This window comes from Ruegeria sp. HKCCSP346 (genome assembly GCF_017872595.1).
Classification (GTDB): Bacteria; Pseudomonadota; Alphaproteobacteria; order Rhodobacterales; family Rhodobacteraceae; genus Ruegeria.
This window is the reverse complement of the sequence record NZ_JAEDOT010000006.1, coordinates 57047-114717: the sequence shown is the minus strand read 5'-3', so window position 1 is coordinate 114717 and position 57671 is coordinate 57047. Positions and strand designations below refer to the sequence as shown.

General features: G+C 58.9%; 56 protein-coding genes (1 of these 56 cut by a window edge). 35 read left to right on the top strand and 21 right to left on the bottom strand.

All coding sequences use genetic code 11. The features are described 5' to 3' along the window. A protein-coding gene (locus I9185_RS15970) for a hypothetical protein (RefSeq protein ID WP_209834911.1) crosses the window boundary here: on the top strand, positions 1-189 show its 3' portion. 168 nt of this gene lie to the left of the window's left edge; 189 of the gene's 357 nt are visible here — the last part of the coding sequence; the start codon falls outside the window, past its left edge; it ends in the stop codon at positions 187-189. 15 nt (positions 190-204) lie between these two features. Here the strand turns inward: I9185_RS15970 and I9185_RS15965 are convergent, their stop codons facing one another. Further along, entirely contained in the window at positions 205-1140 is a 936-nt protein-coding gene (locus I9185_RS15965) for a glyoxylate/hydroxypyruvate reductase A (protein WP_171636791.1), read from the bottom strand. Positions 1141-1270: 130 nt separating this feature from the next. Here I9185_RS15965 and I9185_RS15960 point away from each other — a divergent pair, with 130 nt between their 5' ends. From I9185_RS15960 to I9185_RS15945, 4 genes are all read left to right on the top strand, one after another. Next, positions 1271-1498: a hypothetical protein gene (locus I9185_RS15960; RefSeq protein ID WP_171636793.1), complete on the top strand. Its 228-nt coding sequence runs from the start codon at positions 1271-1273 to the stop codon at positions 1496-1498. A 7-nt stretch (positions 1499-1505) separates the two neighbouring features. Continuing rightward, positions 1506-2312 carry a thioesterase family protein gene (locus tag I9185_RS15955; RefSeq protein WP_171205614.1) on the top strand — a complete coding sequence of 269 codons (807 nt, stop codon included), beginning with the start codon at positions 1506-1508 and terminating at the stop codon, positions 2310-2312. Positions 2313-2384: 72 nt separating this feature from the next. Beyond that, on the top strand, positions 2385-3032 hold the full coding sequence (locus I9185_RS15950; RefSeq protein ID WP_210093543.1) for a DUF1007 family protein: 648 nt from the start codon (positions 2385-2387) through the stop codon (positions 3030-3032). Then, a complete protein-coding gene (locus I9185_RS15945; RefSeq protein WP_210093542.1) occupies positions 3017-3952 on the top strand; it encodes a hypothetical protein in 936 nt (311 codons plus the stop codon). The genes I9185_RS15950 and I9185_RS15945 overlap by 16 nt, the downstream gene beginning before the upstream one ends. Before the next feature lies 1 nt (position 3953). Here the strand turns inward: I9185_RS15945 and truA are convergent, their stop codons facing one another. Further along, a complete protein-coding gene (truA, locus tag I9185_RS15940; protein ID WP_171724452.1) occupies positions 3954-4721 on the bottom strand; it encodes a tRNA pseudouridine(38-40) synthase TruA in 768 nt (255 codons plus the stop codon). Positions 4722-4828: 107 nt separating this feature from the next. On the opposite strand from truA, the gene I9185_RS15935 reads away from it, so the two are divergent. The 6 genes from I9185_RS15935 (at position 4829) to ileS (ending at position 14413) form a co-directional block, all read left to right on the top strand. Then, a complete protein-coding gene (locus I9185_RS15935) occupies positions 4829-6244 on the top strand; it encodes a YcjX family protein (protein WP_210093541.1) in 1416 nt (471 codons plus the stop codon). Further along, entirely contained in the window at positions 6241-6696 is a 456-nt protein-coding gene (locus tag I9185_RS15930) for a GNAT family N-acetyltransferase (protein ID WP_171636804.1), read from the top strand. The genes I9185_RS15935 and I9185_RS15930 overlap by 4 nt, the downstream gene beginning before the upstream one ends. Beyond that, entirely contained in the window at positions 6689-7678 is a 990-nt protein-coding gene (locus tag I9185_RS15925; protein WP_210093540.1) for a TIGR01620 family protein, read from the top strand. Before I9185_RS15930 ends, I9185_RS15925 begins: the two co-directional genes overlap by 8 nt. A gap of 60 nt (positions 7679-7738) precedes the next feature. Further along, the gene (locus I9185_RS15920; protein WP_210093539.1) at positions 7739-8449 is read left to right on the top strand and encodes a VIT1/CCC1 transporter family protein; all 711 of its coding nucleotides are present in this window, start codon (positions 7739-7741) and stop codon (positions 8447-8449) included. A gap of 178 nt (positions 8450-8627) precedes the next feature. Then, positions 8628-11336 carry a DUF2339 domain-containing protein gene (locus tag I9185_RS15915; protein ID WP_210093538.1) on the top strand — a complete coding sequence of 903 codons (2709 nt, stop codon included), beginning with the start codon at positions 8628-8630 and terminating at the stop codon, positions 11334-11336. A gap of 164 nt (positions 11337-11500) precedes the next feature. Then, positions 11501-14413, top strand: a complete 2913-nt coding sequence (gene ileS, locus I9185_RS15910) for an isoleucine--tRNA ligase (protein ID WP_171636808.1) — start codon at positions 11501-11503, stop codon at positions 14411-14413. 40 nt (positions 14414-14453) lie between these two features. Here ileS and I9185_RS15905 read toward each other — a convergent pair whose 3' ends face one another. Continuing rightward, positions 14454-16412: a hypothetical protein gene (locus I9185_RS15905; protein WP_210093537.1), complete on the bottom strand. Its 1959-nt coding sequence runs from the start codon at positions 16410-16412 to the stop codon at positions 14454-14456. 134 nt (positions 16413-16546) lie between these two features. Here I9185_RS15905 and I9185_RS15900 point away from each other — a divergent pair, with 134 nt between their 5' ends. Together I9185_RS15900 and I9185_RS15895 are read left to right on the top strand one after the other, a co-directional pair. Beyond that, positions 16547-17002, top strand: coding sequence for a methylated-DNA--[protein]-cysteine S-methyltransferase (locus I9185_RS15900; protein ID WP_171724445.1), 456 nt, complete (start codon positions 16547-16549; stop codon positions 17000-17002). 76 nt (positions 17003-17078) lie between these two features. After that, positions 17079-17546, top strand: coding sequence for a hypothetical protein (locus I9185_RS15895; RefSeq protein WP_152457211.1), 468 nt, complete (start codon positions 17079-17081; stop codon positions 17544-17546). A gap of 21 nt (positions 17547-17567) precedes the next feature. Here I9185_RS15895 and I9185_RS15890 read toward each other — a convergent pair whose 3' ends face one another. The 4 genes from I9185_RS15890 to fsa all read right to left on the bottom strand — a co-directional run bounded on the left by I9185_RS15890 (position 17568) and on the right by fsa (position 20807). Further along, the gene (locus I9185_RS15890) at positions 17568-18263 is read right to left on the bottom strand and encodes a CDP-alcohol phosphatidyltransferase family protein (RefSeq protein WP_210093536.1); all 696 of its coding nucleotides are present in this window, start codon (positions 18261-18263) and stop codon (positions 17568-17570) included. A 68-nt stretch (positions 18264-18331) separates the two neighbouring features. Continuing rightward, positions 18332-19252, bottom strand: coding sequence for a tyrosine recombinase XerC (locus tag I9185_RS15885; RefSeq protein ID WP_210093535.1), 921 nt, complete (start codon positions 19250-19252; stop codon positions 18332-18334). Beyond that, positions 19249-19956 (bottom strand): DUF484 family protein, encoded by a 708-nt coding sequence (locus I9185_RS15880; RefSeq protein WP_210093534.1) that lies wholly within the window; start codon positions 19954-19956, stop codon positions 19249-19251. Before I9185_RS15880 ends, I9185_RS15885 begins: the two co-directional genes overlap by 4 nt. Before the next feature lie 197 nt (positions 19957-20153). Beyond that, a complete protein-coding gene (gene fsa / locus I9185_RS15875; RefSeq protein ID WP_152457215.1) occupies positions 20154-20807 on the bottom strand; it encodes a fructose-6-phosphate aldolase in 654 nt (217 codons plus the stop codon). A gap of 88 nt (positions 20808-20895) precedes the next feature. Between fsa and I9185_RS15870 the strand changes: the two genes are divergently transcribed. From I9185_RS15870 to I9185_RS15855, 4 genes are all read left to right on the top strand, one after another. Then, complete coding sequence (locus I9185_RS15870; RefSeq protein ID WP_210093533.1) at positions 20896-23091, top strand: primosomal protein N'; 2196 nt, start codon at positions 20896-20898, stop codon at positions 23089-23091. Positions 23092-23170: 79 nt separating this feature from the next. Then, a complete protein-coding gene (locus I9185_RS15865; protein WP_171724443.1) occupies positions 23171-24403 on the top strand; it encodes an MFS transporter in 1233 nt (410 codons plus the stop codon). Between the two features lie 66 nt (positions 24404-24469). Further along, the gene (locus tag I9185_RS15860) at positions 24470-25348 is read left to right on the top strand and encodes a 50S ribosomal protein L11 methyltransferase (protein ID WP_170344964.1); all 879 of its coding nucleotides are present in this window, start codon (positions 24470-24472) and stop codon (positions 25346-25348) included. An 89-nt stretch (positions 25349-25437) separates the two neighbouring features. After that, a complete protein-coding gene (locus I9185_RS15855; RefSeq protein ID WP_245218135.1) occupies positions 25438-25794 on the top strand; it encodes a hypothetical protein in 357 nt (118 codons plus the stop codon). A 110-nt stretch (positions 25795-25904) separates the two neighbouring features. Here I9185_RS15855 and I9185_RS15850 read toward each other — a convergent pair whose 3' ends face one another. Beyond that, positions 25905-26120 carry a DUF1127 domain-containing protein gene (locus tag I9185_RS15850; protein WP_210093532.1) on the bottom strand — a complete coding sequence of 72 codons (216 nt, stop codon included), beginning with the start codon at positions 26118-26120 and terminating at the stop codon, positions 25905-25907. Positions 26121-26453: 333 nt separating this feature from the next. Here I9185_RS15850 and ruvC point away from each other — a divergent pair, with 333 nt between their 5' ends. The 18 genes from ruvC (at position 26454) to I9185_RS15760 (ending at position 42865) form a co-directional block, all read left to right on the top strand. After that, on the top strand, positions 26454-26951 hold the full coding sequence (gene ruvC / locus I9185_RS15845) for a crossover junction endodeoxyribonuclease RuvC (protein WP_152457220.1): 498 nt from the start codon (positions 26454-26456) through the stop codon (positions 26949-26951). After that, positions 26948-27625, top strand: coding sequence for a Holliday junction branch migration protein RuvA (gene ruvA, locus I9185_RS15840; protein WP_171229582.1), 678 nt, complete (start codon positions 26948-26950; stop codon positions 27623-27625). The genes ruvC and ruvA overlap by 4 nt, the downstream gene beginning before the upstream one ends. A 4-nt stretch (positions 27626-27629) precedes the next feature. Next, a complete protein-coding gene (ruvB, locus tag I9185_RS15835) occupies positions 27630-28649 on the top strand; it encodes a Holliday junction branch migration DNA helicase RuvB (RefSeq protein WP_171229583.1) in 1020 nt (339 codons plus the stop codon). A gap of 63 nt (positions 28650-28712) precedes the next feature. Next, positions 28713-29336, top strand: a complete 624-nt coding sequence (locus tag I9185_RS15830) for a hypothetical protein (RefSeq protein ID WP_210093586.1) — start codon at positions 28713-28715, stop codon at positions 29334-29336. After that, positions 29333-29716: a tol-pal system-associated acyl-CoA thioesterase gene (gene ybgC / locus I9185_RS15825; RefSeq protein ID WP_171636827.1), complete on the top strand. Its 384-nt coding sequence runs from the start codon at positions 29333-29335 to the stop codon at positions 29714-29716. The genes I9185_RS15830 and ybgC overlap by 4 nt, the downstream gene beginning before the upstream one ends. Positions 29717-29826: 110 nt before the next feature. Continuing rightward, positions 29827-30522 (top strand): protein TolQ, encoded by a 696-nt coding sequence (tolQ, locus tag I9185_RS15820; protein ID WP_152457225.1) that lies wholly within the window; start codon positions 29827-29829, stop codon positions 30520-30522. A gap of 2 nt (positions 30523-30524) precedes the next feature. After that, the gene (tolR, locus tag I9185_RS15815) at positions 30525-31001 is read left to right on the top strand and encodes a protein TolR (protein WP_152457226.1); all 477 of its coding nucleotides are present in this window, start codon (positions 30525-30527) and stop codon (positions 30999-31001) included. Between the two features lie 9 nt (positions 31002-31010). After that, entirely contained in the window at positions 31011-32114 is a 1104-nt protein-coding gene (locus I9185_RS15810) for an energy transducer TonB (RefSeq protein WP_210093531.1), read from the top strand. Next, a complete protein-coding gene (tolB, locus tag I9185_RS15805) occupies positions 32111-33430 on the top strand; it encodes a Tol-Pal system beta propeller repeat protein TolB (RefSeq protein WP_210093530.1) in 1320 nt (439 codons plus the stop codon). Before I9185_RS15810 ends, tolB begins: the two co-directional genes overlap by 4 nt. A 72-nt stretch (positions 33431-33502) precedes the next feature. Then, complete coding sequence (gene pal, locus I9185_RS15800) at positions 33503-34009, top strand: peptidoglycan-associated lipoprotein Pal (protein ID WP_152457229.1); 507 nt, start codon at positions 33503-33505, stop codon at positions 34007-34009. A 4-nt stretch (positions 34010-34013) separates the two neighbouring features. Next, a complete protein-coding gene (ybgF, locus tag I9185_RS15795; RefSeq protein WP_171636830.1) occupies positions 34014-34838 on the top strand; it encodes a tol-pal system protein YbgF in 825 nt (274 codons plus the stop codon). Then, positions 34835-36088 (top strand): tRNA lysidine(34) synthetase TilS, encoded by a 1254-nt coding sequence (gene tilS, locus I9185_RS15790; protein WP_210093529.1) that lies wholly within the window; start codon positions 34835-34837, stop codon positions 36086-36088. Before ybgF ends, tilS begins: the two co-directional genes overlap by 4 nt. 75 nt (positions 36089-36163) lie before the next feature. Beyond that, entirely contained in the window at positions 36164-38077 is a 1914-nt protein-coding gene (ftsH, locus tag I9185_RS15785) for an ATP-dependent zinc metalloprotease FtsH (RefSeq protein ID WP_171636833.1), read from the top strand. A gap of 98 nt (positions 38078-38175) precedes the next feature. Beyond that, on the top strand, positions 38176-38772 hold the full coding sequence (locus tag I9185_RS15780; RefSeq protein ID WP_210093528.1) for an MOSC domain-containing protein: 597 nt from the start codon (positions 38176-38178) through the stop codon (positions 38770-38772). 143 nt (positions 38773-38915) lie between these two features. Further along, positions 38916-40592 carry a formate--tetrahydrofolate ligase gene (locus tag I9185_RS15775; RefSeq protein ID WP_171170859.1) on the top strand — a complete coding sequence of 559 codons (1677 nt, stop codon included), beginning with the start codon at positions 38916-38918 and terminating at the stop codon, positions 40590-40592. Positions 40593-40652: 60 nt separating this feature from the next. Next, positions 40653-40958: a chorismate mutase gene (locus tag I9185_RS15770; RefSeq protein ID WP_171636837.1), complete on the top strand. Its 306-nt coding sequence runs from the start codon at positions 40653-40655 to the stop codon at positions 40956-40958. 53 nt (positions 40959-41011) lie between these two features. Continuing rightward, on the top strand, positions 41012-41902 hold the full coding sequence (folD, locus tag I9185_RS15765) for a bifunctional methylenetetrahydrofolate dehydrogenase/methenyltetrahydrofolate cyclohydrolase FolD (protein ID WP_171636839.1): 891 nt from the start codon (positions 41012-41014) through the stop codon (positions 41900-41902). A 369-nt stretch (positions 41903-42271) separates the two neighbouring features. Further along, complete coding sequence (locus tag I9185_RS15760; protein ID WP_245218136.1) at positions 42272-42865, top strand: LytTR family DNA-binding domain-containing protein; 594 nt, start codon at positions 42272-42274, stop codon at positions 42863-42865. 2 nt (positions 42866-42867) lie between these two features. Here I9185_RS15760 and pdeM read toward each other — a convergent pair whose 3' ends face one another. The 13 genes from pdeM to cpaB form a co-directional block, all read right to left on the bottom strand. Next, entirely contained in the window at positions 42868-43530 is a 663-nt protein-coding gene (gene pdeM, locus I9185_RS15755; RefSeq protein ID WP_210093527.1) for a ligase-associated DNA damage response endonuclease PdeM, read from the bottom strand. A gap of 40 nt (positions 43531-43570) precedes the next feature. After that, complete coding sequence (locus I9185_RS15750; protein ID WP_210093526.1) at positions 43571-45982, bottom strand: ligase-associated DNA damage response DEXH box helicase; 2412 nt, start codon at positions 45980-45982, stop codon at positions 43571-43573. Between the two features lie 40 nt (positions 45983-46022). Continuing rightward, positions 46023-47330, bottom strand: a complete 1308-nt coding sequence (locus I9185_RS15745; protein ID WP_171636847.1) for an ATPase — start codon at positions 47328-47330, stop codon at positions 46023-46025. Between the two features lie 115 nt (positions 47331-47445). Then, the gene (locus I9185_RS15740; RefSeq protein WP_210093525.1) at positions 47446-47991 is read right to left on the bottom strand and encodes a prepilin peptidase; all 546 of its coding nucleotides are present in this window, start codon (positions 47989-47991) and stop codon (positions 47446-47448) included. A 3-nt stretch (positions 47992-47994) separates the two neighbouring features. Continuing rightward, positions 47995-48846 carry a tetratricopeptide repeat protein gene (locus I9185_RS15735; protein ID WP_171636850.1) on the bottom strand — a complete coding sequence of 284 codons (852 nt, stop codon included), beginning with the start codon at positions 48844-48846 and terminating at the stop codon, positions 47995-47997. A gap of 30 nt (positions 48847-48876) precedes the next feature. Beyond that, positions 48877-49404, bottom strand: a complete 528-nt coding sequence (locus tag I9185_RS15730) for a tetratricopeptide repeat protein (RefSeq protein ID WP_171636958.1) — start codon at positions 49402-49404, stop codon at positions 48877-48879. 72 nt (positions 49405-49476) lie between these two features. Beyond that, positions 49477-50451, bottom strand: a complete 975-nt coding sequence (locus I9185_RS15725) for a type II secretion system F family protein (RefSeq protein WP_171636852.1) — start codon at positions 50449-50451, stop codon at positions 49477-49479. 10 nt (positions 50452-50461) lie between these two features. Continuing rightward, positions 50462-51430 carry a type II secretion system F family protein gene (locus tag I9185_RS15720; protein ID WP_117869719.1) on the bottom strand — a complete coding sequence of 323 codons (969 nt, stop codon included), beginning with the start codon at positions 51428-51430 and terminating at the stop codon, positions 50462-50464. A gap of 11 nt (positions 51431-51441) precedes the next feature. Continuing rightward, entirely contained in the window at positions 51442-52884 is a 1443-nt protein-coding gene (locus I9185_RS15715; protein ID WP_171636855.1) for a CpaF family protein, read from the bottom strand. 25 nt (positions 52885-52909) lie between these two features. Continuing rightward, positions 52910-54145, bottom strand: coding sequence for an AAA family ATPase (locus tag I9185_RS15710; protein WP_152457246.1), 1236 nt, complete (start codon positions 54143-54145; stop codon positions 52910-52912). 221 nt (positions 54146-54366) lie between these two features. Further along, entirely contained in the window at positions 54367-54990 is a 624-nt protein-coding gene (locus I9185_RS15705) for an OmpA family protein (protein WP_171636857.1), read from the bottom strand. A 17-nt stretch (positions 54991-55007) separates the two neighbouring features. Further along, a complete protein-coding gene (locus I9185_RS15700) occupies positions 55008-56381 on the bottom strand; it encodes a type II and III secretion system protein family protein (RefSeq protein ID WP_171636859.1) in 1374 nt (457 codons plus the stop codon). A 193-nt stretch (positions 56382-56574) separates the two neighbouring features. After that, on the bottom strand, positions 56575-57453 hold the full coding sequence (gene cpaB / locus I9185_RS15695) for a Flp pilus assembly protein CpaB (protein WP_210093524.1): 879 nt from the start codon (positions 57451-57453) through the stop codon (positions 56575-56577). Positions 57454-57671 lie beyond the last annotated feature (218 nt).

Below are 57671 nucleotides of genomic sequence, written 5' to 3'. Positions count from 1 at the left end.
TCCGTGGGCCAGGAACGGTCATGGAAGAATGACGACACGGGTTCCAAAGGGACAATCCGGGTGCGATCGGTACAGGGAAACTGCGTTGGTCTTCAGCATGTGATTCAGCCGGACGGCGGTGATCAGAGCAGGGAAATCCGAACCCGCCGGTGCAACGACGGCAACGGCAATTGGATCCTTACGCCCTGATCATCAGCTCAGATTTCAGTAACCCTGATCACGATTGACTTCATGCAGCAAGGCCGCGCCGGAGCTGAGGCGCCGGAAGTTTTCAGCCACATCCGACAAGGCGTCGCCCAGATGCCAGCCTGAAACATGTGGTGTGATCGTCACACCGGGGTGGCGCCATAGCGGGCTGTCTTGTGGCAAAGGTTCCTGCGAGGTGACGTCCAAAACGGCATGCCCCGGAACCCCTGCGTCCAGTGCCGCGATAAGGGCGCCCTCATCAATCAGATTTCCGCGCCCGGCGTTCAGCAGCTGACTGCCGGGTTTCATCGCCGCCAGCATCCGGGCATCAAACAGGCCAGCGGTCTGAGGGGTCGAGGGCAGGATGGCGCAAACGTGGTCACATTGGCCAAGAAGCGCGGGCAACGCGTCCTGCCCATGCATGCAAGTTACGCCTTCAATGGCTTTGGGCGTACGGCTCCAGCCCATGACTTGAAAGCCCACGGCGTGCAGCATCCGCGCAGTGCGGGCGCCGATGTGACCAAGACCCAGAACACCGACCACGGTGTCCGGGGTAAAAACCGGTGCTCGCGGGGACCACTCGGCGCGGGTTTGAGCCGCTTCGTGAAACGCCATGTGTCGCTGAGCGCGCAGGATATAGGCCAGAAACCACTCGGCAATGCCCTGTGCCGGTGCGTCAGGCTTCAGGCGGGTGATGCGAACGTGACCGGGCAGACCGGGATGGCTGACAATGGTCTCGACCCCTGCGCCCAGCTTTTGTACCAGTTTCAGGTTCGGCAATCGCGTCGGGTGGTCACGTTGCATGTCAACCACGGCCAGCATGGTTATGTCATCAGGATTGCCCAACGTTTCGGCGGTGCGGATATCCGCATCCGGTAACACGGCCTGTAAACTGCGGGCAATTTCGTCATCACTTATCCAGTTGGACAGCCCGGTTTCGATCAACAACGCCATGTGCGGCTCCTGCATGTGTTTGATGTGGTGACGTCCCGTCACTGCGGTGGACAGGGCCCGGGCAGTTAAGCCATCCTTGAGGCAAAAGTATAGCCCGGACCCGGTGCTTCAGAGGGACATTTCCGAAAACATGACAATCAGCCTGGCCGTGCAAATTCATGATCATCTGCAAGACGTTGCTGATATGACCGGGGTCGAGGTCACTCGGATGGATGACGCATGTGTCCCTGGCGGTAATGGCGAAACTGATCGCAAGGCCGGCGTGTCCTACATTTTCGCCGCCAAAGTCGGAATGGGGAAAGTGTTTGAACGCCTGGGTTCAGACAAACGGAAACGATTTGCGCAAGAACAAACCTGAGGATCACATGGCGGAAGCGCTCGACTTTACCAACACGACTTATTTTCATCAGCGCGAGGACGGGGCGTTTGTTGGTAACGATGCCGCGCGCGGGCCTTGGTCTGCCGCACATTGCCACGCGGGGCCGGTCAGCGGCTTGATCGTACGGGCCGCAGAAACCGAAATCGGCCCCGAGAAGATGCTGACCCGACTGACTGTCGATTTGCTGAGGCCGCTCCCGCTGGCCGGGCTTCGCGTTGCGGCAGAGACCACGCGCCACACAAAGACGCTTGGGACCACGCGGGTCACGGTGCACGATCTCGACGATACGTTGTGCGCCACGGCAACAACCATGCACCTGTTGCGGCGCGATCTGGGGCAGGTGCCGAATGTCGAAATGGATGCGCCGAGAATAGAGGACGTTGTCGATGGCCCTTTTCCGATAGGCGAAATTCGCCACGACCTGCCAGGCTTTGCCCATTACAGCGATATTCGCTATCCCGCAGGGGGAAAACAGGGTGCCGGGCCCAAAACGATTTGGATGCGTACTCCGCAGCTTTTGCAGGGCGAGGATCAATCGCCCATACAGGCCCTGTGCCCGTTGGCCGATTGTGGAAACGGTATCTCATGGAATGCGCCGACCACTGAAATGGGGTTCATGAATACTGACCTGACCGTGCATATCCACCGTGAACCGGTTTCGGATTGGCTGGCCTCAAAATCGATTTCGCATTGGCAGCCTTCCGGCATCGGCATGTCTCAGTCCGTGCTCTTTGATACGCAAGGTCCAGTGGGTACTGCGCTGCAAACACTGGTTCTGTTTCCGCCGACCTGATGTTGGGCCGGATTTCGCATCGGGAGTGAAAATGTCGTTGCCGCCACGCGGAGGGAGACCTATCTTGCACCTATGCGTTATCTTATAACCACTATGATCCTTTGTTTGCCGATGGAGGCCAACGCCCACCCCCATGTCTTCATTGATACCGGGCTGGAGTTCATCGTGGATGACGCTGGTCAACTGACCCATGTTCGCGTGACCTGGGCGTATGACGAATTCTACTCGTTGTTGGTTCTGGAAGACATGAAGCTGGATCAGGATGCTGACGGCGTTCTGACGGAAAGCGAAGAACGGTTCCTGACCGGGTTCGATACGCAGTGGGTGGAAGGATATAACGGCGATCTTGTCGTTACCACAGACGGAACCCCCGTCGCGCTGTCGGGCCCGATGGAGGCGCAGGCGACAGTTGAAGACGGGCGCGTTGTCACCACGCATCTCAGGGCGGTGGAGGCCGGTTCCGTCGCGGCCACGGCGCTGTCTGCGAAAGCGTTTGATGAGACGTTTTATACCGCCTACGAGGTGACGCGACCCGTGACCGTGACGGGCCCCGCCGCGTGCCAGATTGACCGGTTTGACCCGGATATCGACGGCGAACTGGCCCAGATGCAGGCCTTTCTGCTGACCCTGGACGCCGACTATGACCTCGAGGAAAATGACATCCCTCTGGTCGGTGAACGTTTTGCCACCGAGATCCGCGTATCATGTCCCGATACCTGATCCTGCCTGTCGGCCTGGCGATTGTACTGCTGCTCTGGTTTTGGGGCAGCGGAGGCTTTGACAGCCTTGCGGCTTGGGCTGCGGGGGAGCAACGAGAATTCCAGAACCAGATCGCCCGGTCCTTGCGTGCCGCGCGTGCCGAGCAACCCGAGGCGGTGGCAACGCTGTTGACGGTCTGTTTCGCCTACGGGTTCTTTCACGCCATCGGCCCCGGCCACGGAAAGGTCCTGATCGGGGGTTACGGTTTGGGTCGGCGTGTCGCCTTCTGGCGGTTGTCGGCGATCAGTGTATTGTCCAGCCTCGGGCAGGCGGTGACGGCCGTCGTCTTGGTCTATGCCGGGGTGCTGGTGTTCCAGATGTCCCGTGAAAGCCTTGTTGGAACGACGGAACAGGTCATGGCTCCGATAAGCTACGGAGCGATCGCCCTTATCGGTCTTTGGCTGGTGGTCCGGTCCTTGCGCAGTTTTGCAAAGAAACGGAATACCACATCGCCCCATGAGCACCATCATCAGGAAAATGATCACTCGCATCACCACCAACACGATGGAGAAGTCTGTTCAGATTGCGGCCACCGCCATGGCCCGACCGCGCAGGAAGTTGCGAATGTGGGTTCACTGCGCGAGGCCCTGATCCTGATTGCGGGCATCGCGGCACGACCATGCACAGGGGCTTTGTTCGTGCTGATTCTGACGTGGCAGATGGGCATCGCGATGGTCGGTATCGCCGGGGCTTTTGCCATGGCATTGGGCACGGCGCTGGTGACGACATTGGTGGGATGGACGTCCTTTGGCCTTCGCGGAGGTCTGCTGGCCTCAGCCTCAGCCACACGGTTCGCATCGGTGTTGGCCCCAACCATCGAACTGGTCGCCGGGCTGATCATTGCCGTGATCGCAAGTGGATTGCTGCTGCGTGCGATTTAGGTCAGTCGAATACCGGTTCCGGGTACCCAACCCGCGCCAGATACAGCCCTTGCGGCGGGCACACTGGCCCGCAGGCCGCACGGTCGGCGGCTTCCAACGCCTCGTGAACATCTTCCGGGGTCCACGCGCCGGCGCCCACACGTTCCAGGGTTCCGACGAAACTGCGCACCTGATTGTGCAGGAATGACCGTGCCCTAACGTGGAAATGGACCTCGGGGCCGGAAAATCCCTGAACCTGTTCAACCCGCAACTCATCCAGAGTTTTGACCGGGCTGGCCGCCTGGCAAATCGACGACCTGAAGGTCGTGAAATCATGGCGACCCAGCAGCATGTTCGCCGCTTCCTGCATGGCCTCGACATCCAGCGGATGATTGATCTGCCAAACCTGCCCTTTGTCATGGGTTGCAGGCGCGCGTCGCATCAGGATGCGGAACAGGTATTGCCGTTCGACCGCCGAAAACCGCGCGTGCCAATCGTCGGTCACGCGTGCGGCGTCCACGATCGCCACCGGCTGCGGTTTGAGGTGATAGTTTAGCGCCTCGGACAGGCGGAACGGGTCCCACTCCTTGGCCATGTCGCAATGGGCGACCTGACCCAACGCATGAACCCCGGCGTCGGTACGCCCTGCGGCAGCAATCGTATGCGCACCCGGCTGGATACGGGACAGGGCCTGTTCGATTGCGCCCTGCACGGACGGCTGATCCTTCTGCCGCTGCCATCCGGCAAACGGTTCCCCCTGGTATTCGACTTTCAACGCGTATCTGGGCATGTGCCGCTGGTACAGCGCGGCGCGGGAACGGGCAAGGGGGCGAAAGCGCTGGTATGTGCGGTACCCTCTACCTATCTTGGGTGAAACGATAATTGCGGGGCGACAGATTGGTCATCTCATCTCTGGCAGACAGTCTTGTGCGCGGCGTCGAAACCATCGGCGACAGCGTATCCGAGACGTTTTTTGAGCCTGTCATCCGCCTGGGTGTCACCGGGTTGGCGCGATCGGGCAAGACGGTTTTCATCACCTCGTTGGTGGCGAACCTGCTGGATCGGGGGCGCATGACCGGGTTGGTTGCGCAGCAGGAAGGTCGGATCAATGCCGCCTATCTGCAACCCCAACCGGATGACACCGTGCCCCGGTTCGATTATGAAACGCACCTGTCCGCCCTGACGGGTCCGTCACCGCACTGGCCGGACAGCACACGCGCGGTGTCAGAGCTGCGCCTGTCCTTCAAAGCCCGCCCAGCCGGCTTGCTTGCTGGCTTGCAGGGGCCGCGCACCGTCCATCTGGATATCGTCGATTACCCCGGCGAATGGCTTCTGGATCTGGCCCTGCTGGACAAGTCTTATGCAGACTGGTCTCGGGAAACACTGGAACGTATCGAGGCCCGCTCGGAGGCGGTCGAGTATCTGGGGCAGGTCGATGCCGCAGACCCGTCCGGCGCACATGACGAGCCGACCGCGCAGGCGCTGGCATCGTCGTTCACAACCTATCTCAATCAGGCGCGTGAAGCGGGGTATTACGACTGTACCCCCGGGCGGTTCCTGCTGCCGGGGGATCTGGCAGGCTCTCCGGTTCTGACCTTTGCGCCGTTGGTGGTGTCTGGCCCGTCGCGGCGCAGAACGCTTCAACGCGAGATGGAACGGCGATACGAAGCCTATAAAGCCCAGGTCGTGAAACCGTTTTTTCGCGATCATTTCTCGCGCATCGACCGGCAGGTGGTTCTCGTCGATGCGCTGGGCGCTATTCACAAAGGTCCACAGGCGGTCGAGGATATGCGCCGCGCCATGGCCGATATCCTGTCGGCCTTTCGCCCCGGCCGAAATGCATGGCTCAGCCAATTGCTGTTGGGCAAGCGGGTCGAACGCATTTTGTTTGCGGCGACAAAAGCCGACCATTTGCACCACACCCAGCATCCCCGCCTGACCGCGATCATCGACGCATTGACGCGCGAGGCGCGCGATCGGGCGAGTTTCGCAGGGGCCCGGACCGAGGCCATGTCCCTGGCTTCGCTGCGTGCTACGACCGAAGAACTGCGCCACCACGACGGGACAGACTTGCCATGCGTTCGGGGTACCCTGTTGGAGAACGGCAAACAGGCCGCCTTCTACCCGGGAGAATTGCCCGAGGATCCAGCGCATCTGTTGGGTCCGGCCCGAAACGGGGCTGATGCGTGGTTGGGCGAAGATTACGGCTTCATGGCCTTTGCCCCGGCAAAGCTGTCGCTAAAACCTGGTGATGGCCCGCCGCATATCCGGCTGGACAGGGCGGCACAGTTCTTGATCGGAGATCGGTTGTGACGACAATTCTGCGCCGCGCGCGCCCGACGGATGCGGGCACCATCGGGTCGATCCTGCACGGTTTCGCCTTGGAAAACGACTGGATGCCTGAATTGCACAGCTGCGTCGAGACAATTGCTTTCTGTGGTCGAATGATTGATCTGGAATGGGTGACCGTGGCCGAAACCGAGGCCGGCGTTGTTGGTTTTTTGGCGCTCGACGGTCGTGAAATCCATTCGCTTTATCTGGATGCTTCGGTTCGGGGCCGCGGGATTGGTCGGCAATTGCTGGATCACGCCAAATCGGCCCGCTCAGAGCTGAGCTTGTACGCGTTTCAGAACAATGCCCGAGCCTGCCGGTTTTATGAACGTAACGGCTTTGCCGAGGTGGCCCGCAGCGATGGGGCGGACAACGACGAAAACCTGCCGGACATACGGTTTGTCTGGCGCAGCGAGGATGTGATCAATGGCTAAAGGCCCGGTTTTGATCGATCTTGAAGCGGATGAGCCCCCTGCCGATGTCGCCAAGGCCCCGCCGGTGCCGGACATCGCGCAACCACAAGGGCAGGCGATGCAAGGCGCGGCACGGCTGGCGGCGCGCAAGCCATCGGCTCTGGCGCGCTGGTTCTGGGGGCTGGCCCTGGCAGTGGTCGGGGCGGCCGTATCGGTGGCCGCGTGGGATTTTGCAACTTCGCTGGTGGCGCGAACGCCTGTTTTGGGGTGGATCGTAACCGGGTTGATCGCCGCGCTGGTTCTTGTGGCGCTTATGATCGCAATCCGTGAACTGGCCGCATTGGGGCGATTGTCCCGTGTGGATGGCCTGCGTCGGGCCGCAGATACCGCGTTGGCAGAGGAAGATCTGGCTCAGGCCCGCGCAGTTACCAATCGTATCATCGCATTCTACAAGGGCCGGGAAGACACACGCTGGGGCCGCGAACGATTGGCCGAGCGGATGGCAGATCAGTTCGATGCGTCAGCTCTGCTGGAACTTGCCGAAGTTGAGCTGTTGGCGCCTCTGGACGAAGCCGCCAGCCGCGAGGTCGAGGCCGCGGCCCGGCAAGTTGCAACCGTGACCGCATTGGTGCCGCTGGCGCTTGCGGATGTGATAACCGCGCTGGCCGCGTCATTGCGGATGATCCGCCGGGTTGCCGAAATCTATGGCGGGCGCGCGGGTACGCTGGGCGGCTGGCGTCTGACCCGCAGTGTATTTGTGCATCTGGTGGCGACAGGGGCGGTTGCAGTCGGCGATGATCTGCTGGAGCCTGTCCTGGGCGGTTCCGTTCTGAGCAAACTGTCACGCCGGTTCGGCGAGGGTCTGGTCAACGGGGCACTCAGCGCTCGTGTGGGTGTGGCCGCGATGGAGGTGTGCCGCCCGTTGCCCTTCTCGGACAGGCACAAACCTTCGACGCGGGGCATCATCAAACGCGCCTTGCAGGGCCTGTTTTCCAAGGGTTGATCCAAAGCAAGGCGCCCCGGCCTGCGCTTCGGCACACTGAATGTGTCAAAGGAGCCAGCCATGACGGATCACGGTCACAGCCCGCAGGAAATCGCCGAACGGATCAACGCACCGCCCGGACGCGGCGTGTTGCGCGATGTCGTCTATGGCGGCATCGACGGGTCCGTCACCACATTTGCCATTGTGGCAGGCGTTGCAGGGGCAGGTCTTTCCCCTTTCGTTATCGTGGCGCTTGGCCTGGCGAATGTTCTGGCTGACGGGTTTTCGATGGCTGCAGGCAATTATTCAGGCACCAAGGCCGAGCTGGACAACATTCGCCGCATCCGCGCGGTCGAGGAACGCCACATTGCGTTGTACCCGGATGGTGAGCGCGAAGAAGTGCGAGAGATCCTTGCGCAAAAAGGGCTGTCTGGCGACATTCTGATCGAGGCCACGGCAGAGATCACCTCGAGCACCGAAAACTGGATCAACCTGATGATCGAAGGTGAATATGGTCTGGGCAGTGTCGACCCGCATCCGATGAAAGCCGCATTGGCCACCTTCTTTGCGTTTCTGGTGGCGGGGATGATCCCATTGCTGCCGTTCCTGGCGTCCGTGCCGAACGCGTTTGCGATCTCGGCCTGGATGACCATGGCTGTCTTCTTTGCGATTGGCGCGCTCAAAAGCCGGTGGTCACTGGCCCCCTGGTGGCGGTCGGGGATCGAGACGCTTTTGATCGGCGGGCTGGCCGCGCTGATCGCGTATCTCGTCGGGTCCCTGTTCCACCCATGAAATTTGCGGCGCTGGGATGACGGTTGTTGCAGTGGGCCTTACCGCAAACCCCGGACCTTTTCAGGCCGACGATCGCGCGCCCGGCGATTTCGGTGCTTTAGATCGGTTCACAGCTTTCCTGACTGTCACTTTCGGACGGCTCAAGATAGCCTGACCTCCAAAAGGATCGGAGACTCGGTTGGAATCGCTGCTTGTTCTTGTTGGCCTGATTGTTCTGGCCATCCCTGTGACATTGATCGCTCTTTTGGTCGGGCATTCCCGTTTGCGTCGCCGGGTAGAGCAGCTGGAAGCGCAAATCGACGCCTTGGCCTCAGGCGATGCGACGGTCCTGCCGCAACCGGAACAGGAAACGCCTGCACCGCATCCTGCTGCTGAAGAAAAGCCGCGCAGGCCGGCACCCTGGTCGGCTCCAAAGCGGCAGGAAGACAACAGTGCCGACGCTCAGGATGCAGAGGTTTCTTCTCCGGCTGTCGTGTTTCGCCATGACAGGTTTGCGGCATTGGGAGCGTGGCTGCGCGAGAACTGGTTTTATGTGGTTTCGGCCCTGTCTCTGGCGCTGGCCGGTATTTTCCTTGTGCAATACGGCGTCGAAAACGGTTTGCTGCCGCCGGCGGCCCGTGTCGTCGCAGCCCTGGGTTTCGGCACGGTTCTGATCATCGGAGGAGAAGTCCTGCGCCGCAAGTTCGGTGATAACGAAGCGGTGGCAACCGCCTATCTGCCCTCGGTCTTTTCCGGTGCCGGGCTTGTCACTTTGTTCGGGGCCATCCTGTCCGCGCGCCAGCTGTACAACCTGATCGGTGCCGAAACGGCACTGGCAGGGATGGTCGTTGTCGCGCTGGTGGGGCTCGTTCTGGGGTGGTTCCATGGTCCGCTGCTGGCTGCGGTCGGTTTGATCGGTGCCTTCGCGGCGCCTTTCCTGGTCGGGGGCACGTCCGATGATCCGTCGTGGCTTTACGCGTATTTCCTGCTGGTCGCCGTCTTTGGTCTGGGTATCGACACGGTACGGCGCTGGGCGTGGATCTCGGTCCTGACACTGTTCGGGGCCTATGCGGCGAACCTGCTTCTGGTGATGGGCGCGCCGAGTACGGAATCGGGATACCTGATCGCGGCAACGGTGCTGGCGCTTTTGGCAACGGCCATTCCGGTGCGGCGCATTTGGCCAAATCACGCGGGCCCTATGCTAACTGAGATGATCCGCCGCCCAAAGGCCCGCCCCTGGCCAGAATTCCCAACTCGTCTGGCCGCCGGGGTCGTCGCGGCAAGTACGGTGATCCTGTCCTGGCATTGGGCGGACACGGAACCCGAATTCTGGTTGGGCGTTAGCCTGTTGACTGCCCTTGTTCTGGCGCTGCTCCTCTGGGCCAAGGATGCACCGGCCCTTCGGGACCTGACTGTCCTGCCTGCGGCCGGTTTGGTGGTCTTTGTCGCCTCTCACGGGCTTGAGAATGGCGCGGTTCTGGGCAGGTTCGCGGCCACTTACGCGGAAACGCCCGAGGCCGACTATCCGATGGTGGTGACTGTTCTCGTCGCTTTGGGAGGTTTGATGTCGGCCCTGATGGCGTGGCGGTCATTCAAGGCAAGCCAGTATCGCGCCGTTTGGGCCGGAGGAGCCGCGCTTTTTGCACCCGTTCTGGCCATCGCGCTGGAAATAGGCTGGCATCCGGCTTCGGTGATCGGGGCTTATCCTTGGGCGCTCCACGCGATTGCGCTGGCTGTGTTGATGGTGGTTCTGGCTGAACGCTTTGCCCGCGTTGACGGCGATGACCGGATGCGGGCGGCACTGGCCACCCTGTCCATGCTGTCGTGTCTGGTCTTTGCCTGCGTCATCGTGCTCAGCTCGGCGGCGCTGACGGTTGCATTGGTCGCCAGCGTTGTGGTTGCGGCCGCGTTGGACCGCAGGTTCATCCTGCCGCCGATGAGCTGGTTCATCTGGGCCGGTGTCTTTTCCGTCACGGTGCGTTTGGTGCTTGATCCCGGGCTGGACTGGGCCAATTCCGCTCCGGTGCTTGAGATGTCGATGGTCTATGGCGCGGCCACATTGGGATTTGTCGTGGGCTGGAGGCTTTTGCGTCCGTTGAAGCGCCCACTGGCGGCGCTGCTGCTGGAAAGCGCGGCCTGGGCGACAGCGGGTATCCTGCTTTCGTTGCTGCTGCTGCGTTGGCTTGAAGGCTTCGGCGAGGGCGGCGCTGACAACAGCCATTGGGGCCTGGGTCTGCTGGCCGTCATCTGGCTTTTGCTTGCGTTCGCGCAGGTGCAGAGGTTCGGGCTGGGTGGCAAACTGAACTATCTGCGATACCTGCTTGCACTGTTCTTTGCGGGGCATGGCCTTTTCTATCTGTTGCAGGCATTGGCGGACCAGAACCCCTTGTTTGATCCGAATGCGGATCCGGTGCTTGGGCCGCCGGTTTTGAATACGCTGGCCGTTGCTTATCTGTTGCCCGCATTGGCCATCGGCGGATCGGTCTGGAGGATCCGGGAAATGCCGAAACCGATCATGCAAGCAAGCTTTGCCGTTGCAGGGACGTTGGCGGCAGTTTGGTTGGGTTTGACCATCCGTCACGTCTGGCAGGGCGCGGCGGGTATGTATGAAGGCAACGGCGTCACCCAGCCGGAACTGTATACCTACACTTTGGTGCTGCTGCTGATCGGGGCCGCTTTGTTCTATCAATCTCTTGCCCGCCGATCCGACCTGATGCGCAAGGCCGGGCTGGCGGTGATCGGGCTGGCGGTGGCCAAGGTCTTCCTGATCGACATCGCCGGTCTGGGCGGCCTGATCCGGGTGTTTTCGCTGTTGGCGCTGGGCCTTGCGCTGGCCGGTCTTGCGTGGCTGAACCGGTGGGCGAAACTGCGCCATTCGCCGCAGCGGGCAGAACCTCTGGACCATTAGGTGCCGGCGTCATATAAGCGCGCCATGTATGACCGGATGGCCATCATTATTCGAATTATATCCCCGGCGCTCTGACCTCCTGAGACGCCGGGCAAAGGTGTTTGAGACTTCGCACCGACCACTTCGATCCAATAGACGACCAGATCATCCAAAGGACGCCCCAAATGTGCGCCGACACGATCCAGACACCTGATTACAAAGACACGCTGAACCTGCCCAAAACCGATTTCCCCATGCGCGCCGGCCTGCCCAAGCGGGAACCCGCATGGCTGGAACGGTGGGAGACCATCGGTGTCTATGACCGCCTGCGCGAGAAAAAGGGCCGCACGCCCTTTACCCTGCACGATGGCCCCCCTTACGCGAATGGTCACCTGCATATCGGCCACGCCCTGAACAAGACCATCAAGGACATGATCGTGCGATCCCATCAGATGATGGGCTTTGATGCGCGATACGTCCCCGGCTGGGACTGCCACGGCCTGCCGATCGAATGGAAGATCGAGGAACAGTACCGCAAGAAGGGCAAGAACAAGGACGAGGTGAACATCGTCGATTTCCGTCAGGAATGCCGCAAGTTCGCCGAAGGCTGGATCGACGTGCAGCGCGAAGAGTTCAAGCGTCTGGGCATCACTGGCAACTGGCCCGATCCCTACATCACCATGGATTATCACGCCGAGGCGGTGATTGCGGACGAATTCATGAAGTTCCTGATGAACGGCACGCTCTATCAGGGTTCAAAGCCAGTCATGTGGTCGCCCATCGAAAAGACGGCCCTGGCCGAGGCCGAGGTCGAGTATCACGACAAGGAAAGCTTCACCATCTGGGTGAAGTTCAAGATCGTCAACGCGGGTGATCTGGATGACGCCTGTGTGGTGATCTGGACGACCACGCCGTGGACCATGCCGTCGAACAAGGCCGTCGTATACGGTAAAGACATCTCCTATGGACTCTACGAAGTCACCGGCGCGCCGGAAGAATGCTGGGCCAAGGTAGGCGACAAGTTCCTGTTGGCCGACAACCTGGCCGCCGATGTATTGGGCCGTGCCCGTCTGAACGACGATCAGTGGACCCGTGTGCGTGACGTGACTGCCGACGAATTGGAGAGCGTTCAGCTGCTTCACCCGCTGGCCGGCGCCGATGGCGGCAATGGCGAATGGGACGACATCCGCGATTTCCGCGCCGCTGACTTCGTGACCGATACCGAAGGTACTGGATTCGTCCACTGCGCGCCGTCCCACGGGATGGAGGAATTCGAGCTGTACCGTGATCTGGGCATGCTGGAGCAGGTCATCACCTATAACGTGATGGACGATGGCTCGTTCCGTGCTGATCTGCCGTTCTTTGGCGGCAAATACATCCTGTCCCGCAAGGGCGGCGAGGGTGACGCAAACAAGGCCGTCATCGACAAGCTGGCCGAAGTCGGCGGGCTGCTGGCGCGCGGCAAGATCAAGCACAGCTATCCGCATTCGTGGCGCTCGAAAGCTCCAATCATCTACCGCAACACGCCGCAGTGGTTCGCATCCGTCGACCGTAAGCTGGACGATGGCATGGGCGAGATGGGCGACACCATCCGCGAACGTGCTCTGCGCTCCATCGACGAGCTGGTGAAATGGACCCCGCAGACGGGTCGTAACCGCCTGTATTCGATGATCGAGGCGCGCCCGGACTGGGTTCTGTCGCGCCAGCGTGCATGGGGTGTGCCGCTGACCTGCTTCACCAAGAAGGGCGCTCTGCCCACCGACGCGGATTACCTGTTACGCAACGCCGAACTCAACGCCCGCATCAAGGCAGCGTTTGAAAAGGACGGCGCGGACGTCTGGTACACCGACGGCTTCAAGGAAAAGATCCTCGACGGAATCGCCAACCCGGACGATTACGAACAGGTCTTTGATGTGCTGGATGTGTGGTTCGACTCGGGTTCCACCCACGCCTTCGTTCTGCGCGACCGCGAGGACGGGACCGAGGATGGCATTGCCGATGTCTACATGGAAGGCACCGACCAGCACCGCGGCTGGTTCCATTCGTCCATGCTGCAAGCCTGCGGCACAAAGGGCCGCGCGCCCTATCGCAACGTAGTGACCCACGGTTTCACGCTGGACGCCAAGGGCAACAAGATGTCCAAGTCGCTGGGCAACACCATCGTGCCGGAAGAGGTCGTCAAGCAATACGGCGCCGATATTCTGCGCCTATGGGTGGCTCAGACCGACTATACCGCCGACCAGCGGATCGGGCCGGAGATTCTGAAGGGCACTGCCGACAGCTATCGCCGTCTGCGCAACACCATGCGGTTCATGCTGGGCTCATTGGCCGACTTCACCGAGGCCGACCGCGTCGCGCCCGAGGATATGCCGCGTCTGGAACGCTGGGTTCTCAGCCGTCTGGCGGAATTGGATGAGCAGGTGCGCAAGGGTTATGCCGCGTTTGATTTCCAGGGTGTTTTCAGCGCCGTGTTCAACTTTGCGACGGTTGATCTGTCGTCCTTCTATTTCGACGTTCGCAAGGATGTTCTGTACTGCGACGGGGACAGCACACGCCGCCGCGCCGCGCGCACTGTTCTGGATATTCTGTTCCACCGCCTGACCACCTGGCTGGCCCCGGTTCTGGTCTTCACCATGGAAGAGGTCTGGCTGGAGCGGTTCCCGGGCGACGACAGTTCGGTCCATCTGGTGGACTTCCCGGACACACCCGCCGATTGGCGCGATGCCGAGCTTGAGGCCAATATGGCCAAGGTGCGTCGTGTGCGCCGGGCCGTGACTGCCGCGCTCGAGGTTCAGCGTCAGGACAAGGTGATCGGCTCCAGCCTCGAGGCGGCACCGATCGTGCATGTCGAGGATGGTGATACCCGCGATCTGCTGGCCACGTTCGACGTGGACGACATGTGCATCACCTCGGGCCTGACCGTGACCGGCGATCCCGCCCCGGCCGAGGCGTTCCGTGTGCCGGAAATCGAAGGCGTTGCCGTCGTGTTCGAAAAAGCAGAAGGCGAGAAATGTCAGCGTTGCTGGAAAATCCTGCCTGATGTGGGCCGCCACACCCACGCGGGCGTCTGCGGGCGCTGCAATGAGGCGCTGGGATAAATCATCGCGCCCCCCGAATTCAGTCGGGGGGCATTTTGGGCTATGTCTGCACAGATTGCCGTGTTGGATTGAACAGATCAAAGCCAATGGCAGGACCTGACAGGGCTTTCCAAACCTGATAGTCCGTAAAGTAACCGGTGTGCCCGCCGGGATCGACCGGGATGTTTCGATTTGCAAAAATGAGCCCACCCTCGATCTCGGTTCCGACAAAATCGTCCTGCCGGAAGATGTTAAACCACGCGGCGTTCAACTGACTGGCGGTGATGGTGAACATCTCGGGAAAATAGCGCTGATAGATATGGGTGACCGGAGAGCCCATCGTGATGAGTGTCAGAGCCCGCCCGCCGATGCGTCTTTGGACACGTGGGTCAGCAAGCATCTGTGTGGCGATCACGGTGCCCTGCGAATGGGATATCACCGTGATATGATCCGCTGGAAAGATATCGAGAACATAGTACAACGTGCGATAGAAACGCTCGTCTATCGCCTTACGATCCGGATAGTTGCGTTGCCGCGTTTCCAGATCTTTTTCCAGATAGCATTTGTCGCGAATGGCGTAGGTAACGATATCCCGTGCAACGCCCAGCCCGGCGGAAACAAAATCAGAAAACCGGTACATCAACGCAGTTGCGCCAAGAACGATCAGGCCGATCTCGCCCTGCGAACAGGCCAACCTGTCCAAAGCCCAAGAGATCGGGTTGGTTTCACCTATGCCCACGTTGCATGCGGCCTCAAAACTCTGGTTGGCTGCGATCTCTCGGATCGTGACCAGAACCAGCACGATTGTACCAAACAGAAAGACCCACTGCGCCAGCCGGTTTACAATCGCCCGGCTAATCAGACCGCTGCGGGTGTGAAGGTTGGCCTTGTACGTTTTGCGACCTGCAAAAAGCCCGACGCCAACGAACCCCAACAGAACGATGGCCACAAAGGCCACGCTGAGAGTTTCGATGGACTCGTTCAAATTGCTTTCAAAAAGACGTTGCAGCTGACCGCCGGACAGGCCCGAAACAGTTTCCAGTAATTGCTCTATGGTCAACCAGAGGCCGGAAATGAAGAACATCCAGAAAACCAGCATGCCTGCACAGATGCTGGGGTACAGCCGCCTGTGCTCTGAAAGTGTGTCATTGATCCGCAACGTCCAGGCGGACAACGCGTAAAGAATGATTGTCAGGAAGATAAGAGTGGCCCAGAAGATGGAGAGCAGAAAAACCTGAAACGCCACGAATTGCTCCAGGGCCGGCGGGCAATTTCCGGTTTCGGAAGGGGCGCATGCCCACAATTTCAGGCCCAGCGGCCCAATGACCAGGCACAGGGTCAGTGCTGTTCCCATTGCGAGCATTCCTCGCCAGAAGACCCGCCTGAGATAGGTCGGTGCGGATCGGCTTTGCCCCAGCCCGACAATGGCTCCGCCGGCGTATAGCACGAACAGAAGCCAGAACAACAGGGTAGGGTTCTGGAAAACCGAGACAGGTATCCGGTCGGTCAAGACCGCTGCGGCACCGATCAACAAAAATACGTTCAGCGTCGCAACCGCACCGAAGAAGACCCATGTGAAAAGATGTACCAGCTGTGCCGCCAGTGTATTCCTGCCATTGGGTTGGTCCGAAGCAACGCCTTTTCGGATGTGGGTTTGCTCGACATTGTCCATCGCCAGATATCCCAACGCCAGAACGACCCAAATCAGGTCCAGCACGGTTTTGATCGCTCCTTTCGGGGCCGGAGAGCGATCAGCCCAATAAACTTCGGCAAACAGGGCCTTGTCCTGAGGAACAGCCGGGTCAGTCACCGTGCGCAGATTGACTTCGAACAGCTCTGCATTTCGTGGATTTCCGTCGAAGGTGGATTCGGCCAGTTCGATCATGCCGCGTTCGACTTCGATCGGTGGTCTGGGGTTTCCATCCAGCCAAGTTGTTGCTGCGCCAACGACCTGATCGACGGTTTCGCCGGGTTTTTGTTCACCGATTCCATGTACCGTGAGGATCAAATGTCGACCCATTGCGTTCTCCAAAATCTCTTTAAGTAACGGCAGGAGCGTATCACGAATGGCGCCAATGCCCAAAAATGACGTTTTGCGTGGTCTTGCACATTCCCGCGCTTGTGCTTGGCGCTTTGATCTGAAACCGTCGGTCCATGGCGATGATTTCCGTTGAAACTCAGTTCGGACGACTTGGTGTTGAAGAAACAGACGGGGCCCTTACACGGCTTGTCTGGAACGGCAGGGACGAGGGTGAGCCGACTGCGCTGCTGCGCGAAGCCGCCGCCCAGTTGAGGGCCTATGATCAAGGGCGGCTTGACCGTTTCGATCTGCCGTATCACATTGACGGTTCAGAGTTTCAAAAGCGGGTCTGTGACCTGATGTATGCCATCCCGCTTGGAGAAACGCGCACCTATGGCGATATCGCCAAAGAACTGGGGCAACCCGCCCAGCCGGTTGGCCAGGCCTGCGGAGCAAACCCCATTCCCGTGATCATTCCCTGTCACCGGGTACTGGCTGCTAATGGCCTGGGCGGTTTTTCGGGCGACGGTGGTGTTGAGACGAAAGTTGCCCTGTTGCGGCATGAGCGGGCGGCAGGTCTTTTGATCTGAGCGTCGAAATTCGGTTGCAATCCGCTTTTTGCAGACACAACTTGTAACCATTGCTGAATTTGAAGGACCGCATTGCATGACCACTGAACAAGACCGTGCAGCCCGCAAGAAGGCCATTATCGACCGGTTGATGTCGCTTGAAGCGCAAGAGCTTGCAACGGCGCAGGCGCATTACGATGCGTTTTTGAAAGATGCCCAGTTGGATGACAGGGAAGGTCACGACAAGGATGACATTGCCGCATCACGGGAAAACGCCGATCTGGCGGCTGCCTTCGATGCCCCGGTTCATGCGCATCATGCCAAGATTGATGTCATCGAAAATACCGATTTCAGCCTTGCCGACACGGTCAGGCCAGGAGCTGTGATCAAGTTCAACAACCGCAGATTTGTCGTGTGTGTCTCGACAACGCGGTTTGAAGTGGATGGCAAGACCTATATGGGCATTTCAACCCAAAGCCCGATATATCTGGCGATGGCAGGTCTGCAAAAGGGCGACGTCTTTACCCATAACGGCACCGAATTCGAGGTGCAGGACGTTCTGTAAAACGGGACGGGCAGCGCTACGTCAGGCGCGGCGCTGCGGAACAACCTGTTGGGCGATGCCTGCGAAGGTCAGGTACAGGCTGGTGATGACCAGCCCCCAATGGGCCCAGCTTTCGGGGTGAAAATCGACCCATGCGGCCCAACCCGCGAAGAACGTCCATGCCAGCGCCATCGGCAAAGTCAGGCTGCGCCAGCGCTCGGTGCGCACGGGATGAACGAATTTCAGCGGCAGAAACATGGCCAGCGACAGCAGGGTGACCAGCAGCAGGATGATCCAGAAATTCGGTTCCAGTGCGAAGATCACGATCACGAACATGTTCCAGCACCCGGGAAAACCGGAAAAGGAATTGTCCTTGGTCTTCATGCGTGTATCCGCGAAATACATCGCGCTGGCAAATGTGATGACGATGATCGCGAACCATCCGGTCCAGCCGTCCATCAGCCCCGATTTGAACAGGGCAAAAGCCGGAATGAACACATAGGTCAAGTAATCTATGATCAGATCCAGCAGAACGCCGTCGAACTCGGGCGCGTTGTGCTTGACGTGATAATGTCGCGCCAGCGGGCCATCGATACCGTCTACAATGAAAGACACGACAAGCCAAAGATACATAAGGCTCCATTTATCTTCGACCGCGGCCAGCATGGCCAACATGGCAAAAACAGCGCCTGTTGCAGTAAAGAGATGAACGGAAAGAGCTTTGAATCTGAGTGTCATGCGAGCGTCATGACTGATGCGCGTCCGAGATGCAAACCAAAAGCCCGGGTTTTCGAGTCATGTGCACTTCAGGCTTTGGGATGCGCGCTGTTGTAGACCTCCATCAACCGCGCAGTGTCCACTGCCGTATAGGCCTGCGTCGTCGACAAAGAGGCGTGGCCTAGAAGCTCTTGAATGGCACGCAGGTCGCCTCCGGCTGACAGCAGGTGGGTGGCAAAGCTGTGCCGCATCGCGTGGGGTGTTGCGGTTGAGGGCAGCCCCAATTGCATACGTGCCTTGGCCATGACCCCTTGGATTGCACGCGGGTTCAATGGCCCGCCACGGACGCCTCGAAACAGGGCTTTGTCCTGTGCTTGTGGATGGGGACACAGCTTCAGGTATCCGTCGACCGCTTCGCGGGCGGCAGGAAGAACCGGTACGACCCTCTCTTTGTCGCCTTTCCCGACGATGCGCAGCGTGGTGGGCAAAGGCACGTCCGCTCCGGTCAGGGACAGCGCCTCGGATATGCGCAGGCCGCATCCGTACAGCAGCGTGACAACCGCGACGTCGCGCGCCGCGACCCAGTCGGATGTGGATTGCAGTTCCACTGTATCGATCATAGCGCGGGCTGCATCTTCGGCCAGCGGACGGGGCAGTTTCTTGGTAAATTTCGGCGCGCGGGTGGACAGAACGGCGGTGGGCTCGAACCCCTCACGCTCTGCCAGCCAACGGTAGAAGCTTTTGACCGCCGACAGTTTGCGCGCCAAAGACCGCGCGTTGACGTCCGCGCCGCGCTGATCCGCCATCCAGGCGCGCATATCCGACACTGTGATCCGTTCCAGCGCCTTCAGGCCATGCCGTTCGGCGTGATGCAGGGTTATGAACGACAGAAACTCGACGACATCGCCACGATAGGCATTTAGCGTATTCTCGGATCGTCCAGCAAGCGCGCTCAGGCTGTCCAGCCAATGCTGAAGCGCGTCGCGGCAGGCGGGCGAGATCAGGCTCACGACAACCAGTGGCGCATCGAGCGTTCGAACACGCCGGCAAAAAAGGCCAGAAGATCGGTGCCCAGCTGCGGGGTGAAATGCCGCGGGTCGCGGGCGGCCATGACGATCATGCCCGGAAGGCGACCGGCCCCGAGGTCCAGCTTCAGGCAGGCCTCGGAACGAAGCTGATCGGCCTGTGACCCGAAAATACGTCGGTTTGGCTGGTGGATTTCCCGCAAGATCACATCCCTCGCAGGACCGCCGCGATCAATGGTCAGGTACCGGTCGATGAAACCGGGTTCCGCGATCGTCAGGACCCCGCCCAACGTGTCGATTGCGGGATCGTTCTGAACCACGGTTGTTTCCAGAACCAGCGTAACGCTGTCGACGCGCAGGATGTCCGCCACATCGGCGCCCAGCGCGCGCAGGAAATCTTCGAACTCGACAGGTTCCAGCAATCGCAGAATGGCGCGGTGGACCTGATTGGTGCCCGCGAGGTTTTCATAGGCCGCAGCGATGACGGAACGGTGGGTGTCTTCCAGCCGATCCAGCCGCGCCTCGAGCCGTTGCATTGCAATGCCGCGCAGGTCTATCACGTTGTCGCCGCGCGCTTGCTCGTTGGCAGCGACAAGCGCCTGCATCAGGTCTTTGTCGTCCAGTACGACATCCGGCTCGGCCAGAATTGCCGCGCGGAGGTTATCCTCGAGTTTGGAGGTGCTGCTCATGTCCCGTCCGGTCTTTTTTTGTTGTCTCGGCTTATAACATGCCGGACCGGATTTGCCTTGGAAAAAATGCACGCAAGGGTGGATTTCCTTGCATGTTGTGGCAAGGGGCTCCCGCCCGCCATGCCCGATCACAGATCAGGTATTTGGCCGTTGGGCCGGGCGCGGCGCCTGATGGCGCCGCGCGGTTGCAAGCCAGATCAGAGGATTTTCTGACCGGTTTTGGCCCAGTCGGCCAGAAAGGTTTCCAGACCTTTGTCGGTCAGCGGATGGTCGGCCAGCTTCTTGATTACGGCAGGCGGTGCGGTGATCACGTCGGCTCCGATGCGGGCGCTGTCGGTCACGTGGTTGACGGTACGGATCGATGCAGCAAGGATTTCGGTCTCGAACCCGTAGTTGTCATAGACCTGACGGATGTCTGCGATCAGGTCCATGCCGTCGAGGTTGATATCGTCAAGCCGACCGATGAAAGGCGAGATGAATGTCGCGCCCGCTTTCGCAGCCAGAATCGCCTGATTGGTCGAGAAGCAGAGCGTCACATTGACCATCTGGCCTTCGTCGCTGAGCGTCTTGCAGGTTTTCAAGCCGGCCCATGTCAGCGGAACTTTGACCGCGATGTTCGGTGCGATCTTGGCCAGTTTGCGGCCTTCGGCGATCATGTCGTCAGCTTCGGTGGCGACAACCTCGGCCGATACCGGGCCATCGACCAGATCACATATCTCTTTGGTCACTTCCAGAATGTCGCGACCTGACTTCAGGATCAGCGAAGGGTTGGTGGTTACGCCGTCCACCATGCCCAGATCGTTCAGTTCGGCAATGGCGTCGATCTCGGCGGTGTCTACGAAGAATTTCATGAGGGCAGTCCTTTGATGGGTTGGCCTTGGTCGCGGATGGCTTTACCTCAAAGAGACCCCTGCTGGAACCCCCTGCGAAGGATATGCCGTGAGCGCTAACGGATTTTTCGACCAAGGAGAGCTGGTTGCGGTGCTTACAACGCAGCCGCTTGACCGGACGCTGGATTACAAAGCGCCCGAAGGCGGGTGCGTTCTGGGCGCGTTTGTTGAGGTTCCTTTGGGACCACGCAAGGTGCTTGGGGTGGTTTGGGGGCCGGGGCAGGGCGGCTTTGACCTGAGCAAGGCGCGCTCGGTAATCCGGGTTCTTGACGTTGCACCGATGCGTGAAGAGATGCGGGTGTTTCTGGAAAAGGTCGCCGATTACACTCTGACACCAATGCCTGCGATGCTGCGTCTGGCGACGCGGGCACCGGGCTTGGGTGATCCGCCATCGATGCGCAAGGTCTATCGGTTGGGTGAAGGCCAACCAGACCGATTGACCGATGCGCGGACCCGGGTTCTGGGGGTATTGCGCGACTACGGCGGGCTGGCTTTTACCTTGAAAGAGCTCGCCGAGCAGGCGGGTGTAACGTCATCTGTTGTCAAAGGGTTGGTCAAACAAGGCGCCGTGCGCGAAGAGGACAGCCCGCGCGACCTGCCTTATCCTCATCTTGATCCGGACCTTCCCGGGAAAGACCTGACAGCGGATCAGGCAGCGGCGGTCGAACGGCTTCAGGCCGGGCAGCGGACCGGTGATTACGGCACCACGCTGCTGAAAGGCGTTACCGGTTCCGGTAAGACCGAGGTCTATTTGGAGGCCGTGGCCGAGGCGCTGCGCATGGGGCGGCAGGCCTTGGTCCTGCTGCCCGAGATCGCCCTGACCGCAGAATTTCTGACTCGGGTCGAGGCGCGGTTCGGTGCGCGCCCGGCGGAATGGCATTCCGGCGCAACCATGACGGAACGGCGGCGGGTCTGGCGGATGGTCGGGCAAGGCAATGCGCAACTGGTCGTTGGCGCCCGGTCGGCGCTGTTTCTGCCATTCCGCGATCTGGGGCTTGTGGTCGTCGATGAAGAACACGACACGTCCTACAAACAGGAAGACGGCGTGCACTACAGCGCACGCGACATGGCGGTTCTGCGCTCGGCGATCTGTGGCGCGCGGGTGATCCTGGCCAGTGCGACACCTTCGCTTGAAAGTTGGGCCAATGCCGAGGCGGGCAAGTACGAAAGGCTTGACCTGACCTCGCGTTTTGGGGCGGCGGTATTGCCCGAGATGAAGCCCATCGACATGCGGGCCGAGCAGATGCAGCCCGGAACGTGGGTTTCTCCGTCTTTGCGGCAAGCGGTGCAGCAGCGGATCGAAAAAGGTGAACAATCGCTGTTGTTCATCAACCGCCGTGGCTATGCGCCGGTGACCTTGTGCCGGGCCTGTGGCGAGCAGATCGCCTGTGATCAGTGCGACGCACGCATGGTCGAGCATCGGTTTCTCAAGCGATTGATGTGCCACCAATGCGGCGAAACCAAGCCGATGCCCGAAGATTGCCCCTCCTGCGGCGTGGAAGGCAAGCTGGCCCCGGTCGGGCCGGGGATCGAACGGCTGGGGGAAGAAGCCGAGGCGACCTTCCCCGAGGCGAAAATCGCAATGCTGAGTTCTGATCTTTTTGGTTCAGCCCGGGCATTGAAAGCCAAGATAGAAGAGATCGCCGCCGGGGATGCCGACATTATCATCGGTACGCAGTTGGTGGCGAAGGGGCACAACTTTCCCAAGCTCACATTGGTCGGTGTGATTGACGCTGACCTGTCTCTGCACGGCGCGGATCTGCGCGCGGCTGAGCGTACGTTTCAATTGATGCGGCAAGTGGCTGGGCGCGCGGGACGGGCGGACAAGCCAGGGCAGGCGCTTTTGCAGACATTTCAACCGGAACACCCGGTGATCCGGGCCATCCTGTCGGGTGATGAGGAAGGGTTCTGGAAAGCCGAGGCAGCGGGTCGGCAGGCGGCAGGCGTGCCGCCCTATGGTCGCATGGCCGGGATCGTGTTGTCGGGCCCCGAGGTCGGGCCGGTCTTCGATATCGGCAATGCAATGGCCCGCAACGATTCGCCCCTGCGCGCGATCGGTGCTCAGGTCTTTGGCCCGGCGCCGGCACCTATTGCACGTATACGCGGTCGCCACAGAGTGCGCTTGTTGGTGAAAGCCCCGAAAGGGGCGCCGATTCAGGATGCCATTGCCCGCTGGATCGCCCCGTTGCGCCTGAAGGGCGATATCCGCCTGACCGTCGATATCGACCCACAGAATTTTTACTGACCTCTGCATCTGTGCAGGGTGATTGTGCGCAGACCGCTTCCCTCTCGCCAAAGCAGCGAAATGGGCGTAGAGGGGTCTCATGCTGAAACCCATGCCCCTTACAGAGGCGCAGAGCCTGCCGTTCTGGCGCCGCCCCATCACGCTGTTGTTCATGATGGCGCTGACCATGCCCATTGCGTTCAACGCATGGAGCGCGTTGCTGAACAACTTTGTTATTGAGGTGGCGAACTTTGATGGCGCGGATATCGGTCTGCTGCACACGGTGCGCGAGATTCCGGGGTTTCTGGCGGTTGGGGTGATTGCCGTCATCATTTTCATTCGCGAGCAGGTGCTGGCGATGATCTCGCTGATGATGCTTGGTGTCGCAACGGCGGTGACCGCGTGGTTCCCCAGCCTGGGCGGGTTGCTGTTTGTGACCTTGTTCAGTTCGATCGGGTTCCATTACTACGAGACCGTAAACCAGTCGCTTCAATTGCAGTGGCTGCCCAAGGATCGTGCTCCGCAGGTGCTGGGATGGCTGGTTGCGATGGGATCGGCGGCGACCATGGTGGTGTATGGGCTGATCGTACTGACCTGGGATCGCTTTGATCTGTCCTACAACTTTGTATTCATGGCGTCGGGTGGAGTTACGGCTGCGTTGGCACTGTTCTGTCTGTTCGCCTATCCGCAATTCGATGCGCCCACGCCGCAGACCAAGAAGCTGATCCTGCGTCGCCGGTATTGGCTGTATTATGCATTGCAGTTCATGGCAGGCGCGCGGCGGCAGATATTTGTCGTTTTTGCCGGGTTCATGATGGTCGAGAAATTCGGCTTTGAAGTGCATGAGCTCACCAGCCTTTATCTGATCAATCTGATGATCAACATGTTGGCCGCCCCATTGCTGGGAAAGGCGGTGGCAAAGTTCGGTGAGCGGCGCACGCTGATATTTGAATATACCGGCCTGGCCATCGTGTTCGCAGCCTATGGCGGCATCTATTGGTTCGGTTGGGGCGTTCTGCTTGCGGCAATCCTTTATGTGATCGACCACGTGCTGTTTGCGCTGGCTTTGGCATTGAAAACCTATTTCCAGAAAATCGCTGACCCTGCTGACATCGCGCCGACCGCTGCGGTGGCCTTTACGATCAATCATATTGCGGCGGTGTTTTTGCCCGCTTTGCTTGGCCTGCTTTGGGTCGTGTCGCCGGGCGCTGTGTTTGGCCTGGCCGCGGCGATGGCGATCGTTTCGCTGCTGTTGTCCCTGTTGATCCCGCGTCACCCCGAGCCTGGCAACGAGACCATCCTGACCAAATACGCTCCGGCCCCTGCGGAATAGGTCTCGGCGCTTGACCTTGACGGCGCGGCGTCCTAGGCGCGGTGTCAATCGAGACAGGAGGCCCCAATGCCTACATTCACCGCACTGACGACGCTGACAGGTAAGAAGGCCGCCGAAGGTCTGGGCGAGGCGATGGAACGTCTGGAGCCAGAGCCAACCGGCGTTGGTGTGTTCGAAGTCGAAGACGGATCCGGCCTGTGGGAGGTCGGCGGATATTTCACCGAAGCCCCTGACGAGACCGCGCTGGCGGTTCTGGCAGCGGCGTTCGACGCCAAACCGTTTGTTGTTTCAGAGCTGCCGGAAACCGACTGGGTTGCGCATGTGCGACGCGAGCTTGCACCCGTCGAGGCGGGGCGTTTCTTTGTCTATGGAAGCCATGATGCCGACAAGCTGCCCGAAGGTCGCATTCCATTGCTGATCGAGGCCGCAATGGCCTTTGGCACCGGCCACCATGGTACGACGTTGGGTTGCCTCAAGGCCTTTGACAGATTGCTGGACGAAGGGTTCACCGCGACGAAAGTGGCAGATATCGGCTGCGGCACCGCCGTTCTGGCCATGGCCGCAGCCCGGGTTTGGGACGGTGACATCATTGCCAGTGACATTGATGAAGTGGCCGTTGACGTGGCCGAAGCCAATCTCAAGGCGAACGGGATGTCCGGTGCCGTACGGTGCGTGGAAGCCGCGGGTTTCGATCACCCCGATCTCAGGGCGCACGCACCCTACGACCTGATCTTTGCCAATATTCTGAAAGGTCCTCTGGTCGCCCTCTCGCCGGAAATCGCGGCGAATCTGCGTCCCGGAGGCTATGCAATCCTGTCGGGGATCCTTAACGAACAGGCCGATGACGTGGTGTCGGTTTATTCTCAAAATGAATTCAATCTCGCTCATAGAGGCGAGATTGGTGAGTGGACGACCCTAATCTTAATGAAACAGGGCGCAAACTAGGCCATTTGCAGGAGTTTTGTGGAATTTTGCCACGTTTTTGTCGTATTCTCTATTTACCGTTTTCTGACTGAAGTCGAGGGGGGCGGTTTTTGGAGGCTGCCATGACGGGTAAACAACTGGAGTTCACTCAGCGCGTTAATCGCCTGAACAAAAAACATCAAAAGATGAGCCGTGGCTATCGCGCGACGATGCGCAAGGATGGCCTGGTCGTCATGAAGCCGCAGCGGGTAAGCTCGGCAGTACCGGCCAGGGTGCTGTTGCTTACGCTTCTGAGTGTTGTGGCGTTCAAGGCGTTTCTTTTGTCCAGCCTTGGCCCGACCGGATACCAATATCGGATCGACAGTTTGAATGAGGGCACATCGGTCGAAAAAGCAGGTGCCTGGGTGATGCAGATCGACCCGGTGTCGCAGGCGATTGCCGTGCAACTCAACAAGGTTTTATACTGAATCTCAATTTGACTCAGTTTCCAAAAAAAACACCGCGCGCCCGGGGCGCGCGGTGTTTTTGTTTGCCCCTCAAGGGAGGAGGAAGGGGCGAATGCGAGTGGTGGTCGGTATTACCGGAGACCTTGGGCGATGGCGTCAATGTCGCCGCGGCACAGGCCGATATCTTCCAGTTCACGATCGCTCAGACCGGTCAGCGCGTTGCGGGTAACGCGGGCGTCATTCCATTCGACAGCTGCGTTCAAGGCCGATACGAAAAATGCGCCGATACGGCCAACGAGGCCGAACGAGCCAGTGGAGGCGAAGCGGGTGGTGTCCAGTGCAGCCATATCCTGTTTCCTTCTGGTTGGTGTTCACTTTGCAGTCTTGCGATCTGCCCGGCATCTAGTGCCGCCAAATCGCCCGCACAAGTTCAGTTTTTGCATGTGTCCTATGCGTTTCCTGCAATGCTGCAAAAGGCTGTAATCCCCTTAAATAATTGGTGAAAACGCGTTCACAAAAGTGTCGAATTCAGACTTTTTGAAGTCGCAAATGGCACGTTGAGTCGCCCTTGGGACAGGGGTGTCGTTTTCAGGCCTTGGGTCAATTCGCTTGGAAAATGTTCACGCTTCGTGCTAGGCGTTGAAAAAAGATCACAGAACCCGAGCAGGCCGAGGCAAAACATGCGAATTCTGGGCATTGATCCGGGGCTTAGGACCCTGGGGTGGGGCGTCATCGAATCAAATGGCAGCCGCCTGAGCCACGTGGCCAACGGTTTGTGCAAGTCGGATGGGGATGATCTGGGTGAGCGGTTGTTGTCTCTCCACAACCAGATTGTCGAAGTCATCGCCGATCACCAACCGGACCAAGCAGCCATCGAACAGACCTTTGTGAACAAGGACGGTGCCGGTACGCTCAAACTGGGTCAGGCGCGTGGGGTTGCGTTGCTGACACTGGCTCAGGCTGGTTTGCCGGTTGGGGAATACGCCCCGAACCGGGTCAAGAAAACGGTCGTGGGTGTGGGGCACGCGGAAAAAGAGCAGGTGCTGCACATGGTCAAACTGCAATTGCCCGGATGTCAGCCCAAAGGGGCGGATGCAGCCGATGCTCTGGCGATTGCGATTTGCCATGCCTATTACGGCAAGACCCAACAGGTGCGTGTGAAAGAGGTGCGGGCATGATCGGAAAACTCACCGGAAGGCTGGACTATCGCGCCGCAGATCACGTGCTGATCGATGTCCGGGGGGTGGGATACATCGTCTATTGCTCTGACCGGACCATGGCGGCACTGCCGGGCGTGGGCGAGGCGGTTTCGATCTATACGGACATGGTCGTGCGCGAAGACCTGATGCAGCTTTATGGCTTTCTTTCGCTGGTCGAGAAGGAATGGCATCGCCTTTTGTGCTCGGTTCAGGGGGTCGGAGCGAAAGTCTCTCTGGCGATCCTCAGCGCGCTGGGGCCGGACGGTGTCAGCCGCGCAATCGCACTGGGAGATTGGGCGGCGGTCAAGGCGGCGAAAGGTGTGGGGCCGAAAACAGCGCAGCGGATCGTTCTGGACCTCAAGGACAAGGCGCCGGGCGTGATGGCCATGGGTGGCACGGTGATTGATGCGATGGATGGCCCTTCGATCGAAGTTGTAGAGCCTGTCGAGGCAGCGCCTGCTCCGAAGCGGACGCCAAAACCAGCCTCTGGGGCCGCTGCGGCATCAGCGGGTGCGCTGTCTGCCTTGTCCAATCTGGGTTATGGGCCGTCGGATGCAGCAGCCGCGGTTGCCGAGGCCGCCGCCAACAACCCGGATGCAGACGAAGCGGGTTTGATCCGTGCCGCCCTGCAATTGCTGGCTCCGAAAGGCTGAATGAATGGTAGACGCTGATCCCACTGTGCGCCCGGACCCATTGCCCGAGGACAACGACCGCGCATTGCGCCCGCAGGGCTTGGATGAGTTCATCGGTCAGGCCGAGGCGCGCGCCAATCTGCGCATCTTCATCCAATCCGCCCGCCAGCGGGGCGAGGCGATGGATCACACGTTGTTCCATGGCCCTCCGGGGTTGGGCAAGACGACGCTGGCGCAGATCATGGCGCGTGAACTGGGGGTGAATTTTCGCATGACGTCCGGGCCGGTTCTGGCGAAAGCGGGCGATCTGGCTGCGATCCTGACCAATCTCGAAGCGCGTGATGTCCTGTTCATCGACGAAATCCACCGCCTGAACCCGGCGGTGGAAGAGGTGCTTTACCCCGCGATGGAGGATTTCGAGCTTGATCTGGTGATCGGCGAGGGGCCCGCTGCGCGAACGGTTCGGATCGAGTTGCAACCCTTCACGCTTGTCGGGGCCACGACGCGCATGGGTTTGCTGACCACACCTTTGCGCGACCGGTTTGGTATTCCGACCCGGTTGCAGTTCTACACCGTGGATGAACTGCATGAGATCGTCACCCGAAACGCGCGGAAACTCGGCGCTCCGGCAGATGATGAGGGCGCGCGTGAGATTGCGCGCAGGTCGCGCGGTACACCGCGCATCGCCGGACGTCTGCTGCGCCGGGTGGTGGACTTCGCCATTGTCGAAGGAGATGGGCGGATCACCCGCGAACTGGCTGACGGAGCCTTGACGCGGCTGGGTGTGGACCATTTGGGGCTGGATGGTGCGGACCGCCGATATCTGAAACTGATCGCCGAAAATTACGGTGGTGGTCCTGTCGGGATCGAAACGATGTCAGCCGCGCTGTCTGAAAGCCGGGACTCGCTGGAAGAAGTGATCGAGCCCTTTCTGTTGCAACAGGGGTTGATCCAGCGGACACCGCGTGGGCGGATGTTGGCGCAAAAGGCCTGGACGCATCTGGGCATGGCTGCACCCAAGCGGCAGAGCGATCTGTTCGGTTGAAGCTTGCGCTTGGAAAATTTATGCCTTCGGCGAGAGTATTTTCGAAAAGATGAAGGCTTGACCGTGACACCGGAAGAGATTGAGGCGCTGTTCACGCGCGAAAGCGGTGAGTTTCTGTTTGCCCGTTGGGGGCGACCCATCGTGCCGATTGTGTTTGGCGTTGAAGATGAAACGCTGTCCACTGTGAAGGGCGCCTTCGAGGCGGTTGTCACCTTGGCCGGTCACAAAATGGCCGAAACCGACCCCGAACTTGGTGTCAACTGCATGGTCTTCTTCTTCCGGGATTGGAAAGAGCTGCTGGACGTGCCGGATCTTGATCGTCTGATCCCGGATCTGGCACCGTTGGTCGGGCGCTTGGTTAGAGCGGATGCAAACCAATACCGCATCTTCCGGTTCGAAGAAGACGGTGCGATCCGCGCGGCTTTTGTTTTTCTGCGCATGGACAAGCAGTTGTCCAAGATACCGGCGGAAACGCTGGCGCTGAGCCAGGTGGTGCAGACCATCCTGCTTTGGTCCGATACTGCGTTTCGGACGCAATCTCCGCTGGCCGTGGCGGGCGAAACGACGATCCTGCGCCCCGATATTGCTGCGTTGATTCGGGCTGCTTACGATCCGGTTTTGCCCGGTTCGGCGCAGGATGCGTCTCATGCGCTCAGGTTGTTTGCCCGGTTGGAGCCACCGCAATGAAACATTCCTACCCGGTTCGTGTATATTATGAAGACACTGACATGGGCGGCGTCGTCTATCACGCGAACTATCTGCGGTATATCGAACGTGCGCGTTCGGATTGGGTGCGCAATCTGGGCAATGACCAGAACGCGATGCGGGAAGAAGGCATTGTTTGGGTCGTGCGGCGGGTCGAGGCCGATTACCTTTCGCCCGCCAGGTTCGATGACGAACTGATCGTCGAAACCGAAGTCACGGAAATCTCGGGTGTGCGGCTGACCATGGCGCAGCTGGTCCGGCGTGGCGAGACCGAGATTTTTCGCGCCTCGGTCACTGCCGTGTGTATCAACAAGGATGGCAGGCCGATCCGGCTTCCGGCAGAGATTCGCGCATTGATGTAACAATTTGAGGGTCAGGGGTGGTTCTATTGGCATTTCAACCCCAACTGCGTTAGCGTTTGGCAAAACAAGGCCAAACAAACGGCCGTCAGGCAAAAACAAAGAGCAGGTTCATGGAAGCTGAAACGCTGGCGCTGGCGCAGGAGATCGATTTCTCCATGTGGGGGCTGTATGCCCGCGCGACCTTTATCGTCAAATTGGTGATGTTGATGCTGATCGGTGCATCCATCTGGTCCTGGGGCATCATCATCCAGAAGCTGATAAATTACCGCGCGGCCCGTCGCGAGGCGCAGGCATTTGACGAGAGCTTCTGGTCCGGCAACCCTTTGGACGAGCTGTTCGAGCAGATCGGAACCCAGCCGGATGGCAGTTCTGAAAAGATTTTTGCGGCCGGAATGATCGAATGGCGCAGGTCGCACCGAAATGATGGTGGATTGATTGCCGGAGCGACCGCGCGGATAGATCGGTCCATGGATGTGGCCATAGCGAAAGAGGCAGAGACCTTGCAGAAAGGTCTGCCCATTCTGGCCACGGTTGGATCGACCGCGCCGTTCATCGGCCTGTTTGGTACCGTCTGGGGCATCATGAATGCGTTTATCGAGATCGCCGAACAGCAGAATACCAATCTGGCGGTCGTGGCCCCGGGTATTGCCGAGGCACTATTGGCAACGGGGCTCGGCCTTCTGGCCGCGATCCCGGCGGTTATTTTCTACAACAAGCTCAGTGCTGACTGTGACCGCATCGTGGGCGGCTACGAAGCCTTTGCTGACGAGTTCGCGACCATCCTGTCGCGCCAGTTGGATAGCTGACAATGGGCGCGGCGGTTCAGCAATCCTCGGGTGGAAACGGGCGCAGACGCGGTCGGCGTCGCGGTCGTGCGCAGCCCATGGCCGAGATCAACGTGACACCGTTTGTGGATGTCATGCTGGTTTTGCTGATTATCTTCATGGTGGCCGCGCCATTGCTGACCGTCGGTGTTCCGGTAGATCTGCCCAAGACCGCCGCCAGTGCTTTGCCCGGTGACAATGAAGAACCTTTGACCGTAACCCTGACGGCAGATGGACGTGTGCAGATTCAGACAACTGACGTGTTGCGCGAGGAACTGATCGGCAAGCTGCGGGCCATCGCCGCAGAGCGGAGCAGTGACCGGGTTTTCCTGCGCGCCGATGGCGCGATTCCTTACGCGCAGGTCATGCAGGTCATGGGCGCGCTGAACGCGGGCGGGTTTTCCAACGTTGGGCTTGTGACCGATACGGGCGGGCCGACGCTGGACGAAGGTGGAGAGTGAGGGCGCACGGTGGATACCGGCACCAAGATTTCGGCGATTGCGCATGTCAGCCTGATCGGAGCGGCGCTTTTCGGCGGTACCTTCCGGTCCGAGCCTTTGCCGATGGCCGTACAGGATGTGTCCGTGATAACCGCTGAACAATTCGCGGCCATGACGGCCCAGCGGGATGCGCCTGATATCCCGGAGGTGCCGACGGCATTGCAACAACCGCCCGAACCACAGGCTGATAGCACGCCGCCAGAACCTGTGGTCGAGGAACAACCCCGCCCTGAACCCGTCGTGCCTGCCGAACCCGAACCCGAGCCTGCCCCCGTTATCGTCGAAGCACCGCCGGAACCGGACGTGCCGGATGAGCTGCCGGTACTGACAGAGCCCGAGGTCGAACCTGTCGCACAGCCGGTGCCTCCGGGGCCCGAGGCGCAGCCGCGCCCATCCGATCGTGTTGCCCCCGAGGCCATAGCGCCACCACCGCCCGAGGCAAAACCGGATGATTTCGAAACGCCGCCGGTGTCTCCGGACGAGGGCGCCGAGGTTCAGCAAGAACAACAGGATCAGACCGCGCCGGAAGAAGCGGCCCCCGAGATCGTGACCGAGGCAGAGGAAACCAAAGAGCAGTCTCCGCTTACGTCACCGCGACCGCGGGTGCGTCCGAACCGCCCAAGCCCACCGCCCGAACCCGTTGTGGCAGAGACGCCCGAGGCGGCGCCCGAACCTGACGCGCAAGCCGACGAGGCCGCGATCAATGACGCTTTGGCCGAAGCCTTGGGCAGTGGAACCCAGCCATCCGGCCCACCGCTGACCAGCGGCGAGAAGGACGCGATGCGATTGGCCGTGTCCAAGTGCTGGAATGTGGGCTCTTTGTCTACGGATGCACTGAGTACTGTGGTCGTTGTGGCTTTTTCGCTAAACCGTGATGGTACGGTTGTGGATGGCAGCATTCGGATGCTGGACAGTTCTGGTGGGTCTGCTGGTGCGGCCAATCAGGCTTATCAGGCCGCCCGGCGCGCGATTTTGCGCTGCGGGGCCAGAGGATATGATTTGCCTGCTGACAAATACGCTCATTGGCAGGATGTTGAGATTACATTCAATCCCGAGAGGATGCGGATCAAATGATGAAACTTCTGACCAGCCTCTTTGTCGGCCTGACGCTGATGTCTGCGCCGGTTCTTGCACAGAACGGTCCCCTGCGACTGGAGTTGGACCAGGGCATTATCGAACCATTGCCCTTTGCGGTGCCGAACTTTGTTCCCGATGGTCCGTCAGCGGCGCAATATGCGCAGGACATCTCGCGCGTGGTGGCGGCTGATCTGACAGGAACCGGGTTGTTCCGCGAGATCTCTTCGGATGCCTTCATCAGTCGGGTCAGCAGCTTCGAAGCACCAGTTCAGTTTGCCGATTGGAAAGCGATCAATGCCGACGCGCTGATTACGGGGGCGGTCAATGTTTCGGGCAAGAACCTCACGGTTCGGTTCCGGGTCTGGGATGTGTTTTCGGGTCAGGAGTTGGGCAATGGGTTGCAATTGGCAGGCACCACCGAGGGCTGGCGGCGCATGGCCCACAAAGTGGCAGATCAGGTGTACAGCCGGATTACAGGCGAGGGCGGTTATTTTGACAGCCGCGTGGCCTTTGTTTCGGAAAGTGGACCGAAAAACCAACGCCTGAAACGTCTGGCTATCATGGATTATGATGGGGCGAACGTGCAGTACATGACCGACAGTGCCGCAATCGTTCTGGCGCCGCGCTTTTCGCCTACTGGCGATCGGTTGCTGTACACCAGCTATGAAAGCGGCAGCCCGCGCATCTATGTTCTGGATGTGGGCCGCGTCAAACGACAGGAACTGAAGACGCAGGACGGAACCATGAGCTTCTCGCCCCGCTTTTCGCCGGATGGCCGGTCGATCGTGTATTCCTTGATTCAGGGGGGAAACACGGACCTGTGGAAAATGGATCTGGCGTCGGGGCAAAGCACGCGTCTGACCAACACGCCAGCGATTGAAACCGCCCCTAGCTATTCGCCGGATGGCAGCCGGATCGTGTTTGAAAGCGACCGTTCGGGCACGCCGCAGCTTTACGTGATGCCCGCGAATGGCGGCGAGGCCACGCGGATCAGCTTTGGCGCGGGTCGTTATGGCACGCCGGTATGGTCGCCGCGCGGCGATCTGATTGCCTTTACCAAGCAAAATCAGGGCCGCTTCCACATCGGGGTGATGCGCACGGACGGATCAGAGGAACGCTTGTTGACCGCCTCGTTTCTGGATGAAGGCCCAACCTGGTCGCCCAATGGCCGCGTCATCATGTTCACCCGTGAAACGCAGGGCGCCAGCGGCCGGGCCTCGCTGTATTCGGTGGATATCTCGGGCCGCAACCTGCGCCCGGTGCGTACACCGGATGGCGGCAGTGATCCATCATGGGGCCCACTACAGAATTGATCGTAGCAAAGTTCACAACGAATCGTCCCTGTGGTAGACAGGCGGCAACAATCAAAACACGAGGCACTTGAAATGAATGTATTGAGCAAAGTCCTGGCGTTGGGCGCGCTGAGTGTGATCGCCGCCTGTACGAACAATGACCCATCCGCCTTGGGCGGCAGCGGTGCTGGTGGCACAGGCGCAATCGTACCGGGCTCGCCCAGTGACCCGCGTTCGCCTGCGTATTTCCAGCAGACCGTCGGGGATCGTGTTCTGTTCGCCGTGGACCAGTCCACCCTGACACCACAGGCGCAGACCGTGTTGCAAGGGCAAGCGGACTGGCTTCTGGCCAATCCGGATTTTGTTGCCACGATCGAAGGTCACGCGGACGAGCAGGGCACCCGCGAATACAACCTTGCGCTGGGTGCGCGTCGCGCAAATGCCGCTCGTGAGTATCTGATTTCGCGCGGTGTTGCTGGCAACCGTCTCAAAACCGTCAGCTACGGCAAGGAGCGCCCAATTGAGATTTGCAGCGTTGAGGAATGCTATTCCAAGAACCGCCGCGCAGTGACTGTGCTGACCGGATCAACACTGGGGTAAGACAATGCGTATGGCAGGATGGGTATTGGCGGCGGTCATGGCGACAGCCGGTGTTGCACAGGCACAGGATCAGCAAACCCTGGCCGACATACGTCAGGAGCTGACGGTGCTGCATGTGGAAATTCAGCGTCTGAAGCGCGAGTTTTCCACCACAGGATCGCCCGCGCCAAACTTGTCCGGCAGTTCGGTTCTCGATCGGGTTGACGCCATTGAAGCGGAACTGCAACGCCTGACCAGTCAGACCGAGCAGCTTAACCAGCGTGTGCAAAACATCGTCTCAGACGGCACCAATCGCATCGGAGATCTGGAGTTCCGCCTGTGCGAGCTTGAGGCAAACTGCGAGATTTCAGGCGAACCGACCAGCACACTGGGCGGAGAGGGCACAGATGTAGGTACGGCCGTCATCACGCCTGCCACGCCATCCCAAACCGATCAGGGTGAACTGGCCGTGGGCGAGCGGGCGGATTTCGACGCGGCATCGCAAGCACTGGCCGATGGGAATTACCAGACTGCGGCTGATTTGTTTGCGCAGTTTGATGCGAACTATCCTGGCAGCCCCCTGGCGCCCGAAGCGAATCTGAAACGGGGTCATGCGCTCGAAGGCCTTGGCGACACACGCGAAGCGGCACGGGCGTTTTTGGCAAGCTTTACCGGAGATTCCGAAGGCGCATTTGCCCCCGAGGCGCTGTTCGAGTTGGGCGCGGCGCTGGGGCGTCTGGGGCAGACCGATCAGGCCTGCATCACGCTCAACGAAGTTGGCGTGCGCTTTCCATCCGCACCGGCATTTGCGGATGCGACGCAAGAGATGTCTGCGCTGGGGTGTTCTTGAATCGTCACAGCGAAAACCTGCTTGCAGAGCTTCGCGCCCGGCTTCCCGAAAGGCTTCCGCCTAAACTGGGCGTGGCGGTCTCGGGCGGTGGGGATTCCGTGGCGTTGATGCATCTTTTGCATCAAGTCGCCCAAAACGAAGAGATCGCCCTTTTTGTGGCCACGGTCGATCACGGCTTGCGCCCCGACGCAGCGCAGGAGGCCGTGACAGTGTCGCGCCAGGCCGCTGCTTTGGGGCTGCCGCATGACATTTTGCATTGGGCGGATTGGGACGGATCGGGCAATGTTCAGGACGAGGCCCGCAAGGCGCGTTACAGCCTGCTTGCCGGTTGGGCGCAACAGCGCGGAATCGACGCCATCGCGTTGGGGCACACGGCAGATGATCAGGCGGAAACGTTGCTGATGCGATTGGGTCGTTCATCAGGTGTCACGGGACTGTCCGGCATGTCGGCAAGTCGGCAATGGGAAGGGGTGACATTGCTGCGGCCATTGCTGGGGATCACACGCAAGGATCTGAGAGCCTACCTGACCGGTATCGGCGCAACATGGGTCGAAGACCCGTCGAATCAGGACCCTCGTTTCGACCGGATCAAGGCACGAGAGGCCATGTCCGGCCTCAAACCACTGGGAATTGATGCGCTTTCACTGTCGCGAGTGGCCGACAATCTGGCGCAGGCCAATGCAGCCCTGGGCGTTTTTGCGCAGGAATCCGCACGGAATGTCGCCCAAATCGAACAATGCGACGTGAAGGTGAACAGGGCCGGTTTTGCCGCATTGCCCAAGGAAGTCCGACGCCGCGTGTTGCTTGGATGCCTTGCCTGGATCGCAGGGCAGGGATATCCCCCGCGTCAGGCGGCGGTCGAGCAGGCCATGAAGGCCATAACCGACGGGCGGGCAGGGTCGCTCAGCGGTTGCCTGTTGGTCCCGGAAGAGTTGAGTGTTTGGATTTGCAGGGAATTCAAGGCCGTGGAGGCTCGGATTTCAGCACGTGACGAAGTTTGGGATGGCAAATGGGTCTTGACCGGTCCCGAAATTTCCGGTGCCGAGATCCGCGCTCTGGGTGAAGACGGGCTGCGACAGGTGCCTGAATGGCGCGAAACAGGCCGGCCCAAGCTGGCCTTGAGTGCGACGCCCGCGGTCTGGAAGGGGGGCGTGGTGCTGGCCGCTCCGCTTGCGGGATTCGCGAATGGATGGCGCGCGGACACGACGCCGGAATGGCCCGAGTTCCACGCATCTTTTTTATCGCATTGAACATACCACAATCCTCTCTATTTTAAGAGGTAACTTGGCAGCTTCTCACCTGCCGGAACTTTTGGGAGAATTTCCTTGGGCAACGCTCGCAATATCGCGTTTTGGGTCGTTCTGTTCCTGCTAATCCTTGCACTGTTCAATCTGTTCAGTGGACCGGGCGGAACGCTTCAGAGCAATGAAAGAACTTACTCCGATTTCGTCGGCGCCGTGCAAGGCGGTGAAGTCAAGAACGTGACGCTGGATGGTGAACAGATCCGCTATACGACCGAGAGCGGTGCAACTTACGTCACGATCAAACCCGGCGATGCCGAGGTCACCAAGCTTTTGATCGATGAGAACATCCCGGTTCAAGCGGTCAAGCAACAGCAGTCGGGCTTCCAGTCTTTCCTGATCACGCTGTTGCCGTTCCTGTTGCTGATCGGTGTCTGGGTCTATTTCATGAACCGGATGCAGGGCGGCGGCAAAGGCGGTGCGATGGGCTTTGGCAAGTCCAAGGCCAAAATGCTGACCGAAAAGCATGGCCGCGTCACATTTGACGACGTCGCGGGCATCGACGAGGCCAAGGAAGAACTGGAAGAGATCGTCGAATTCCTGCGCAATCCACAGAAGTTCAGCCGCCTTGGCGGAAAGATCCCCAAGGGCGCGCTGCTGGTCGGACCTCCGGGCACCGGTAAGACCTTGCTGGCCCGTGCCATCGCGGGTGAGGCGGGTGTGCCGTTCTTCACTATTTCAGGGTCCGACTTTGTCGAGATGTTCGTGGGTGTCGGTGCATCCCGTGTCCGGGACATGTTTGAACAGGCCAAGAAGAATGCGCCTTGTATCGTCTTTATCGACGAGATCGACGCGGTGGGTCGCCATCGTGGCGCTGGCTACGGCGGTGGTAATGACGAACGCGAACAGACCCTCAACCAGTTGCTGGTTGAGATGGACGGCTTTGAGGCCAATGAAGGCGTGATCATTCTGGCGGCCACCAACCGTAAGGATGTTCTGGATCCCGCACTGCTGCGTCCAGGCCGCTTTGACCGTAATGTGACCGTTGGCAACCCCGACATCAAAGGCCGTGAGAAGATTCTGGGCGTGCACGCGCGCAAGACTCCTTTGGGCCCCGATGTCGATCTGCGCATCATTGCTCGCGGCACGCCGGGCTTCTCGGGTGCCGATCTGGCGAACCTCGTGAACGAGGCTGCTTTGATGGCCGCCCGCGTGGGTCGCCGCTTTGTCACCATGGAAGACTTTGAGAACGCCAAGGACAAGGTGATGATGGGCGCCGAGCGCCGCTCGATGGTGCTGACCCAGGACCAGAAGGAAAAGACAGCCTATCACGAGGCCGGCCATGCCGTTGTCGGCCTGACCCTGCCGTTGTGCGATCCTGTCTACAAAGCCACGATCATTCCGCGCGGTGGTGCGCTGGGTATGGTGGTTTCGCTGCCTGAAATGGATCGCCTGAACTACCACCGTGATGAGTGTGAGCAAAAGCTGGCCATGACCATGGCCGGCAAAGCCGCCGAGGTTATCAAATACGGTGAAGACCACGTTTCGAACGGCCCGGCCGGAGATATCATGCAGGCCAGTCAGCTGGCGCGTGCCATGGTGATGCGCTGGGGCATGTCGGACAAGGTTGGCAACATCGACTATGCCGAGGCGCATGAAGGCTATCAGGGCAACACCGCAGGGTTTTCGGTGTCGGCGCATACGAAAGAGCTGATCGAAGAAGAGGTGAAACGCCTTATCCAGCAGGGTTATGAGCGCGCGCACCAGATTCTGACCGAACAGCACGAAGCATGGGAACGCCTGGCGCAGGGCCTGCTTGAATACGAAACCCTGACGGGTGATGAGATCAAGCGCGTTATGAATGGTGAATCACCCAGCGAGGATGATGAAGGCGACAAGCCGGATGAAGGCAGCGCGCCCAGTGTCACGGCCATTCCCAAGACAAAGGCCAAGAAATCTCCGCCCGATGGCGGGATGGAGCCTGAACCCACCGCATAGTCAAAAAAGACCCGGCGCATAGTCCGGGTCTTTTTTCTTTTCATCGGTGTTTTGCCGGGCAATATGCGCGCAAGAAAAAGGATGAAAAGGGAAGGCTTATGCCATTTTTGCGTGAAACCGAATTTGCCGCCGAAGCAGTCTGGCTTGGCTATGTCCCTGCGGGAACCTCTTTGCGGGCCCAGGCTGTTGACGCGCTGGATCTGGGTTTTGACGGCGTGAAGGGTGAGCGCCACGAAGGCCTCAATCGGGCGTCCTGTGTCCGGGTCTCGAACCTTTACCCGAAAGGCACTGAAATTCGCAACGTGCGTCAGCTTTCAGTTTTGTCCGAGGAGGAGTTGCAGCAAATTGCGCAGGACATGGGGTTGGATCAGCTTGACCCGTCCTATCTTGGGGCTTCCATTGTGCTGCGCGGAATCCCGGATTTCTCTCATATTCCCCCGTCCTCGCGTCTTCAGGCAACGAACGGGGCGACGATAACAGTGGACATGGAAAACGCCCCTTGTGTTCTGCCGGGGCGCGAGATCGAAGCGGATCAACCGGGGCATGGCGCAGCTTTCAAACCTGCGGCGGCCGGGCGTCGGGGCGTCACGGGATGGGTCGAACGCCCGGGGCGCATTCAACTGGGGGACCGGCTGAAACTGTTTGTTCCGGATCAACCTGTTTGGGCTTGTGAAAACGGGCTTGTTTCCGATTAGAAACCCCTGAAACGAACTTACGACGCTTCGCGACGCCAGAATGTCGGAATCCATGGCTATCGGGATTGTACACAAGGGTATGGAATGCACAGCGCCGACGCCCGCGTCGGTTTTGCACGGTATTCAATCAAGGACCCCGGCCAATGAGCTACAAATCCGACATCGAAATCGCCCGCGAAGCGAACAAAAAGCCGATTCAGGAAATCGGTGCCAAGATCGGCATCGACTCTGCGGATCTGCTGCCTTACGGCCATGACAAGGCGAAGGTCAGCCAGAACTTCATCAACTCGGTTCAGGACCGCGAAGACGGCAAGCTGATCCTGGTGACTGCAATCAACCCGACCCCGGCAGGTGAGGGCAAGACCACGACCACAGTGGGTCTGGGTGACGGCCTGAACCGCATCGGCAAGAACGCGATGATCTGTATCCGCGAAGCCTCGCTTGGCCCGAACTTCGGTATGAAGGGCGGCGCCGCGGGTGGCGGTTATGCGCAGGTCGTTCCGATGGAAGAGATGAACCTGCACTTCACCGGTGACTTCCACGCCATCACCTCGGCGCACTCGCTGCTGTCGGCAATGATCGACAACCACATCTACTGGGGTAACGAGCAAGAGATCGACACCCGCCGTGTCGCATGGCGCCGTGTGGTCGATATGAACGACCGTGCCCTGCGTCAGATCACAGCTTCACTGGGTGGTGTATCGAACGGCTTCCCGCGCGAAGCTGGTTTTGACATCACCGTGGCGTCCGAGGTTATGGCGATCCTCTGCCTGGCAAACGACCTGAAAGACCTTGAAAAGCGTCTGGGCGACATCATCGTTGCTTACCGCCGCGACAAGACGCCGGTCTACTGCCGTGACATCAAGGCCGAAGGCGCAATGACCGTTCTGCTGAAGGACGCGATGCAGCCGAACCTGGTGCAGACGCTGGAAAACAACCCGGCCTTCGTCCACGGCGGCCCGTTTGCGAACATCGCGCATGGCTGTAACTCGGTCATCGCGACCAAGACCGCTCTGAAAGTTGCCGACTATGTCGTGACCGAAGCCGGTTTCGGTGCGGATCTGGGTGCCGAGAAGTTCATGAACATCAAGTGCCGCAAGGCGGGCATTGCCCCGTCGGCTGTGGTGCTGGTTGCGACCGTGCGGGCAATGAAGATGAACGGAGGCGTTGCCAAGGCCGATCTGGGTGCGGAAAACGTTGAGGCCGTCAAATCAGGCTGTGCCAACCTTGGCCGTCACATCGAGAACGTGAAATCCTTCGGTGTACCGGTTGTCGTCGCGATCAACCACTTCGTCACCGATACCGATGCCGAAGTTCAGGCGGTGAAAGACTATTGTGGCGAGCACGGCGTCGAGGCGGTTCTATCGCGTCACTGGGAGCTGGGTTCCGAAGGGTCTGCCCCATTGGCCGAGAAAGTCGTCGAAATCGTCGAAGGTGGCACCGCGAACTTCGCACCGATCTACCCCGACGATATGCCTCTGTTCGAGAAGATCGAAACCATCGCCAAGCGCATCTACCGCGCTGACGAGGTTCTGGCTGACAACAAGATCCGCAACCAGCTACGTGAATGGGAAGAAGCCGGATATGGCAACCTGCCGGTCTGCATGGCCAAGACGCAGTATTCCTTCTCGACCGACCCATCGCTGCGCGGTGCACCCACGGGCCATTCGGTTCCGGTGCGCGAGGTACGCCTGAGCGCGGGCGCGGGCTTCATCGTGGTCGTCTGCGGCGAGATCATGACCATGCCTGGTCTGCCCCGCAAACCGGCTGCCGAAACCATCTGCCTCAATGACGCAGGTGAGATCGAGGGCTTGTTCTAAGCCGCCGAATAGGACATCTCGTGGTCCGGGGATTCATTCCCGGGCCATGAGGAGATGACGATGCCCACTCTGACACCGCCTCAGAACTGTAACACGATGCAGGAGCTGCGGGCTGAGATCGACAAGCTGGATCGCCAACTGATCGAAATGCTGGTGACACGCGCCAGCTATATCGACCGCGCGTCGCAGCTGAAACCGGGCGAGGGCCTTCCGGCCCGTATCCCGGAACGCGTCGAAGAGGTGGTGCAACGCGTGCGTGCAAGCTCGGACGCGCTGGGGATGGACCCGGATCTGGCCGAGAAGCTGTGGCGCATATTGATTGACTGGTCGATTGCACGCGAAGAGCGCGTGATTGGCACCGACTGACTGACCGGGCGTTCTGTGCGCCCGATCCGTTTTTTGAAAGAAGGGATCGAAGTATGGTAGCTCAGGTTATCGACGGTAAGGCCTTTGCCGCAAAAGTGCGCGGTCAAGTTGCCGATCAGGTCGCAAAGCTGAAAGAAGAAAACGGCATCACCCCCGGCCTGGCCGTGGTTCTTGTGGGCGAAGACCCAGCCAGCCAGGTTTATGTCCGCTCGAAGGGCAAAATGACCGTTGAAGTCGGCATGAACTCGTACGAGCACAAACTGGACGCCGCGACGTCGGAAGAAGACCTGCTGGCGCTGATCGACAAGCTGAACAACGACCCGGCCGTGCATGGCATTCTGGTTCAGTTGCCGCTGCCCAAACACCTGAACGAGGATCTGGTGATCAACTCGATCGACCCGGCCAAGGATGTGGATGGCTTCCACATTTCGAACGTGGGCCTTCTGGGCACCGGTCAGAAATCGATGGTGCCCTGCACCCCGCTGGGCTGCCTGATGATGCTGCGTGACCACCACGGTTCGCTTTCCGGCATGGACGCCGTTGTGATCGGCCGCTCGAACATTGTGGGCAAACCGATGGCGCAGCTGCTGCTGGGCGACAGCTGCACCGTGACCATCGCGCATTCGCGCACCAAGGATCTGCCGGATGTCGTACGCCGCGCCGACATCGTTGTTGCCGCTGTTGGCCGCCCCGAGATGGTTCCGGGCGACTGGATCAAGGAAGGCGCGACCGTGATCGACGTAGGCATCAACCGCATCGAACGCGACGGAAAGAACAAGCTGGTCGGTGACGTGGACTATGCCAGCGCGTCCCAGCGTGCTGGCGCCATCACTCCGGTTCCGGGTGGTGTAGGTCCAATGACCATTGCATGCCTGTTGGCCAACACTTTGACTGCGTGCTGCCGCGCCAACGCTCTGCCCGAACCCGAAGGTTTGACTGCGTAAGGCAATCTGGTCGGGTCGATCATATCGGCCCGGCACACTCCTCGGTTGTGCGTGACCCTGCGAGACAATCGTTGCACGCTGTAGCCATTTTGCCCTGAATGGGTTTGACAGCTTAAGAAATCGTGATATCCCAGTATTCCCAGTTGGTTACAGGTAAGGTGCATCAGTGCGTGTCGTGCTAAGGTTGAATTTTGTTGAGTCATGCACAAAAGCGGTATGACGTCTGGGATTAACACTATTCGGAATGCTTGTACCCCACAGCGAGTGACGGCGGGCCTTGTCTTTCTTCCCTTGCTTGCCTACGCGTTTCCTCCGTTTCTGGTTGCGGATCTGAGCTTCGGTTTGCGTCTTCTTTTCTGGACCGGGGTGATGGTCCTTGCCCTGACAGTCACCGGTTTGGCGCGCAAGCTGATGCAGAAAAACCCTGTTCTGTTGAATGTTCCCGTCCGTGATCTGGCATTCGCGGCACTGATCCTGGTTCTGTTCACGCCGTCCCTTTGGATATTAGCGTGGGTCCTGTTCACGTGCGGGGGCCACATAGTACCTGGCGCCCAGACCGTAGCGGTATATGGGGTCCTGTTTGCAACGGGTTTGGTTCTTGTGCAACGCAATGATCTGAACCCATTGATGGCCTCGACCCCGGACGCCGAGAAGCCGCGCCTGATCAGGCGTCTGCCGCCTGACTTCGATGGTCAAATCCATCGTTTGACGGTCAGGGACCACAATGTGGATATTGTCACTTCAGAAGGCACGTTCACGGTCCGCTCGCGCTTTACGGACGCAATTGCCGAGATGGAACCGGTCCCCGGGCACTGTTCGCACCGGTCACATTGGGTGGTAGACGCGTCCATTGTTGGGCTTGAAAAAAAAGCGGGTAAAACCTTTTTGCGCCTGATGAACGGCGATCTGGTTCCAGTAAGCCGCAAGTACAAACCGAAGTTGGAAGAAGACGGGTTGATCTGAACTCAACGCGGCATTGGGATCATCTGTGGTTGCGGACCCGTTAGAATGGCCATTGCGTCCGAGCTCATGAGATCGGAAAGTGCCCGATCCGAACTGCGCAACCCCCCGGTGTAAGTTCCGTAGGCAGGCAGGATCAGCCGGTTTCTGTCCAGCAGAAAGGCGGGCCGGGAAATGTGCCTTCCTTTTGTCCGAATCTGTGCTTTCGGATGAAAATGGCCTGAAATTTCACCTTGCGGCCGATCCAGGGCGATGTGACGAAAGACAAGAGGACCGCACTGCCATTCGACCAGATGAGAGCCCCCCATCTCGATCGGGCCGGGATCGTGATTCCCTTCGATCCAGATCCATTGGCGCCCGGCCTGCAAAGTCGCAATCCTCAACCCTTCTGCGTCGGGCAAGGTTTGGGCCGCTTCGAGATCGTCAAAGCTGTCACCCAGGCAGATGACGGTTTCGGCGTTGGTGTGTTCCAGATCGCGCGCCAGCCGGTCAAGCGTTTCGCGACTGTCATAAGGCGGAAGCGTAGCCCCGCCCCGTCGGGCCATACGTTCTGATTTTCCCAGATGCAGGTCCGAAACACAAAGCAGTCGCCGCGCCGGCCACCATAATGCGCCAGACGGCAACGCAGCGAGTTGCTGGTCTGCAAAGGAAAATTCACACACGTTCATGATACGTTCTTGACCTGATTCCACATCTTGCGCAAGGGGTTCAAAGCTGGTCCAACCCGGCGGTTCCCAGCAGGCGGGCGCTTTCTTCGGCAAGCAGCCTTTCTTCGGCGGCTCCTTTGACAGGTACCTTTCCGACCTCAAGAAACAGCGGCGCGGCCAGTGGGGAAACGCGGTCCAGACGCAGCAGGTCGATGCGGTCGCCGATGCGCGCCAGCATTGCCTCGATCCGACCGAAGTCAACCAACCCGCGCATGGCTTCTTCGCGGGTGATCTGCATCAACAGATGATCGGGATCATATTTCAGCAAAGTGTCATAGAGAATATCTGACGAAAACGTGGCTTGCCGCCCGGTTTTTCGTTGCCCGGCCAAGTTGCGTTCGATCAGACCGGCAATCGTGGCCGAAGCGCGAAAGGTACGCTTCATGACTGCGTTGCCTGCCAGCCATGTGTCCAGCCCGTCACGCAGCGCTTCGGGTTGAAACAAAGGGCGTGGGTCAGTGACCGCATCCAAACCCCAAATCAGCGTGGCATAGTCTGTAGCGACAAACCCCAGCGGCGCCAAACCGGTTTCCTCCATCCGTTTGGTCAGCAGCAGCCCCAGTGTTTGTTGCGCGTTGCGGCCGGCGAATCCGTATACGCACAGATGCTCTCGCCCGTCGCTTGGAAAGCTTTCGATCAGCAGACGATCCCGTTGAGGCAGGCGGGACATTTGGCGCTGCAAGTCCAGCCAATCAGCCGTATGGGAAGGCAGGTGCGGCCAGTCAGTTTGGGCGAACATGCGCAGAATGCGGTCGCTGAGTTGCGTTGAGGTCGCAAATTTCGTGCCCGAGAAGGTCGCGATCTTTGGTTTGCGATCGGCGCGACGGCTGACTTCGACCACCATTTCACGCAGACCTTCATACCGCACAATCTGCCCGCCGATCAGGAAGGTATCGCCGGGGGTCAGCGAAGCAGCAAAGGCTTCCTCGACTTCGCCCAACGGTTTACCGCCACGGCTGCGTCTAAGGCGAACTTTGAGTGTATCCGTGTCCTGAATCGTGCCCAAATTCATGCGAATGCGCGACGCTGCGCGGGGATCGCGCAATTGCCATTGCCCGTCGGCGCGCTGCTGTAACCTTTGCCAGCGATCATAGGCGCGCAAGGCGTAGCCACCGGTGGCACAGAAATCCAGACAGGCGTCAAATTCGGATCGGGTCAACTGTGCGTAAGGTCCCGCGGATGTCATCTCGGCATATAGATCATCAGCGTCAAAGGGCCCGGCACAGGCCGCAATCAGAATGTGCTGGCACAACACATCGCGGGGGCCGGGGCCTCGGGGTTCTCCGTCCAGGTCATGGGCTTTGGCGGCCTCGAGCGCAGCGACGCATTCGACAACCTCAAAACGGTTCGCAGGAACCAGCAGCGCCTTGGAAGGCGCGTTGTAGCGGTGGTTGGCCCGACCAATCCTTTGCACCAGCCGCTTGACGTTCTTGGGCGCACCGATCTGAATCACCAAATCGACATCGCCCCAATCAATGCCCAGATCGAGGCTGCCGGTGCAGACGATGGCGCGCAATTCGCCACGCACCATCGCGGCCTCGACCCGCTCGCGTTGCTGCCGGTCAAGGCTGCCATGATGGATGCCGATGGGCAGGCCGTCGTCATTCGCCAGCCACAGATTGTGAAAGTAGATTTCGGCCTGCGCGCGGGTGTTGTGAAAGATCAGCGTGGTCTTGTGCCGCCGGATCTGGTCCAGCACAGCCGGAATCGAATAGGCCGCGCCTCCGCCGGACCAGGGCGGCGTTTCCGTTGTTTCCAGCATCTGGATGTCCGGGTCCGGGCCGGGATCGGCCTGCACGATCCGGCAGGCGTCCGGGTGGCGCGCCAGAAAGCCGGCAATTGCCGCAGGGTCTTCGACTGTGGCTGACAGGCCTACACGACGCAGACCCGGGTTGAGGCGCTGAAGACGTGCCAGGGCCAGCATCAGCTGATCGCCGCGCTTGCTTTCCGCCAGCGCGTGGACTTCGTCGACGATGATCCGCTGTACCCCATCGAACATGCGCGGCGCATCTTTGTACGAGGTCAGCAGTGCCAGACTTTCCGGTGTGGTCAGCAGGATATGGGGTGGATCGGCCCTTTGGCGTTTCTTCTGCGTGGCCGAGGTGTCACCGGTGCGATCCTCGATCCGGATGGGCAGGCCGATCTCATCCACCGGGGTGCGCAGGTTACGTTTGATATCCGCCGCCAGCGCCTTGAGCGGCGAGACATAGAGTGTATGCAACCCGTTGTGGTCCCCGTCGGCCAGTTCGGACAGGGAAGGCAGAAATCCGGCCATGGTCTTGCCGCCACCGGTTGGGGCGATCAGCAGGGTTGCCGGTTCCTTCGCCCGGTCGAACATTTCTTTCTGATGTGGGTGGATGGACCAACCTTTGGAGGAGAACCACGTACCAATCCGAGCGGGAATCTGCGTCATGGTTGCAGATTACCCGCCCGGAGGAGGGATTGGCACGGCGTTATTTGACGATTTTCTCGTCTTTTACGAACATGTTGGCCCAGGCACGGTCAATCAGGTCCGGGCTCATCTGATAAGGGATGCCTTCGAACTCGCAGATCGAGATCATCTGATCGATCAGGAAGATCGGTTGGTAGTTGGCATAAATATTGTTGATGGTCGGGTACTTGACCTTCAACAGGTGCACCAATGCCGCCTCATCCAGCGGCATACCTCGTTTGCGGGCCACCATGGCAAAGATTTTCAGGAAGTTCTCCTGATTGGGGCCGTCAATCTTGATCTTGAAGAAGATCCGGCGCAAGGCCGCTTGGTCGAAGATCTCATTGGGGTGGAAGTTGGTCGAGAAGATGACCAGCGTGTCAAACGGAACTTCGAACTTTTCACCTGATTGAAGGCCGAGGATATCCTTGTTTTCTTCAAGCGGGACAATCCAACGGTTGACCAGCGCCTGCGGCGGTTCGGCCTGACGGCCAAGGTCATCAACGATGAAAATGCCACCGGTGGATTTCAGCTGCAAGGGGGCCTGATAGGTTCGGGCGGTCGGATTGTAGACCAGATCCAACATACTGAGCGAGAGCTCACCACCGGTTACGACGGTAGGGCGTTCGCATTGCACATAGCGAGAATCGAACCGCTTGCGACGACGCAGGCTGTTGGGGTCGTCCGGCTCCTGTTCGATCGCCGTGTGCACGATCGGGTCATAGACCGTGATCACCTGACCCGCATATTCGATAGCGTAGGGCACATAGACGTTATCACCCAACGCATCCCGGATCCCGTTCGAGATTGAGGATTTACCGTTGCCCGGAGGACCGTACATCAGAATCGATCGGCCCGCACTGACCGCCGGGCCCAGATGGTCCAGCAGGCTGTCGGGCAGAACCAGATGACCCATTGCGCCAACCAGTTGCTCTCGCGTGACCTGAATATTTCGGATCGACTGGCGTTTGACCTGCTCGCGATAGACATCCAACGGCACCGGCATTGCGCCGAAATATTCGGATTGGCTCAGCGCATCCAGCGCACGGGCCTTGCCTGCATCGGTCAGCTGATATCCCATCTCATTGCCGCTATTGGCGTTCAGTGTCCCGGTCGCTTCAAGCAGTTTCTGATCGCGCGCGATATCGACCAGTTCCTGTGTTACCGAACCAGGCAGACAGATGGCTTCGGCGACTTCTGATACCGTGCTCGCGTTTTTGCGAAAAATCGTCTTCAGCAGAATGTCCCGCATCATTACAAGCGGAAGCTTCATTTCGCCCAGACCTTTGGGGGCAGGGGGGGCCATAACAGAGGAATTCTGCATATTCATGCGCGGTGCTCGTCCATCAAAATGTCACGCCAAGAACCCGAAAACGGGCGTCTTGAAGAAAATGAACCAGCTTTGTGGCGGGACAAAGGCAGCGGCAAGGCGCGCTGATGATAGTTTACGATCCGAGAACAGTGCCCAGAATCAGGTACATCGCCAATGATCCGCCCAAGGCGAAACCCATCGGAAACTGTTTGCCCCGGCTCCAGCTTTCCCAATGCGGCGCGATCGTGCGCAGCCTTGTGATCTTGGCCAAACGATGAGTGACCACGGAAGCCAGAATACAGGCGGTCAGGATCATAAGCATAATTCGCAGATCGCCCAGCCAGACAAACGCCGATGCGGCGGCCAGAAACTTGGCATCGCCAGCGCCCATGGTGCCCGCGGCGTTCAGGAAGATACCAATGACCAAAACCACGACGATATGCAGCAGTTGCCGGAAATAGACCGGCATAGACACGGTGATCGGCCCCAGGTTGCCGCCGACACTGCCTGTAGACCAGGGCGGGATGGCGATCAGTCCTATCACGATGTAAACCAGCGTCAGCGCAAGGACTGCATGGTTCTTGATCCGCATCTCACGCATATCCGTGAAGGCCACGTAAAAGCAGATCGGCAGCACAAACGGCAGAAACCAGGCCGCTGCCACTGCGGGTATTTGCATGTGTCAGGCCCCTTCAAGCGCCCGAAGCGAGCGGACCGCCTCGTCGAAATGCTGCGGGTGGGTTGAAATGGCTTCGCGGAAAAGGTTCTTGGCGGTGGTTATATCGCCCTGTTTGACTGCCGAAATACCCATCGTGTTGAGCAGACGCGCTCGCTCGACCTGAGTCATCGGGACGACTGGCAGGCTATAGTTGCCTTGCGCTGATCGGGCCAAAACCAGGTTGTTCTTGGCAGTAAACAGCGAGTTGTCCTGACGGATCGCTTCCGAGAACAACCGCTCCGCTTCGGCATATTCGCCGCGGGTCAGTTTGGAATATCCCCAGTTGTTCATCACACTGCCCGGACGTGTCGTCAGCCCGACAGCGGTTTCATAGAAATGATCCGCGCGTTTCCACTCTTTCCGGGAATCCGCAACGACTGCCTCGAGGCGATACCGTTTGAAGGTTTCAAAGGTTGGGGGAACCGAATCTAGAACGGTTTTCGCCTGCGACCAGTCGCCGTTTCGGACCAATGCGTCCGCGTATTCAACCTTGTCCGCGGCGTTCGTGCCCTTCATCGTTGTGACGCGCTTCCATGCGGTCACGGCCTCGGTCGTGCGTTTGGCACGGCCCAAAGAAATTGCCAGTCCGCGCTGAAGATCGATCCGGTCCGGGTTCTTGAGCGCTGCGCCGTGGAAATAGGTCACCGCTTCGTTTGGATCTGCGGCGCTCAGAAGCACATCGCTCAGGTTTGTTTCGTCAATGACGTTCACTTCCTGAAACGTTCGTTCAACCTTTTCCTCTTCGGTTTCCTTTGCACAGGCCGAAAGGATCAGACCACTGATAACAACACTCGGAATCAAGAATTGCTGGCGCATTTTTTGCGTCCTTTACTGCTCTCGCCTCAATTACTGGATCTTGCGTAGCGTGAATTGCCCGTCGCCAAGCTGCTCCAGTGTGTATTCTTGTTGTTCTTGTGGGGTATTATTAACAGGATTTTCCATTTTTGCGAGTGCTAAGCGCAGATTGTCCCGGATTGCGTCACTTTCGCCATTGTCCAGCGCATAGGCACGCTGAAACACTTGCGCGGCCTCGGGGTATTCCTGTTTTTCCATCAGCAGGACACCCAGATTGTTCCAGGCCACCGGCCAGTCCGTGTCGTCTTCGACGGCTCTGCGCAGAAGTTTTTCGGCCTGTCCCAAGCGGCGTAGCCCCACATTTGCGGTACCCAGAGACGTCAGGACCTGGGGCGTCATACCCTGTTCCAGCGCGGCCCGGGTAAAGGTTTGAAGCGCCAGTTCGTATTCTCCGGCGGCCATCAATCTGTTTCCGACCTCGATGCTGTCCTCGGCCTGACCTTTGGTGTCAACTCCCGGTGCATCCAAACCGTTGGGTGACAGGCCTTCTGTACAAGAAGCCACCATGGCAAAAACCATGGTGGCCCGGAACATTAGGCGAAACCCGGAAGGGAAGCACCTGAATTCAGCTTTCATATGGCTCTATCCGACCTAGCGTCCAAAACTCGAAATAACATTTGCCGACGGGCCAACCAGAATAATCAGCAGCGGTGGAACCGTCAGCATCATTGTGACAAGAGTCATCTTGGTCGGCAACTTGTTCGCGGCCTCCTCGGCGCGCATCACGCGTTTGTCGCGCATCTCACCGGCGTAAACCCGCAACGCCTCGGCGATTGATGTACCAAATGTTGCCGATTGGATCATGACGGTGACAAAAGAGTTCACGTCCTGAACGCCACAGCGCACGCCGAAGTCGCGCAGGACGGTATCCTTGTCCTTGCCGGCCTTCATTTCATACGCGACGGTTTCGAATTCCTGCGCGATATCCGGATAAGACGCGCTCATTTCACTGGCCACGCGAACGATGGCCTGATCCAGCGATTGACCGGCCTCGACGCAGACCAGCATCAGATCAAGCGTATCGGGAAAACCGGCGGTGATCGCTTCCTTCCGCTCTTCGACCCGTCGCGTGATCCAGTATTTGGGTGCGAAATAGCCGATCGCGCCGGGGACAAGCACCCGGATCATCATCTGTGTTCCGGTAAATTCCTGGCCGCCGGAAAAAACCGTGACCAGCAGAACACCAATGAAAATACCAAGGATCCCCAAGGAAAACTGCGCAAAGTGGAAGAACCGAACCGAATCCTTCGACCTGTAGCCCGCCTGGCGCAGCTTCAGCTCGACGGCCGAGTATTCTTCCTCGTTCTTGGGCTCGAGGAAAGTTGCAAACTTCTCAAGCTGTTCGTTTCGGCTCGAGTTTCGAAGCTGCTCTTTCTTCCCTTTTTTCTGCTTTGGAGGAGCCGCATTCGATCTTTGCAGTTTCTTCAGGGGGTCTTCCGGCTGCTTCATCATCAGTGTGACAGCGACCAGAACCATAAGCAGGCCAAGTACGCCGACAACGATAAGCGGTCCGAATTCACCCAGGTGCTGGGTCAACAGGTCATTGATGCTGGTCAGGATTTCCATGGTGCTGCCCTCAGACCTTGATGTTGGTGATGATTTTCATGACGATCAGGTTCAATGTCAGCAGGATCGCGACAACAAAACACGCGGGAATAAACCAGGGGTGATCCAACACGTCGTCGTAATAGCCTGGGTCCTTGACCAGAATAAAAATCAGACAGGCAACAGGGAACCCGGACAGGAACTTGCCGGACCATTGCGCCTCGGCCGTAATCGCCTTGACCCGACGGAACAGGCGAAAACGGGCGCGGATCACCTTTGCCAATCCGGCCAGAATTTCGGCCAGGTTGCCGCCAGATTGCTGCTGAATACCCACGGCTACGGCAAGAAAGCGCATATCCTGCATGTCCAGACGCTCAGCCATGTCCTTCAGCGCCTCGCCCACATCGCGACCATAGGCACATTCATCAGCGATAACGCCAAATTCGGTTCCCAGCGGATCCTGAACTTCGTTTGCAACCACCTGAATCGTCGACACAAATGGATTGCCAACACGCAGAGATCGTACCATCAGCTCAACCGCATCGGGCAGTTGTTCTTCGATCATTCCCATGCGTTTCTTGGCCTTGTGGTTTACCCAGGCGTAAACGCCGCCGATGCCGATCGCGATGGAAACAACGATACGAAGTGCCGTGTCCGTAGCGGTGCCAATGCTCAAACCGACAAAGGCCATGGCTGATACCAGACCCATGATCATGATCAATTGACGTGGAGAGAACGCGATTGCAGCCTTTTGCGCCTTGTCAGCAAGAAGTGAATACAGAGGAATGCTTTGCGATTTCATATGCTGCTGCATCTCTTTGCGCAGCTGCTCCAGCACCTGTTCGCGTCCGGCACCCTTTTCCAGCATATCCAGGCGCCGGTTGACGCGGCTGTTCAGGCTAATGGACTTGCCGAAGGCGACAAGATAGATGCCCTCGACCAAGGCAAGGACCCCCACAAAGATGGCGACATAAATGATCGCCTCCATAGGCAATTGCATACCCGGTTCTCCTACATTGTGGTTGGGTCGTAGATGGACGCTGGCAAGTCAAAGCCCCATAGACGGAACCGTTCCGAATAGTGGCTCCGGACGCCAGTGGCGGTGAAATGCCCGATGATCTTGTTGTCTGGTGTCAGGCCAACGCGTTGAAAACGAAAGATTTCCTGCATGGAAATCACGTCCCCTTCCATCCCGGTGATCTCGGTGATCGAGGTCATCCGGCGCGAACCGTCCTGTAGGCGGCTGGCCTGCACGATCAGGTTCACAGCCGAGGCGATCTGACTGCGTACCGCCTTGATCGGCATTTCGATCCCGGCCATCGCGATCATGTTTTCCAGACGTGAAATGCCGTCACGGGCCGAGTTGGCGTGAATCGTGGTCATTGATCCGTCGTGACCGGTGTTCATGGCCTGCAACATGTCGATGACCTCGGCGCCGCGTGTCTCACCCACGATGATACGGTCAGGACGCATACGCAGGGCGTTCTTCAGACAGTCGCGCGGGCTGACTTCACCTTTGCCTTCCACGTTGGGCGGGCGGCTTTCCATCCGACCCACATGCGTCTGTTGCAGTTGAAGTTCAGCCGTGTCCTCGATGGTCAGGATCCGCTCGGCATCGTCGATGAAGCTGGACAAGGCGTTGAGCGTGGTTGTTTTACCCGAACCCGTACCCCCGGAAACGATGATATTCAGTCGCGTGGACACGGCGGCCTGCAAATAGGCGGCCATTTCTTCGGTGAACGCACCGAAATTGACCAGGTCGTCAATACCCAGCTTGTCTTTCTTGAATTTACGAATGGAAACAAGCGATCCGTCCACCGCGATCGGAGGCACCATGGCATTGAAACGCGATCCATCGGCCAGACGGGCGTCAACATACGGGTTGGATTCATCGACGCGGCGGCCCACGGCGGACACGATCTTGTCGATGATCCGCATCAGGTGCTTTTCATCTTTAAAGGTAATGTCGCTGAGTTCCAGCTTGCCGGCACGTTCCACAAAAATCTGTTGTGGACCATTCACCAGAATATCGTTGACCGAATCGTCCTGAAGCAGCGCCTCGAGCGGGCCAAGGCCCGTCACCTCGTCATACAGTTCCTTGTTCAGTTGGGACCGGTCTTCGCGGTTCAGAACAATGTTTCGTGTTTCCAGAACTTCACTGGCGATAGCACTGATTTCAGCGCGCAACTCGGCTTCGCCGGCGTTTTCCAGCGCGGCCAGGTTCAGGTTCTCCAGCAGTTCGCGGTGCAGTTCGATCTTGATCTCACCCAACCGCTCCTTGCGTTTGCGGTCTTTGTCTGAACTTGTGACCTCACCTGCAATCTTTTTCACGGGTTTGCGTGCCACCGCAGTCGCGACAGGTGTCGCCTGTGCAGAAGACGCCGCTGTTTCAGCCGGTTGTGCCGGCGTTTTGACGGGCTGCGCTGCGGGTTGCTTTTTGTATCTTGAAAACACGGCTTATCCCCCCTTGGGATGATGTTTACGCAGCTTCTTCGGCACTGCTGCCGAGGCTGTGGAGCGACTTCGCCAGCTTTGCGATTTCGCGGCGCAAAGGGTTCTTGGCGGCCGCATTTGCCAGAGGCAGACCATGATCCCCACTTTGCATGACCGGTTTGCCACCATCAGGCAGCAGAAGGTCGATGGAGATTCCAAGGCTTTCCCCCATGCGTTTCACGCGGCTTTTCCCGTTCAGATCGGTAAATTTCGGCGCGCGGTTCAACGCAAAACGCAGCTTGTTGAATGGTAGCTCCTCTGCCTGCAATGCACGTTTCAGGCGCAGGGCATTCTGGGCGGACCGCATGTCCAGCTCGATCAGGGCGAAATACACATGGGCGGCCTGCAAAACTGTTTCCGACCACAGGACCAGCGTTTTTGGCATGTCGACAATGACATAGTCGAAATGCGCGCGCGCCATGTCGATCACGCGCTGAATGTCTTCCGGGGTGATCAAGTCCAGTGGCACCATGTCGGAGGGTGCGGTCAAAACCTGAAGCTTTTCTTCATATGTTTGAAGGGCTTGCGAGAATACTTCGCTGTCCATCGCATCGGTATCCGACAGCATTTCAAACACGGTCTCTCGTCGCGGCAGATCCAGATAGGTGGAAACAGTCCCGTATTGCAGGTCCAGATCGATCAGACACACAGTCGGCGCGTCTTTGTCCGAGGCACAGGCCAGTTCCCAGGCCAGGTTTACGGCCAGTGTCGTTGCGCCGACGCCACCTGCCAGGCCCTGAACGACAAACAGTGCGCCTTCCTTGGACGCGCCGCCGGCCAAAGGAACGGCGGCTGCTTGCGCAACGGCAACCGGGTCGGGCTGCTTCATTCGCTCGATGGCTTCCTGCAATTCGCCTTCGGGAAGAGGATAGGGCACGAACTCGTCAGCACCCTTGCGCAGCAGTTGGTGCAGGGATGCCGGAGTAACATCCTCGGCGATCAGAACAACTTTTACTTTCTTTTCATTGGCTTGAGTGATTATCTCACCTAGCAGAGAAAGGTTGTCTTCGTCTTCTCCGTCGATCGCCAGTGCTACGAATTCCAGCGTTTCAGCTTCGGGTTGGCTGAAAAAGGCCAACGCTTCTGCAAATCCCAGATCTCCCCAGCGTTCGCCCAAGATGGCTTCCATGTCTTCGATCAGAAGGTCGAAATTCTGAACATCCCGACTGATGGTGCAGGCCAAGATTGCAGTATTGTCGTCTTGCGGCGTCGCGCTGGTCATAAACACTATCCTCGTCGTGAGGGCTCAGCATGTCATATGAACGAAATCCGCCAGATTGATGTGCTGTCGCCCCAATACGGTCAAATTTGGCCGCAGGTCACCCTATTGTTCACAATGTTGCTTTGAAGTTGGGCGAGAATTGGGCGCAAAAGAACCAATTGTAGGGAAATGGGCGACGATGTCGCCCATTTCAAACGTATTATCCACCGCTTCCGGCGGCACTAGTTGGCCGTATCTGTTGATGATACATTCTCAATCACGGTCTTCCACGTCGCACTTTCAACGTATTCGCGATAGATAATGTTCGCGTATTTACCGTCGAGCAGTTGCGGGTGACGGTCAACAAAGCCAGAAACTTCCGTTACCGTCCGGCGGTTGCGGCGATCCCGATTCGGTGTCGCGATCAACGGCTGCGTTTTCCCAAAGGATACAACGGCTTCAAGTCGTGAACGCGAGATGCCTTGCCGTTCAAGGAACGCAACGACGGCCTGCGCGCGGCGTAGCCCAAGGCTTTTGTTGTAGCTGGTCGACCCAACGGCATCTGTATGTCCGTAAACCCGGAACCTGGCTTCGGGGAACTGTTTGATCCAGTCAGCCTGCTGCAACAGTATGCTTTGCGCTGATGCGTCCAGTTGCGAACTGTTGAAGGCAAAGTTCACTTGGCTGGGCACATCCGCGGCAAATCTGCGACCGAGAATCTGAGCATAGGTCAACTCGCCGTTTTGAACCTGGATATTGTTCAATGTCGCGTTTCCAAAGGTTCCGGCATCGATCTCGTATCCGACCTCGCGCGTACATGCGGCAACGGCGACCGTAAGACCCAGTGTGATGATCCACTTCTGCATTGGTCCTATCCTCCTGATCAATCTAGGACGTAGCCGTACGAGCTGCCGAAGCTCTGTTTGGCAACCTCAGACGCTCCGCCGGCGCCCGCGCGCTGTGTGCGCGCCACCCGACCGTTCACGAACAGGTCGAATTCGCTGGGCGGTTTGACCCGATCGGTTGGAAGCGCAAGAGTTTCGCCTCGAGTCGGTGAAACTAGATGCGCCGTGATGATGATGACAAGTTCACTTTGTTCACGCTGGTAATCAGCGCTGCGGAACAAGGACCCCAGAACCGGCACATCTCCCAGCCACGGCACTTGGTTGACTTGGTCCACAAAGTTGTCCTGAAGCAGTCCGGCGATGGCAAAGCTTTCCCCGTCGCGCAGTTCTATTGTGGTCTTGGCTTCCCGCACGATAAAGCTGGGAACGGTGTCTCCATTGATCGTGAAGTTGGTGCTGGTGTCGATGCTCGAAACCGAGGTGCCCATTTCCAGATTGATCAGGTCGCCGTCCACAACCCGAGGAATGAAGTTCATATTCACACCGAAGGGTTTGTACTCGATTGCCACGACACCGTCGTCTTGCGGCACCGGAATCGGAACTTCACCACCAGCCAGAAACGTTGCTTCCTGACCGGACAGGGCTGAAAGGTTCGGTTCGGCAAGGTTGCGAACAAGGCCCTTCGACTCGAGGGCTTGCAAAAGTAAGTTGACTTGTGCGGATCCGACCCCGAAGCCAAACAACAAGACACCATTTTCCACTGTGACAGGGGGAACAAGGTTCTGCGGATTGAAACCACCGACAAAATCAGTGCCCGCAACTGAAAGCGTTGAAGAAAGCTCTTTAGCGACCGAGCGGTTCATCTCGGCAAAGCGAACTTTCAGCATGACCTGCTGGACGCCACCCACAGACATCAGGTTCGATACACGTTCGGGCGCGTACCGTTCAGCCAATTCAAGTGCGCGGGCCAGTTTGGCCGAGCTGGAGATCGTACCGGACAAAACAATGCCATCATTCGCTGTGCGAACCTCGATGGGTTCATTGGGCAGGATTTGACGCAGACGTTCCTTGAATTCCGTAACATCTGGTGCGACCCGGACGCGGACATTGGCCAAAAGATTGCCTGCGCCGTCAAACAGTGTCAGCGTGGTCAGGCCCGGGGCCTTGCCCAGAACATAGATCGTGCGCTCGGACAACGATGAGATGTCTGCAATGCCGGCATTGGCAATGCTGAGCTCTGCGAAAGGTTGTTCGCTTTCCACAACAATCGCGCGGTTCATCGGAACTTCCAGCGTTTCCACTGTGCCCTTTTTTACCACGCGAAGGGATTCAGCCCAGGCGGCATCGCCGACCGGGCCCATAAAAAGCGACAACCCCAGCAGGGTTGCGCTGATCCAGGAACGTATTGTCATGTGACCTGCCTCTCCGATCACGCCTCGTTTTTTGGGTCTTATGCCCTATGTGCAAAGAGACTGCGCGAAATCCGAATTTATTGCAATAATCAATGGTTTCTGGAATTTTCCTTATGTGGAGAATTGGCAACAACAACAAGAAAAGAGCCGCATCTGAGATGCGGCTCCGATCTTGTAACACTCTGATTTGGCGTCAATTTGTACAGGGGATAGGCACGTTGACAATCTCGCCACCGCGTCTGATGCGCGTCGTGCAGACCTGTTCAACCTCTTCCTTCGGTTCCGGAGCGGCTGCCGTTATTCCAAGCAGTTTGCGCTGATCCACCTCGATTGCCGACGCAACTGAGTCATCCTGCACCCCAACCAAAGCTAGGGAAAGACGCCCGGTGTTCTGGGCCTGCGCGAGTGCTGCGACCTGTTCCGGCGTGGCTGCGACCGTGACTGTGCGTGCAATCGTTGCGCTTGCGACGTCCGAACCAGCGGTCTGGTCGACCGCGATGAGTTGAACATTGGTTTCGATCAGCTTGGTGATGCCGCCGGTGTTGCCCTCGACGGTGCCGCTTGATCCGGTCCAGTAGATGTCGACATTGTCGCCGGGGCGCAGGAAGCCTGAAACACCAGAGGCCACGTCGACGCTGATTGCAAAGGCGCGCATACCTTTTTCAAGTCGAGATGTTAGGCCAGCCGATTCGCCTGGACGCGTGATCTTGACCTCCATAATCGCCTCGTCTTTTTCCATGGTTCTCAGAATATATCGCTCATTGGCGCCACTTTCGGGAAACAGGGCAGTGAGATCAGAGAACGTACCTTCGGGAATCGCGTTTTCCGGCCAGTCTACAGCGCGTACGTCTTCCTGCGTCAGGCGTTCACCGTATTTTAGAGGACGATTTGAAACGTAAACAGTTACCGTCGGAATGACATCGACTTTGGCATTGGCCAGCGCTTCTTCTGCCGCTTGTTTCTGCCGTGCCAGTTCGCTTTGATAAGCCGAAATATAGTTGCGTGCCATGTAAACGGCGCCCCCGGCCAGAGCAACGCCGACAATCAGGACAAGTCCGAAAACTGCTCGCATGCGTGTACCTCATTCTTTTGTTTGGTCGAATACTTAGCGGCCAAGGAACCACATTGAAACAGCCTATTTGCTAACCGCAAATTGTGTCGAAATGTGGGACAAAAATGCCTGATTGACAGATTTCCGCGCCTTCTTCCGCACAATTCCGCATGGTTATTGTTACCTCCCACGATTGCCAACGGACCGAGCGCAACAAAACAACGCTGCACCCAACGGGC

What these genes read in the sequence shown, in the direction of transcription:
- I9185_RS15965 (WP_171636791.1), bottom strand. Translation starts at nt 1,140, where the DNA reads ATGGCGTTGTTGATCGAAACCGGGCTGTCCAACTGGATAAGTGATGAC.
- I9185_RS15960 (WP_171636793.1), top strand. Translation starts at nt 1,271, where the DNA reads ATGACAATCAGCCTGGCCGTGCAAATTCATGATCATCTGCAAGACGTT.
- I9185_RS15955 (WP_171205614.1), top strand. Translation starts at nt 1,506, where the DNA reads ATGGCGGAAGCGCTCGACTTTACCAACACGACTTATTTTCATCAGCGC.
- I9185_RS15950 (WP_210093543.1), top strand. Translation starts at nt 2,385, where the DNA reads ATGCGTTATCTTATAACCACTATGATCCTTTGTTTGCCGATGGAGGCC.
- I9185_RS15945 (WP_210093542.1), top strand. Translation starts at nt 3,017, where the DNA reads ATGTCCCGATACCTGATCCTGCCTGTCGGCCTGGCGATTGTACTGCTG.
- truA (WP_171724452.1), bottom strand. Translation starts at nt 4,721, where the DNA reads ATGCCCAGATACGCGTTGAAAGTCGAATACCAGGGGGAACCGTTTGCC.
- I9185_RS15925 (WP_210093540.1), top strand. Translation starts at nt 6,689, where the DNA reads ATGGCTAAAGGCCCGGTTTTGATCGATCTTGAAGCGGATGAGCCCCCT.
- I9185_RS15920 (WP_210093539.1), top strand. Translation starts at nt 7,739, where the DNA reads ATGACGGATCACGGTCACAGCCCGCAGGAAATCGCCGAACGGATCAAC.
- ileS (WP_171636808.1), top strand. Translation starts at nt 11,501, where the DNA reads ATGTGCGCCGACACGATCCAGACACCTGATTACAAAGACACGCTGAAC.
- I9185_RS15905 (WP_210093537.1), bottom strand. Translation starts at nt 16,412, where the DNA reads ATGGGTCGACATTTGATCCTCACGGTACATGGAATCGGTGAACAAAAA.
- I9185_RS15900 (WP_171724445.1), top strand. Translation starts at nt 16,547, where the DNA reads ATGGCGATGATTTCCGTTGAAACTCAGTTCGGACGACTTGGTGTTGAA.
- I9185_RS15895 (WP_152457211.1), top strand. Translation starts at nt 17,079, where the DNA reads ATGACCACTGAACAAGACCGTGCAGCCCGCAAGAAGGCCATTATCGAC.
- I9185_RS15890 (WP_210093536.1), bottom strand. Translation starts at nt 18,263, where the DNA reads ATGACACTCAGATTCAAAGCTCTTTCCGTTCATCTCTTTACTGCAACA.
- I9185_RS15880 (WP_210093534.1), bottom strand. Translation starts at nt 19,956, where the DNA reads ATGAGCAGCACCTCCAAACTCGAGGATAACCTCCGCGCGGCAATTCTG.
- fsa (WP_152457215.1), bottom strand. Translation starts at nt 20,807, where the DNA reads ATGAAATTCTTCGTAGACACCGCCGAGATCGACGCCATTGCCGAACTG.
- I9185_RS15865 (WP_171724443.1), top strand. Translation starts at nt 23,171, where the DNA reads ATGCTGAAACCCATGCCCCTTACAGAGGCGCAGAGCCTGCCGTTCTGG.
- I9185_RS15860 (WP_170344964.1), top strand. Translation starts at nt 24,470, where the DNA reads ATGCCTACATTCACCGCACTGACGACGCTGACAGGTAAGAAGGCCGCC.
- I9185_RS15850 (WP_210093532.1), bottom strand. Translation starts at nt 26,120, where the DNA reads ATGGCTGCACTGGACACCACCCGCTTCGCCTCCACTGGCTCGTTCGGC.
- ruvC (WP_152457220.1), top strand. Translation starts at nt 26,454, where the DNA reads ATGCGAATTCTGGGCATTGATCCGGGGCTTAGGACCCTGGGGTGGGGC.
- ruvA (WP_171229582.1), top strand. Translation starts at nt 26,948, where the DNA reads ATGATCGGAAAACTCACCGGAAGGCTGGACTATCGCGCCGCAGATCAC.
- ruvB (WP_171229583.1), top strand. Translation starts at nt 27,630, where the DNA reads ATGGTAGACGCTGATCCCACTGTGCGCCCGGACCCATTGCCCGAGGAC.
- ybgC (WP_171636827.1), top strand. Translation starts at nt 29,333, where the DNA reads ATGAAACATTCCTACCCGGTTCGTGTATATTATGAAGACACTGACATG.
- tolQ (WP_152457225.1), top strand. Translation starts at nt 29,827, where the DNA reads ATGGAAGCTGAAACGCTGGCGCTGGCGCAGGAGATCGATTTCTCCATG.
- tolR (WP_152457226.1), top strand. Translation starts at nt 30,525, where the DNA reads ATGGGCGCGGCGGTTCAGCAATCCTCGGGTGGAAACGGGCGCAGACGC.
- tolB (WP_210093530.1), top strand. Translation starts at nt 32,111, where the DNA reads ATGATGAAACTTCTGACCAGCCTCTTTGTCGGCCTGACGCTGATGTCT.
- pal (WP_152457229.1), top strand. Translation starts at nt 33,503, where the DNA reads ATGAATGTATTGAGCAAAGTCCTGGCGTTGGGCGCGCTGAGTGTGATC.
- ybgF (WP_171636830.1), top strand. Translation starts at nt 34,014, where the DNA reads ATGCGTATGGCAGGATGGGTATTGGCGGCGGTCATGGCGACAGCCGGT.
- I9185_RS15780 (WP_210093528.1), top strand. Translation starts at nt 38,176, where the DNA reads ATGCCATTTTTGCGTGAAACCGAATTTGCCGCCGAAGCAGTCTGGCTT.
- I9185_RS15775 (WP_171170859.1), top strand. Translation starts at nt 38,916, where the DNA reads ATGAGCTACAAATCCGACATCGAAATCGCCCGCGAAGCGAACAAAAAG.
- I9185_RS15770 (WP_171636837.1), top strand. Translation starts at nt 40,653, where the DNA reads ATGCCCACTCTGACACCGCCTCAGAACTGTAACACGATGCAGGAGCTG.
- folD (WP_171636839.1), top strand. Translation starts at nt 41,012, where the DNA reads ATGGTAGCTCAGGTTATCGACGGTAAGGCCTTTGCCGCAAAAGTGCGC.
- I9185_RS15760 (WP_245218136.1), top strand. Translation starts at nt 42,272, where the DNA reads ATGGTCCTTGCCCTGACAGTCACCGGTTTGGCGCGCAAGCTGATGCAG.
- pdeM (WP_210093527.1), bottom strand. Translation starts at nt 43,530, where the DNA reads ATGAACGTGTGTGAATTTTCCTTTGCAGACCAGCAACTCGCTGCGTTG.
- I9185_RS15750 (WP_210093526.1), bottom strand. Translation starts at nt 45,982, where the DNA reads ATGACGCAGATTCCCGCTCGGATTGGTACGTGGTTCTCCTCCAAAGGT.
- I9185_RS15745 (WP_171636847.1), bottom strand. Translation starts at nt 47,330, where the DNA reads ATGAATATGCAGAATTCCTCTGTTATGGCCCCCCCTGCCCCCAAAGGT.
- I9185_RS15740 (WP_210093525.1), bottom strand. Translation starts at nt 47,991, where the DNA reads ATGCAAATACCCGCAGTGGCAGCGGCCTGGTTTCTGCCGTTTGTGCTG.
- I9185_RS15735 (WP_171636850.1), bottom strand. Translation starts at nt 48,846, where the DNA reads ATGCGCCAGCAATTCTTGATTCCGAGTGTTGTTATCAGTGGTCTGATC.
- I9185_RS15730 (WP_171636958.1), bottom strand. Translation starts at nt 49,404, where the DNA reads ATGGTTTTTGCCATGGTGGCTTCTTGTACAGAAGGCCTGTCACCCAAC.
- I9185_RS15725 (WP_171636852.1), bottom strand. Translation starts at nt 50,451, where the DNA reads ATGGAAATCCTGACCAGCATCAATGACCTGTTGACCCAGCACCTGGGT.
- I9185_RS15720 (WP_117869719.1), bottom strand. Translation starts at nt 51,430, where the DNA reads ATGCAATTGCCTATGGAGGCGATCATTTATGTCGCCATCTTTGTGGGG.
- I9185_RS15710 (WP_152457246.1), bottom strand. Translation starts at nt 54,145, where the DNA reads ATGACCAGCGCGACGCCGCAAGACGACAATACTGCAATCTTGGCCTGC.
- I9185_RS15705 (WP_171636857.1), bottom strand. Translation starts at nt 54,990, where the DNA reads ATGCAGAAGTGGATCATCACACTGGGTCTTACGGTCGCCGTTGCCGCA.
- I9185_RS15700 (WP_171636859.1), bottom strand. Translation starts at nt 56,381, where the DNA reads ATGACAATACGTTCCTGGATCAGCGCAACCCTGCTGGGGTTGTCGCTT.
- cpaB (WP_210093524.1), bottom strand. Translation starts at nt 57,453, where the DNA reads ATGCGAGCAGTTTTCGGACTTGTCCTGATTGTCGGCGTTGCTCTGGCC.